Origin of the sequence: Sphingomonas jejuensis (assembly GCF_011927695.1) — a bacterium.
Classification (GTDB): domain Bacteria; phylum Pseudomonadota; class Alphaproteobacteria; order Sphingomonadales; family Sphingomonadaceae; genus Sphingomonas_K; species Sphingomonas_K jejuensis.
The window spans coordinates 830,594-886,323 of sequence record NZ_JAATJE010000001.1 but is presented as its reverse complement, the minus strand read 5'-3'; the positions used below and the strand labels follow the sequence as shown (position 1 = coordinate 886,323).

Below are 55,730 nucleotides of genomic sequence, written 5' to 3'. Positions count from 1 at the left end.
CAGCGGCGCTCCGGCCGAACATGTTCAGCGCTACGTGCTGTTCACCAACTACCATCGCTATGTCGACGAATTCGTCCGCTGGGCCTGTGCCGAACTGCGCGCGCCCGACAGCCGCTACACGGCGCTCTCGGGGGCGGGCGGGCTGTTCTTCACCGCGGCGGACGCGGATCCGGAACGCGTGATCACGGATAGCGCATGGCGGCGCCACCAGATGCCGGCCTACCACCTGATGGCCCCCGACCGGTCCGGCATCAGCCTCGTCAACATCGGCGTGGGTCCTTCCAATGCGAAGACCATTACCGATCATCTGGCCGTCACCCGGCCCGACGCCTGGCTGATGATCGGGCATTGCGGCGGCCTGCGCCCCTCGCAGCGGATCGGCGACTATGTGCTCGCCCACGCCTATCTGCGCGACGACCATGTGCTCGACGCCGTGCTCCCGCCGGAGATTCCGGTTCCTGCGATCGCCGAGGTCCAGCAGGCTCTGGCCCGTGCGGCGGAGACCGTGTCCGGTCAGTCGGGCGACGAGCTGAAGCGCCGCCTGCGCACCGGCACCATCGTGACGACGGACGATCGCAACTGGGAGCTCGCCTATTCGAAATCGGCGCTGCGCTTCTCGCAGAGTCGGGCGGTCGGCATCGACATGGAATCCGCGACGATCGCGGCTCAAGGCTATCGCTTCCGCGTGCCCTACGGCACCCTGCTCTGCGTCTCCGACAAGCCGCTCCACGGCGAGATCAAGCTGCCGGGTCAGGCCAACCGCTTCTACGAACGCGCGATCAACGAACATATGCAGATCGGGATCGAGACCTGCGCCGAGTTGCGCCGCGAGGGAGAGCGCCTTCACAGCCGCAAGCTCCGCGCGTTCAACGAGCCGCCGTTCCGGTGATCGCTTCTGCTGCGGCGCTGCGATGACCGCCTTTATCGCGCTCCTGCGCGGCATCAACGTCGGCGGCAACCGCAGCATCCGGATGTCCGACCTGTGCCGGCATCTGGGCACCCGCGGCTTCACGGACGTTCGATCCTATCTGGCCAGCGGCAACATCCTGCTGCGAAGTGAAGCCTCGGCCGATACGCTCGCGGCCGACCTTGAGCGCGCCATTGCCGATGGCTTTGGCTTCCATGTGGACGTGGTGGTGCGATCGGCGGCAGCCTGGCAACGCTACCTTGATGACGTCCCGTTCGAGGAGGAAGGGCGACAGAGCCCCAACCTGGTGATGCTCACCATCGGCAAGCAGCCCGCGACCGACGACGATCTCTCAGTGGTGCGTGCCCGCGCGTCGGGCCGCGAGGTTGCGACGCGCCGTGGCGATGCGCTCTGGCTGTTCTACGGCGATGGTGCCGGACGCTCGAAGATGCCAATGGCGCCGTCCCAGGGGCTCTGGACCACCCGCAATCTGCGCACGCTCCGCGCCACCGCAGCAATGCTGTCCGGGGCAGACGACCAGCCAGCCGGGTAAGGCACCGGACGGTCGGCTTCCCGGCAGATGAAACATCGCTTCCTCCATGCGTTGCCCTCCCGACCTCAGCATCCGGAGAGCATCATGACCCTGGCCCTGAAACCCCTCGCCCAGCAAAGCATCGTGATCACCGGCGCATCGTCCGGCATTGGTCTGGCGACCGCACGTCGCGCCGCGGAGGTCGGGGCGAAGGTCCTGCTCGTCGCGCGCAATGAAGAGGCGCTGAAGGAGGCCGTTCATCAGATCGTCGTTCGGGGCGGACGGGCGGCCTACCTGGCCGTTGACGTCGCCGACGACGATGCCCCCGCCCGGATCAGCGAACGCGCGGTCGAGGCGTTCGGCGGTTTCGATACCTGGGTCAACAATGCGGCCGCTGCCACCTATGCGCGGCTGACCGACATGACGATCGATGAGTATCGCCGGCTGTTCGACGTGGGCTTCTTCGGCACCGTTACCGGTTCGCTCGAAGCCGCCCGGCAATTGCGCGACAAGGGTGGCGCAATCATCAACGTTGGCTCCGTGCTTTCGGAACGCGCCGTGCCCTTGCAGGGCGGGTATTCCAGCATGAAGCACGCCGTTCGCGGCTTCACGGATGCGCTGCGGATGGAACTGGAGATGGACGGGGCGCCGATCTCGGTCACGCTTATCAAGCCCAACGGGATCGACACGCCCTACCCGGAGCATGCCCGGAACAAGATGGACGAACCCGCGCGTATCCCGCCGATCGTCTATGACCCGGAACTTGTCGCCAAGGCGATCTGCTTCGCCGCGGAGAACCAGAAGCGCGAACTCACCGTCGGCGGCCAGGGTCTCTTGGTCAGCAAGCTTGGCAACGCCATGCCGCGCACGATCGACCGCTTCATGGAAGCCGTGTTCGAGCCGCTCCAGAAGACGGACAAGCCGCCGCGGCCGGGCATGAGCGACAACCTCTTCGAAGCGCGCGAGGACGGGCACGTCCATGGGCAGGCAGGCGGCTACGTCCGCAAGACCAGCCTCGCACTTGAAGCGCAGATGCGCCCATGGGCCGCAGCGGCGCTGGTCGGTGGCGCGGCCGCGGCACTGACCGCGCTCGTCGCCGGGGTGCGGCGTTCGGGAGAAGCTGACCGGCAGGAGCCGCGAACGGGCCGGGACGATGATTTCGTCGGCATCGCAGACGAAAACATGATCCCGGCCACCAAGCCCGACTATCCAAGCGCCACGGACCGGTACGCCTGAGCGCCGGAGAGGGCGAGGTGCCTTTGGCGCCTCGCCCCGTCCTCATTTCGGTACGATCGCGAAGTCGATCGACAGGTTCAGCGACTGGATCAGCTCGCCAGCCTGCATGGGAGTGGGCGGCGGCGGCGGAGGCGGCGGAGGCGCTGACAGCCGGTTTCCCGTGACGATGATGTCATAGGGTTGGGAGCTTGTTCCACGCTCGCTGACACGGAGCACGCGGGATATGCGCATGCCGAGCCCCTCGGCATAGGCGTTGGCTTCGAACCGCGCCTTCTCGATCGCATCGCGCCGCGCGGCCGCCACTGCCTCGCCCTGGTTCTCGAGCGCGAGATTGGGCCCCTGAACACTGTTGGCTCCCGCCCCGAACGCGGCGGCAAGGATGTCCGGTGCCTTGCCGAGGTCGCGGGTCGTCACGGTGACGCTGTTCTGCGCGACATAGCCGATGATGCGCGACTGGTTGCTGATGCCACCGGCCGATCGGTCATATTGCGGCTGCACGCTGATCTGGCGCGTGCGAATGTCCCGGTCCGCAACACCGCCCTCCTTCAGCCCCGCAATCACCTCTGCGATCTGGCGCGAATTGCCGTCGGTCGCCTCGCGCGCGGTGGTGCCGGTGCTCACCACGCCGATGTTGAAGCTGGCGATGTCGGGCTGGACCAACGCCTGGCCGGTCGCATCCACCTGCAGCAAGGCCTCATTGGGCTGCAGGCTGATCGTCTGCGCCCCTGTCGCCGCGCTTCCGCAAAGCAACCCGCCCGCCACCATCAGTTTCAATGCCATGACTGTCCTCCCTCAATCCGCAAGGAACGCGGCGATCGCTTCTCCAAGTTCCGGCTTCGTGACAGCGCTCATGTGCCCGCCCGGTATGTCCGCCCGCGTCGCGTGCGGCAGCACCTCGGCCAGCCGCTCGAACGAACCCACCTCGTCGTCCTCGCGTCCCGCGACGACCAGCGTCGGCTGCGTGATCGACCGCAGCACGTCCTCGCCGCTGCTCGTAAAGGCATTCAGCAGGAGGTTGAGGGCGACGGGATCCCCGCCCGTGGTCTTCAGGAACGCCTCGACGTTCCACGCCGCGCTGAACTTGGGAAAGCTCCCGAGATTGTTGAAGATGTTGCGGAAATGGCCGCTCCGCCCACCTGCGTCGGCGATGCCCTCCAGCCCCATGCCGGCGATCACCACCCGCCGCGGCGTGGCCCCGCGCGCCAGCATCCGCACCGTCGTCCGCGCGCCCAGCGAATAGCCGCCCAGGTCATAGTCGGTCAGGCCCAGCTGCCGGACCAGCGCGAACCCGTCGTCGGTCAGCACATCCGGTGGATAGGCAGCCGGATCGTGCGGCCTGTCGCTCGACCCGTGCGCGCGCAGATCCGGCATAATCACGCGAAAGCCGCGCTCTGCGATCGCCGCTGCGTGCCCGTAGCGGATCCAGTTGGTATTCGCGTCGGAGACGAAGCCGTGGATCAGAACGACGGGCCGACCGGTGCCCAGCTCGCGATAGGCGAGCCGGGTGCCATCGTCGGCGTGGAAGAAGGCCGGCTCGCTCACGCCGCCTTCTGCAGGTGACGACGGCCGAGCAGTTCCGCGATCTGCACCGCGTTCAACGCCGCGCCCTTTCGCAGATTGTCCGACACGCACCACAGCGCCAGGCCGTTCTCGACCGTGGGATCGTCGCGGACGCGGCTGACGAACGTCGCAAACTCGCCGACGCTCTCGATCGGCGTGACATAGCCGCCGTCCTCGCGCTTATCGACGAGCATCACGCCCGGCGCCTCGCGCAGAAGCTTCTGCGCGTCCTCGGCCGCCAGCTCGTTCTCCATCTCGATGGTGATCGCTTCCGAATGGCCGACGAACACGGGAACGCGAACGCAGGTGGCGATCACCTTGATCTTCGGGTCTAGGATCTTCTTGGTCTCCACGACCATCTTCCATTCCTCCTTGGTGGACCCGTCATCAAGGAAACTGTCGATATGCGGAATGACGTTGAAGGCGATCTGCTTGGTGAACTTCTTCGGCTCTGCCTGGTCGCCGACGAAGATGTTGCGGCTCTGCTCGAACAGCTCGTCCATGCCTTCCTTGCCCGCTCCGGACACGGACTGGTACGTCGCGACCACCACCCGCAGGATCTTGGCGGCATCGTGGATCGGCTTCAGCGCGACGACCATCTGGGCGGTGGAGCAGTTGGGATTGGCGATGATGTTCTTCGCGCGGTAACCGTCGATGGCATCGGCGTTCACTTCCGGCACGATCAGCGGCACGTCCGGGTCCATGCGGTAGAGCGACGAGTTGTCGATCACCGTGCATCCCGCGGCGGCAAACTTCGGTGCGTAGATCTTGGTCGCTTCCGATCCGATCGCGAACAGCGCCATGTCCCAGCCGGCAGGATCGAAATGCTCGATGTTGCGCACCTTCAGCAGCTTGCCCGTGTCGCCATATTCGATCTCGTCGCCGGTCGATCGCGACGACGCGAGCAGCGCCAGCTCCTCGATCGGAAATTCGCGCTCGGCCAGGATGTTGACCATCTCGCGCCCGACATTCCCGGTCGCACCCGCAACCACCACCCGATAGCCCATGTTCACCTCGTCACCAGTCGGCGCCTAACTGGCCGAAACCGCCGCTCATGGAAAGCCGCTTGCCGCGAAACGCCCCCCGGCCCTAGCGAGTCGGTCGGATTGCGGACGAGGGGGGGACGATGATGACGATAACAAGGGCGCTGACGACGCTGGTGCTGGGCCTGCTGGGGACGGCGGCGGCGGCGCAGAACTACCGCCCTGGTTTCCAGCCGGACCAGTTGAAGGGGCCGCCCCCCGGTCCCCTCAACGAGGTGATGGTGCTCGGCACCACGCACCTTTCCGACCTGCCCGACAGCGTGACGCAGGCCGCCTTCGATCCGCTGCTCGACCGCCTCGCCCGCTGGCGCCCCACGACGATCGCGACCGAGAATGTATCCGGTATCCAGTGCGACGCGCTTCGCCGCTATCCGCAACGCTATGCCGACACGGTCGAGACCTATTGCTGGGACCCCGCTCCCGCCAGTCGGGCGGTCGGCCTCGACGTGCCGGCAGCCACTGCCGAGGCCGACCGCCTGCTCGCGACATGGCCGGCCGCGCCGACGCCGGCCGAGCGCCGCCGCCTCGCCGCGCTTTTCCTGGCCGGCGGTGAGCGCGGCTCCGCGCTCGTCCAGTGGCTCAGGCTGCCGGAGGCGGAGCGGCGCGCGGAAGACAGCCTTGATGCCGAGCTTGTCGGCATCCTCAACGGCCTGGTGGGTCGGAAGAACGAAACCTTCTGGATCGCCGCTCCCCTTGCCGCACGCTTGGGATTGGAGCGGCTCTATGCCGTCGACGACCATAGCGCCGACACGCCCGATGGCAGCGACCCCGCCGAACGCGCGGCCGCCGGCGCGGCAATCCAGGCGGCCTGGGACAATCCCGCCACGGCAGACCGCATGCGCGCGATCGGGCAGCTGACCAGCCGCCTTTCCGCTCCCGGCGGCGTCCTCGACCTCTACCGTGCCTTCAACCACCCGTCGCAGCCGATGCTCATCTACCGCTCCGATTTCGGCGCGGCCTTTATGGAGCCGTCCGAAGGCCGCTTCGGACGCCGCTATCTCGGCTATTGGGAAACGCGCAATCTGCGCATGGCCGCCAACATGCGCGACGTGCTGGGCCAATATCCGGGCATGCGCATGCTCAGCATCGTTGGCGCGTCGCACAAGGCCTATTACGAGGCCTATCTCAACCAGATGCACGACGTCCGGCTGGTCGATGTGCGTCCCCTTCTGGTGGATTGATCATGCTCGCCCGGATCGGACTGCTGCTTGCATTGCTGTTGGTCGGCCTCCAGCCGGCGGCGGCAAAGCGCATCGCGTTCAGCTTCGACGACGCACCGCGCCGCGCGGGTGCGTTCCTGACGCCGGATCAGCGCACCGTGCGGCTGATCGCGGCGCTGCAGCGTGCCGGCGTCGGGCAGGCGGTCTTCTTCGTCAATCCGGGCAACCTTGCCGAACCGTTCGGCGAGGGTGGGGAGGAACGGCTGCGCGCCTATGTCGCCGCCGGGCATCTCCTCGCCAATCACAGCTTCTCCCATCCGGCACTGCGCGCGACGGACGCCGATGTCTATCTGGCCGACATCGATCGTGCCGCGACCTGGCTTTCAGCGCGCCCCGGTTATCGCCCCTGGTTCCGCTTCCCGTTTCTGGACGAGGGCCGCGCCGACAAGGCGAAGCGCGATCGGGTGCGCGCCGGCCTCGCCGCGCGCGGCCTCACCAACGGCTATGTCACGGTCGACGCGTCGGACTGGAACATGGAGCAGCTGACGATCGATGCCGTCGCGGCGGGGACGGCGATCGACATGGACGGGCTGCGCACGCTCTATGTTGACAGCCATGTTGAGGCTGCGGAAGCCGCGGATGCCGTCGCGGTCGCCGCGCTTGGGCGGTCGCCGGCGCACATGATGCTGCTGCACGAAACCGATCTTGCGGCCATGTTCCTGCCCGACATGGTCGCGGCGCTGAAGGCGCGCGGGTGGGAGGTGATCGGCGCGGACGAGGCCTACCGCGATCCTATTTCCAGCTGGGCGGCGAGCGTCGACGTGCCGTCCGCGCAGGGCACGCTGATCGAGGCGATCGCCTGGGCGCGCGGCCTGCCGGAACCACGCTGGTGGCCGGGCAACCAGCCGGACGTGGCGCTGCGCCGCTACCGCACGGAGGTGCTGCACGCGGCGCCCTAGGCCGCCGCCCTCACTGCCCGGCGGCGGTCCCCTCCTCCTCCAGCACCGTCTTGTTCAGGAAATTCTCGATCGTGCGCCACAGGTGGACGCTGACGCCCGGCCCCGCCACGCGGTGTGTCTGGCCGGGATAGACCATCGTCTCGAACGGAACGGCGTCGGCCTGCAGCGCGCTCATCAGCGCGGTTGAATGCTCGAACACGACATTGTCGTCGGCCATGCCGTGGATCAGCAGCAGGGGATCGCGAATTCGGTCGGCGCGCGGCACCACGTCCGACGCATCGTAAGGCGCAGGGTCGGTCGCCGGGTTGCCGAGATAGCGTTCGGTATAATGCGTGTCGTAGAGGCCCCAGCGCGTCACCGGCGCGCCGGAGATGCCCGCGGCGAACTGCCCGGGCGCCGCCTGTAACAGCTTCAACGTCATGTAGCCGCCATAGGACCAGCCATAGACGGCGACCCGGTCGGGATCGACGAAGGGCTGCGACTTCAGCCACTCCACCGCGCGGAGCTGGTCGGCGACCTCGACCGTCCCCATCGCCTTGTAGATCTGGTCCTCGAACGCCTTGCCGCGATCCGGCGTGCCGCGCCCGTCCACGGAGAACACGATCCAGCCGCGGTCGACCAGATATTGCTGCAGCTCGGGCGTCCACCCCGCCGTCACCTGCCGGCCCGCTCCCGGCCCGCCATAGACCTGGAGGAACACCGGATAGCGCCGCCCCGGCTCCAGCGTCGGCGTCATGATCTTGTATTGCAGCTCGCTGCCGTCCTCTGCGCGGATGGTGCCGAACCGCGGCGCGACATGGCTAGCCATGAAGGGCGCATAGGGGTGGGCGCCCGTCACCTCGTTGCGCTCCACCCACTGCACCGCGTCGGTGGCGGGATCGAGCAGATAGACCTGCCCCGGCTGCGTCGGGCTCGACCGCGACACGATCGCGCGGGTGGCCGCGCCGTCCATCACCACGCCGTTGGTGTAGTCGGCATCGGTTTCCACCACCGGGTCGCCGCCGGCGATCGGCATCGAATAAAGCTGCCAGCGGAGCGGCGATTCCTTGTTGGCGACGAAATAGATCCGTCCCGCCGTCTCGTTCACGCCGACGATCCGCTCGACGACCCAGGGACCGCGCGTCAGCTGGGTCCAGCGTCCGGCATCGAAGCGGTAGATGTGGCTGTATCCGTCACGCTCCGACGTCCACAGCAGGCTGGAGGAGGACAGCGGCTTCAGATTGTCGTGGAGGTTGATCCAGCGCTCGGCCCGCTCGGTGAACAGCACCTCGCTGCGGCCCGTGTCCGGATCCACCAGCAGCACGTCCAGCCGCTTCTGGTCGCGCGTTTCGCGCTGCACGATCAGCTTCGACCCGTCCGGCGCCCAGTCGACCCGCGCCAGGTAGATGTCGGGATCGTTGCCCAGGTCGACCTGCACGCGGCCCGAACCATCGGCGGCCAGCACCCAGAGCTGCACAACGGCGTTGGGCGTGCCGGCCTGTGGATAACGCTGTTGATAGACCCGTGTACCGTCCGCGCCGATCGCCGCGCGGCTGATCACGCGCACACCGCTTTCGTCGACGCGCGCCACCGCCACGCGGCGGTCGTCCGGCGACCACCAATGGCCCCGGCTGCGACCCATCTCCTCCTGCGCGACGAATTCGGCCACGCCCCAGCTGAGCGCGTCGCCGCCGTCGGTGGTCAGCGCCCGCGCCGCGCCGCCGGCCAGCGGCTGCACGAACAGGTTCTGGTCGCGCACGAAGCTGACAAAGCCGCCCTGCGGCGAAACGGTGGCGTCCAGCTCCGTGCCCGGCGTCTCCGTCAGCCGGCGCGTCGATCCGTCCAGCGCGGCGATGAACAGGTCGCCATCCAGCGGCACCAGGATGCTGCGCCCGTCGGGCGCCCAGTCATAGGCGACGATGCCGCGGGTGCCGCCGATTCTGGCGCGCTCGCGCTGCATCTTTTCCTCTTCCGACAGCTCGGCGCCCGATCCGATGCGCTGGCTGTCGACGACCATCCGGCTTTCGCCCGTGGTCGTGTCCGTCGCCCACAGGTCATAGCGTTCGCGGTCGTCCGGCCGGTTCCTGAGCGAGGTCAGCCAGCGCCCGTCCGGGGACAGCTTCAGCCCGCGCGGTTGCGGGCCCGACAGCGACGGACTGGCAAAGATCCGTTCCAGGGTCAGATCGTCGGCTGCGGCGGGGGTGGCAATGACCATGGCGGTGGCGGCGAGGATGGCGCGAAGAGACAGCTGCATGAGACTTGCTAACGCTCAGGCCGCCGCTCCGCCAGCCCTCCTGCCGCCATCGTTCACCGCGGCTCGTCCGCGTCGTCGCGCGCCCGGCGTCGCTCCTCGCGCTCGGCCCGGCGGCGCTCCTTGGCGTCGCGCTCCTCCTGCCGGCGAAGCTCCCGCCCGCGGTTGCGATCCGCCTCGTCCTGGCTGGTGGTCGCCCAGTCCACCCCCTGCCCGACAGCGCGGACCGGCAGCGTGACCACGTCGATTGCCGTGCGCGCCAGGCAGCCGCCCAGCAGCGGCGGCAGGATCAACAGGATGGCAGCGCGCTTCATGCGGCAACTCTGCCGCGCGGCGCCCCGCTCCACAAGCGCGATGCGGCCGGGCGATCGCCGCTTGCGCCGCCCCGGCACGGCCGCTATGTCCCCGCTCCTTCGCGACGGCGGAGGAGTGTAGCTCAGTTGGTAGAGCATCGGTCTCCAAAACCGAGGGCCGTGGGTTCGAGTCCCTCCACTCCTGCCATCCCGGGACGAGCCGGCCAGCCGGCTTGTCGTTCGCGAATGATCCCCATATAGAACGCGGATTCGTAAAATCGGGCGAACGACGGCCTTGATCCCAGGATCGAGCCAGCCGCCGGCCGCCCGCTCCGCACGACAGACAGAAGCGAGACCGACGTGGCCAAGCGCCCTTCCATTCCCCAGTTCGTGAACCAGGTGCGCGCCGAAACGGCGAAGGTCGCCTGGCCGACCGGTCAGGAAACCGTGCGAACCGCCATCCTCGTGGTTATCATGACGGCGATCCTGTCGGTCTTCTTCTTCGGCGTGGATCGCATCTTCGGCTTCATCGTGCAGCAGCTCCTGTCGCTGGCAGCCTGACGGAAGGGTTCAAGGTCAACACATGTCCCGCTGGTACATCATCCACGCCTATTCCGGTTTCGAGAACAAGGTCCGCGACCAGATCATGGCCGACGCCACCCGGCTCGGGCTCGACCAGCTGATCGAGTCCGTCGAGGTGCCGACCGAGACGGTCACGGAGGTTCGTCGCGGCAAGAAGGTCCAGTCGGAGCGCAAGTTCTTCCCCGGCTACGTCCTTGCCAAGATGAACATGAACGAGGACGTCTACCACCTCGTCAAGAACACGCCCAAGGTGACCGGCTTCCTGGGATCGTCGGGCAAGCCCCAGCCGATCACCGAGGCGGAGGCCGCGCGCATCCTCAACACCAAGGAGGAGGCCGCCGCCGCACCCAAGACCAAGATCAAGGTCGATTACGAGATCGGCGATCAGGTGAAGGTGCTCGACGGTCCGTTCGCCAGCTTCAACGGCGTTGTGGAAGAGCTCGATTTCGACCGCAGCCGCGTGAAGGTGTCCGTGTCGATCTTCGGCCGCGCAACCCCCGTCGAGCTCGAGTTCGAGCAGGTCGAGCGCGCCAAGTAAGCGCCGCCGGGCGGCCGTCGCGCCGCCCGGTACGAACTTGCGCCGGTCCGGCTCCCGCATGCGCCCAGCCGAGTTGAAGCTGCCGGCGGTCGGCATATTCCGTTAAGCGGCGGTGACTTAGACGCATCGTCATGCGTACCGCACCGTCCCCGCCCCTCGCCCTGGTCCTGCCTGCCATCGCCCTTCTGACCGCATGCGGCGGCGGGGGCGGCGGCGACACGCAGGCCGCGCCCGTCACCATCGTGCCGCCGGCCGCGACCACGCCGGCGCCCGCCCCCGCGGCGACCACCCCCACACCGGCGCCCGCCCCCGCCGCGACGGCGCCTGCGGCAACGGGCTGGGCCGGGGCGGCAGCCGCCCTTTACGACAGCGCGCCCGACCTTGCCAGCTGCCGGGCCGGTGCGCTGAAGGCGGGCGTCCGCCAGCAGGCGCTGGCCGAGCTCAACGCGCTTCGCGCGCGCCACGGGCTCGCCGCCGTCGCCTATGCGCCGTCGGGCGACGGCGAGGTGGCGGAGGCATCCATGATGATGGCCGCCAACGGGCAGCTCAGCCACACCCCGCCGACGAGCTGGACCTGCTACACCGCCGCCGGGGCGAATGGCGCGGGCTCCGGCAACCTCTACATGGCCTGGGGCAACGGCCTGGGCTTCATGAGCGCGGACGATCATTTCGCCGCCTGGATCAACGAGGGCGGCAGCAACGCGCTCGGCCATCGCCGCTGGCTGCTCGACCCGTTCCTGGGCCAGGTGAGCTATGGCCGCTTCGCCGTGCAGCGCGCCGACGGGCACCGGATCGATGCGGTGACGCTGAAGGTGTTCGGCTTTGCCGCCGCCGCCGCCGCGCCCGGCACCGTGCCCGGCTTCGTCGCGGTGCCGCAGGGCGACTATCCGGTCAGGTATTTCCGCGCCGGCGACTATCTCTCCTTCTCCGTCGCGCCCAGCCGCAACCGGGACGGATCGGACCGGCGGGTCGGCCTGTCGGGCGCGCGCGTGACGGTGACCGATCCGGCGGGCGCGACGCTCCCGATCGCGGACCAGAGCGCCGACAACAACGGCTATGGCCTTGCCAACAACCTGCAGTGGCGGGTGGCGGGGCTCGTCCGCGGCACCGAATATCGCGTGCGGATCGACGGCGTCACCGGGGCTCCGGCGGCCAGCTACAGCTACGCCTTTCGCGTCGTCGACTGAGCGGCTGCCGCCACTTGGCGAGCGCATGCTTTTCGGCTAAGGGCACGCGCTTCCAGGCAACAGCATGGACCTTGCGGGAGGATGGCCTTGGCCGTCCGCACGAACCGCTCGACTTGAAACGAGGCGCCGGGCTGTGGCCTGCCGCTTCATTGAGAGAGTGACATGGCAAAGAAGATCACAGGCTATATCAAGCTGCAGGTGCCCGCGGGCTCCGCAAACCCGTCGCCGCCGATCGGCCCGGCGCTGGGTCAGCGCGGCGTGAACATCATGGAGTTCTGCAAGGCGTTCAACGCGCAGACCGGCGACCAGGAAAAGGGCACGCCCCTTCCGACGGTCATCACCGTCTATGCCGACCGTTCGTTCAGCTTCACCACCAAGACGCCGCCGGCGACCTATCTGCTGAAGAAGGCCGCCAACCTGAAGTCCGGCTCCAAGGAGCCCGGCAAGGTGTCCGCGGGCACCATCAAGCGCTCCGCGCTGCAGGGCGTCGCCGAGGCGAAGATGAAGGATCTGAACGCCAACGACATCGACGCGGCGACGAAGATCATCGAAGGGTCGGCCCGCGCGATGGGCCTTGAGGTCGTGGAGGGCTGAACATGGCACGCGAGAGCAAGAAGGCGAAGCAGCTCGCCAGCACGATCGATCGTGAGAAGCTGCACGGCGTCGACGAGGCGATCGGCCTCCTGAAGCAGAACGCGTCGGCCAAGTTCGACGAGACCATCGAGGTCGCGCTGAACCTGGGCGTCGATCCGCGCCACGCCGACCAGATGGTCCGCGGCGTCGTGACGCTGCCGAAGGGCACGGGCAAGACCGTGCGCGTGGGCGTGTTCGCCCGCGGCGCCAAGGCCGAGGAAGCAACCGCGGCCGGTGCCGACGTTGTCGGTGCGGAAGACCTGCTGGAGACCGTGCAGGGCGGCACGATCGATTTCGATCGCTGCATCGCGACGCCGGACATGATGGGCCTGGTCGGCCGCCTGGGCAAGGTGCTTGGTCCGAAGGGCCTGATGCCGAACCCGAAGCTGGGCACGGTCACCATGAACGTCGCCGAGGCCGTGAAGGCTGCAAAGGGCGGTCAGGTCGAATACCGCGTCGAGAAGGCCGGCATCATCCATTCCGGCATCGGCAAGGCGAGCTTCCCGGCCGAGGACCTGCGCGCGAACTTCGACGCGCTGGTCGATGCGGTGGTGAAGGCCAAGCCGTCGGGCGCCAAGGGCAAGTATGTCAAGAAGGCGGCGATGAGCTCCTCGATGGGGCCGGGCATCAAGCTCGACGTCGCCGAGGTCGCGACCGCCTGAACCAGGCGCCTTGCGCAAGATAAAGAGGGCCGGGAGCGATCCCGGCCCTTTTTGTTTCTCGGGCGCTTCGTGGGCGGCGCTGCATCCCCTATCGACAGGGATGACAGCCGCGACCGGCTGTCATCTCCTCTGGTGCAGGCGCTACGCGAAGCGGTTCAGCTTGCGCGCGTATTTCTGCAGCCGCGGCGGCACCCAGTCGCCGATCAGATGATCGACCTTCACGCGCCAGTCGGTGCGATCGCTGCTTCCGGGCCGGGCCTGGAACACGGTGGTGCGTTGCGGCACGCTGTTCACGCCGTCCGGGAACGCGGTGTAATAGTAGGTCGCGATCGAACGCCGGTCCCGCTCCGGCGGGCAGGCAAGCGGGTCCGGATGGCCATGGTAGCTGTCGAGCGTGGTGCTGAACACCACGGCCCTGCCCAGCAGCGGCGCCACCGACACCTCGCAGCCCTTCATCTCCGTATCCCACAGCTCCAGCTTGCCGTTATAGGCATCGTCCCAGTCCTCGTTGAGATAGACGAGCAGGTTCAGGCGTCGCTCGACCTGCATGTCGCCATGCACGTTGAAATCGGCATGGACGCCCAGATGCCCGCCGCGCCGCGTCAGGTGCAGCCCGCCGCCGTTGAAGTAGGGATCCGAGATGAGGCCCTTGATCCCGGTCATTTCCTCCAGAAAGCCGAGGAAGGCCTGCGAGTTCAGCTCGGCCAGGATGTTGCGCGTCCGCCCGCTGAGGTCCGCGCCAGGGCCGAACTGGAACTTGAAGCGCTCCTGATCGCGATCGAAGAAGCGCTGGTTCTCCGTGGACGGATATTGCGCGTGGATGCCGCGCAGCATGTCCTTGTCCAGGAAATCGTCGATGACGATGTGCGGAAACGGATGTGCGGACTGGTAGGCAGCGGCGCGCGCCCTGCCCTCCTGCCGGCAGTTCTCCTCGTCGAAATACAGGTACCCGTCCGCATTCTTCAGCTGCAGAACCGCCATTGCCACGTCCCCCCCAGGAATTGCACTTCCGCCCTAACATGCAGGCAGGTTTCCGTTAAGCGCCACAATCTGTTTAGTGCTGCAATGCAGCGCCTGATCATGCTTGCGCTTCTGCGGCATATCCGGTACCGGCGCCGCTTCACCGTCCGAGACAGTGGGTGGAAGGCTTTCGTCTTCCTTAATCTCCCACCGAGGCGGGGCATGAGTTTTACCGGGCCGCTGCCTTACGGGCTGCGCATTCCGGGTCTGCCAGGATGAAGGCGACAGCGCCCCATCTGGTCGACACCCATCCCCTTCGGACATCGTCGCATGCGTCGCCGGGCCCGCCCGATGCCGCCTCTGCACCTGTTTGGGCCGGCCGGCGGGCGTTCTTCCGCCTCGGCCCACCCACCGGCGGGATCATTCCGCCGGTGTAACTGGAGAATGGCATGGATCGATCAGAGAAGTCCGACCTGGTCGCCGAGCTGAAGCAGACCTTTTCCGAGACCAGCGTGGTGGTCATCACCCGCAATCTCGGCCTCACCGTCGCGCAGTCGACGGACCTGAGGGGTCGCATGCGCGACGCCGGCGCGTCCTACAAGGTCGCCAAGAACCGCCTTGCCAAGATCGCCCTCGATGGCACGTCCTATGCCGGGATCAGCGACCTGCTGACCGGCCCAACCGCCATCGCGACCTCCGCCGATCCCGTTGCCGCCGCCAAGGCAGCCGCGGATTTCGCCAAGACGACCGACAAGTTCGAGATCGTCGGCGGCGCGATGGGCGGACAGGTGCTCGATGCCAACGGCATCAAGGCGCTCGCGGAGCTGCCGTCGCTTGACGAGCTGCGCGCAAAGATCGTCGGCCTCATCGTGGCGCCCGCCACGAAGATCGCCACGATCACCCAGGCTCCGGCCGCGCAGATCGCGCGCGTGCTCGCCGCCTATTCCGAGAAGGAAGCGGCGTAACGCCTCCTCGACATCCTGCGGCCCGGCACGGGCCGCGACAACAGACCCGAATGGAGTACACACATGGCTGACCTGAATTCGCTCGTTGACCAGCTGTCCGAGCTCACCGTCCTCGAGGCCGCCGAGCTCTCGAAGCTGCTCGAAGAGAAGTGGGGCGTCTCTGCCGCCGCTGCCGTTGCCGCTCCCGCCGCTGGCGGCGGTGGCGCCGCTGCCCCGGCCGCCGAGGAGAAGACCGAGTTCGACGTGATCCTGACCGGCGACGGTGGCAAGAAGATCAACGTCATCAAGGAAGTCCGCGCCATCACCGCGCTCGGCCTGACCGAGGCGAAGGCCCTTGTCGAGGGCGCGCCGAAGGCCGTCAAGGAAGGCGTGTCCAAGGACGAGGCCGAGAAGCTCAAGAAGCAGCTTGAGGACGCCGGCGCGACCGTCGAGCTCAAGTAATCCTGCAGCCGAGCAGCACCGTCGGGGTTCCCGGCGGCGCTGAGCGGCGGAGATCAAGGGCGGTGTCCCATGCCGGGCACCGCCCTTTTTCGTGCCCTATTGCCGGCGGCGAGGCGGGCTGCGAGGACATCGGCATGCGCCTTGCCAAACTGTTCGCCCTTGCCGTCACCGTGCCGCTGTCCAGCTGTGGCATCGTCAACAGCTATGTCTACCAGCCGCCGTCGGGCGGAGACGCCACGCCCGTTCCGCCTCACGCAGAACGGGTCCGGGTGGAGACGGCGGACGGCCTGACGCTGGCCGGCCTGGCCGTTCCCGCACAGGCGGGGCACCCCACCCTGCTCGTCTTCAACGGCAACGCGTCCACGCCCACGGAGGTGATCGACTGGTTCCGGCCGCTGACCGAAGCGGGCTACGGCCTCGTTGCCGCCGGCTACCGAAGCTATTTCGGCAACCCCGGACGGCCGAACGAAGCCGGTCTCGCGGCCGACGCCGACGCCTTCTTTGCCGAAGCGCGTCGCCGCGCGGGTTCAGGACCGCTGATCGTTGTCGGGCACAGCCTGGGCGGCGGCGTGGCGTTCGGCCTCGCCCGCCGGCAGCCGGTGGACCAGCTGGTGACGATCGGCACCTTCAGCCGGCTGCGCGCCATGGCGCCCGGCTTTGCCCGTCCGCTCCTGCGCGACCGTTATGACAATCTGGCGGCGGTGCCGGGGCTTGGCGCCACCCTGACCCTCATCCATGCCACCGACGACGACGTCATCCCCGTGACGGAGGCGCGCCTGCTGCACGAAGCAGCCGTGGCGGCGGGCCTGCGCGGTGGAACCTATCTCCTGCCGCGCGGCGGCCATGCCCCGGATGGCGAGCAGATCCTCACCATCCTCGACCGGCTGGGCGGCGGGGCGCCCGAGAATGCCGCCCCGCTGCCCGCCGGCGTCCGCTTCCTGCCGTTCCGCTAGCGCGCGCGGCGGGCCAGCCAGATGGTGTTGCCGTTGTCGTCGACCACGAACAGCGACCCATCGGCGCGCGACCGGACGCTGACCGGACGGCCATAGACCTGCTTGGCCCGCTCATCGGCGATGAAGCCGGTCAGGAACGGCTGCGGGTCGGCGGCCGGCCGGCCATTCTCATAGGGCAGGACAAGCACGTCATAGCCCGAGAAGGCGGCGCGGTTCCACGATCCGTGGCGGGCCACATAGCCGTACTGGCGCCCGCTTTCCTCCGGCGACAGGGCAAAGCCCAGCGCGGCGGCATGGGGCCCAACGGCGACATCCGGCTTCAGCGTCGTCGCGAGCAGGTCGCGGCGGGTGTTGGCATGACGCGGATCCTGCCGGCCCCAGTAGCTGTAGGGCCAGCCGTAGAAGCCGCCTTCGCGGACGCCGACGAGATAATCCGGCGAAATGTCGTCGCCGAACTCGTCCCGTTCGTTCACCGCCGTCCACAAGGTGCCGTCGGCCGCGATGTCCATGCCGACCGGATTGCGGAGCCCGGTCGCGTAAAGCCGCTCCCTGCCCGTCCGCAGGTCCACCGCCAGGATCGCCGCGCGGCGCTCCTCTTCCTCCATGCCGTTCTCGCCGACATTGCTGGCCGATCCCACCGACACGAACAGCGTGCGCCCGTCCGGGCTCAGCTCGAGGTTGCGGGTCCAGTGATTGTTGTAGCCGCCCGCGGGCAGGTCGATCAGCTTGCGCGACGGCGCGGTGATGCGGGTCTGTCCGGGCTGGAACGGATAGCTGACGACGGCATCGGTGTTCGCGACGTAGAGCCGGCCATCGGCGAACGCCATGCCGAAGGGCTGGTTGAGGTTTTCGACCAGCACGTGCCGCTCGTCCGCGACACCGTCGCGATCGGTGTCGCGCAGCAGGATGATGCGGTTGGGCGACCAGCCCGTGACGTTCGAGCGGGCAAAGCCGCGCGCGGCCTCCGGCTCCTCGTCCAGCTTCGGCTTCTGCCGCGCCTCCGCCGCCAGCACGTCGCCATTGGGCAATTCCAGCACCTGGCGCGGGTTCTCAAGCCCGCTGGCGAACGCGACCACTTCCCAGCCGCGCGGCGCGGTCGGCGTGCGGCCCTCCGGCCAGCCGATCACGACCGGGTGGTTGACGACGGACTCGGTCGCATAGGGCTCCGCCATGGCGGGCGTCCCCCGTTGCACCAGCGGTTGGGCCATGGCGGACCCGGCGACGGTGGCGGCAAGGAGGACAAAGGCGGCGCGCATGGCTGCTCCTGAAAAGGGGGTTCAAGCCTTAACAACGATGTAGCTGGGCGGTTGCTCCACCGGCTGCGTCGGTCGCGCGTCCGGCACCGTGCGACAGGCGTCATCAAACCGTCACTGCCCTGTCACCGCTCCGTCACCGACGGCCCATAGCGGCCTGATCTCGCGCAAATGGTTAACCGCGCGGTCACCAAGGGGATCGGTCATGCTCACGCGTTTCGTCACCGCCGCACTGCTGTCGTCCGCCATCGCTGCTCCGGGGGCCGCCGCGCTCGACCTCACCACCTATGCGGCGACGCGCAACCAGACGATCGCCTTCGACGAGGCGTCGGGCATCACCTACAACTATGATCGCGGCACGCTGGTGCTGGTCGACGACGAGGGCGACGACATCGCCGAATACTCGCTGACGGGCGAGCGGCTGACCAGCGACGTCATCCGCAACCGCGACGTGGTGACCAACGGATACCGCGACGTGGAAGGGATCAGCTACATCGGCAACGGCCAGTATGTGCTGGCCGAGGAGCGGACGCAGGAGATCGTCAGGATCGGCGTCCAGGCCGACAACGGCACGCGGGGCGGCCTGCCCTCCACGCTCTACACCGATAAGCCGCTGGCGCAGCGCTACCTAATCGACGGCGGCGCAAATGTCGGCAACAACGGCCTTGAGGGCGTCAACATCGACCCGCTGACCGGCGGCTATTTCGGCGTGCGGCAGGGCGGCGGCTCCGCGGGCGCGCCGGCGGTCTATTTCAGCCAGGTGAACTTCACCGCCTCGACCACCGGCGGCATCGTCACCGGCACCACGACGCAGCCGTTCGTCCCCAGCTTCCTGGCGGCGGGCACCACGCTGGCGGACATCGTGCCGCTGTCGCAGGCGACCAGCCTGTCGGGCACGGACGCGTTCAACAACCTCCTGATCCTCAGCGGTGACGGCAACCGCCTGTTCGAGGTCACGCGCACGGGCGCGCTGGTCAGCAGCTTCGATCTTGCCACGCTGGGCGAAGCGGGCGTGTTCGAGGGCGTGACGGTTGACCGGCAGGGCAACATCTACCTCGTGTCCGATCGCGGCAGCGTGGCCGCCACCGCCAACCGCACTGCCGGCTTCGTGGTGCTCGGCCGCAGCGTGGCGGCGGTGCCTGAGCCCGCGACTTGGGCGATGATGATCGCGGGTTTCGGCCTGGTCGGCGGCAGCGTGCGCCGGCGTCGCCCGGCCGGGATCGCCGCCTGACGATCCCGCCGCTTGCCGATCGCCGCCGCCACCCGCCCGGCCTCGTCTTTGAGCGCTGGGCGGCCGGCGACGGCTGGCCGATCCGCGGCTTCGACTGGCCGGCGGACGGCGGCGGCGGGCGCGGCAGCCTGTTCTTCCTGGGCGGGCGCGGAGACTTCGTCGAAAAGCACCTGGAGGCGCTGCACCACTGGCGATCGGCCGGGTGGAACGTCGGCGGGTTCGACTGGCGCGGCCAGGGCGGCTCGGGGCGGCTCGCCCGCGATCCGCTGGTGTGTCATGTGCCGAGCTTCGATCCGCTCCTCGACGATCTCGATCACCTGTTCGCCGCCTGGCAGCGGCGGCGCGCGAGGCCGCATGTCATCGTCGCCCACTCGATGGGCGCGCATCTCGCCCTCCGCCTGATGACCGAGCGGCGCCCGGCCATCGCCGCCGCCGCGCTCGCCTCGCCGATGGTGGGGATCCGTGCCGCCGGGCTGTCGTCCGCCATGCTCGGCCGGATCGCGGGCGCGGCCGTGCGCGGCGGGCTGGGCGAGCGGGCGATCTGGCGCAGCGATCCCGGCAATGTCGGCGGCCGCCTCACCGCCTGTCCGGACCGGCAGCAGGACAAGCTCTGGTGGAAGCGCGAGCATCCGGAAATTGCCTCCGGCGCGCCCTCCTGGGCGTGGCTGCGCGCGGCGGCCCGGTCGATCGGCCAGCTCGACCGGTCGCTGGCAGCGCGGCCGATCGAAACGCCCGTGTTGATGGTGGTGTCCAGCGGCGATGCGATCGTCGACGTGTCCGCCGTGGAGAGGCTCGCCGGGCGGCTCCGCAATGCCCGTCTTCTGCTGCTGCCGGGGCGCGGGCACGAATTGTTGCGGGAGGCGGATCCGGTCCGCCTCGCCGTTATGGCGGAGATCGACGCTTTCCTCGAAACCCACGTCAAGGATGCGGCGCGCGCGGTTTGACAAGCGGCGCGGCACTTCCTACATCCGCACTTCACCACACCACCCGGAACAGGATGTGCCGTCGCGCAGCGCATCATACGCATTGGGCGGTCAGTTGGTTCAGCGATCAGCGGCGAAAGCGGTTCCCTGCCGGGGATCGGCTTTTGTCGCGCTCGCTCGCGCCCGGACTTGAGGCGAGAGGCACATATCAGCATGGCGACCAAGGCAATCTCCGCTCCCAACCAGATCGGCGGCACCAAGCGGCGTGTCCGCAAGATCTTCGGCAACATCCACGAAGTGGTGCAGATGCCGAACCTGATCGAGGTTCAGCGGGAGAGCTACGAGCAGTTCCTGCGCTCCGACCCGTCGATCGGCTATGTGTCGGGGCTGGAGAAGACGCTGCGCAGCGTGTTCCCGATCCGCGACTTCGCCGGCACGGCCGAGCTGGACTTCGTCCACTACGAGCTGGAAGACCCGAAGTACGACGTGGAAGAGTGCCGCCAGCGCGGCATCACCTACGCCGCGCCGATGCGCGTGACGCTTCGCCTGATCGTGTTCGAGGTGGATCCCGATACGGAAGCCCGGTCGGTGCTCGATATCAAGGAGCAGGACGTCTACATGGGCGACATGCCGCTCATGACGGAGAACGGCACCTTCTTCATCAACGGCACCGAACGCGTCATCGTGTCGCAGATGCACCGCTCGCCGGGCGTGCTGTTCGACCATGACCGGGGCAAGACCCACGCGTCGGGCAAGTATCTCTTCGCCGCCCGCGTCATCCCGTATCGCGGTTCGTGGCTCGATTTCGAGTTCGACGCCAAGGACATCGTGAACGTCCGCATCGACCGGAAGCGCAAGCTGCCCGTCACCGCGCTGCTGTTCGCGCTCGGTCTGTCGGCGGAGGAGATCCTCGGCCACTTCTACAACCGCGTGACCTTTGTCCGCGGCAATGGCGGCTGGGAGATACCCTACCAGCCGGAGAACTGGCGCGGCCAGAAGCCGGTGTTCGACGTCGTCGACGCCAAGTCCGGCGAGGTCGTGTTCGCGGCAGGCCAGAAGATCAGCCCGCGCGCGGCCAACAAGGTCGGCAAGGATGGTCTGGAGACGCTGCTGATCCCGACCGAGGAAGTCTTCGGCCGTTATTCGGCTTATGACCTCATCAACGAGCAGACGGGCGAGATCTACATCGAGGCCGGCGACGAGCTGGGCGCCGACAATCTCGAAAAGCTCGACAAGGCGGGCATCGACCGCATCGAGCTCCTGGACATCGACCACGTCAACACGGGTCCGTGGATCCGCAACACGCTGAAGGTCGACAAGGCCGAGGACCGCGATCAGGCGCTTTCCGACATCTACCGCGTCATGCGCCCTGGCGAGCCGCCGACGAAGGAAACCGCCGAGGCGCTGTTCGCCGGGCTGTTCTTCGATCCGGAGCGCTACGACCTGTCGGCCGTTGGCCGCGTGAAGCTCAACATGCGCCTTGACCTCGATGCCGAGGACACGGTGACGACGCTGCGCACGGAGGACATCCTTGCCGTCGTGAAGACGCTTGTCGACCTGAAGGACGGCAAGGGCGAGATCGACGACATCGACAATCTCGGCAACCGCCGCGTGCGCTCGGTGGGCGAGCTCTTGGAGAACCAGTACCGCGTCGGCCTGCTCCGCATGGAGCGTGCCGTGAAGGAGCGGATGAGCTCGGTCGACGTGTCGACCGTGATGCCGAACGACCTGATCAACGCCAAGCCCGCGGTTGCCGCGGTGCGCGAGTTCTTCGGTTCGTCGCAGTTGTCGCAGTTCATGGACCAGACCAACCCGCTGTCGGAAGTGACGCACAAGCGTCGCGTGTCGGCGCTCGGGCCGGGCGGCCTCACCCGCGAGCGTGCGGGCTTCGAGGTTCGCGACGTCCATCCGACGCACTATGGCCGCATCTGCCCGATTGAAACGCCGGAAGGCCCGAACATCGGTCTGATCAACTCGCTGGCGAGCTTCAGCCGAGTCAACAAGTACGGCTTCATCGAGACGCCCTACCGTCGCATCGTCGACGGCAAGGTGACGGACGACGTCGTGTACCTGTCGGCGATGGAGGAGGCCAAGCACACCATCGCGCAGGCCAACGCCGAGCTGGACGAGGAAGGCCGCTTCACCGAGGAACTGGTGTCCTCGCGTCAGGCGGGCGAGTTCCTGATGGCGCTGCCCGAGACCATCACGCTGATGGACGTCAGCCCCAAGCAGCTCGTGTCCGTTGCCGCGTCGCTCATCCCGTTCCTGGAGAACGACGACGCCAACCGCGCGCTGATGGGATCGAACATGCAGCGTCAGGCCGTGCCGCTCGTCCGCGCCGAGGCGCCGTGGGTCGGCACCGGAATGGAGGAAACGGTTGCCCGCGATTCCGGCGCCGCCATCTCGGCGCGTCGCTCGGGCATCGTCGACCAGGTGGATGCCGCCCGCATCGTCGTGCGCGCCACGGGTGAGGTCGACAGCGCCACGTCGGGCGTCGACATCTACACGCTGATGAAGTTCCAGCGGTCCAACCAGTCGACCTGCATCAACCAGCGTCCGCTGGTGAAGGTGGGCGACATCGTGTCGGAAGGCGACATCATCGCCGACGGCCCGTCGACGGACCTGGGTGAGCTCGCGCTCGGCCGCAACGCGCTGGTCGCGTTCATGCCGTGGAACGGGTACAACTACGAGGACTCCATCCTCATCTCCGAGCGGATCGTGAAGGACGACGTGTTCACGTCGATTCACATTGACGAGTTCGAGGTGATGGCCCGCGACACCAAGCTGGGGCCGGAGGACATCACCCGCGACATTCCGAACGTCGGCGAGGAAGCGCTGCGCAACCTCGACGAGGCGGGCATCGTCTATGTCGGTGCCGAGGTCGAGCCAGGCGACATCCTCGCCGGCAAGATCACGCCGAAGGGCGAAAGCCCGATGACGCCGGAGGAAAAGCTCCTCCGCGCCATCTTCGGTGAGAAGGCGTCGGACGTTCGCGACACCTCGCTCCGCCTACCGCCGGGCGTGTCCGGCACCGTTGTCGACGTGCGCGTGTTCAACCGCCACGGCATCGACAAGGACGAGCGCGCGATGGCGATCGAGCGCGAGGAGATCGACCGCCTCGCCAAGGACCGCGAGGACGAGCGTGCCATCCTCAACCGTGCCAGCTGGTCGCGCCTGCGCGAGATGCTGGTCGGCCAGGTCGCGACCTCGGCGCCGAAGGGCGTCAAGAAGGGGTCGACGATCGACGAGGACCTGCTGAACTCGGTCGAGCGTCACGACTGGTGGAAGTTCGGCGTCGCCGACGATGCCCGCCAGTCGGACCTGGAAGCGATCAAGGTCCAGTATGACGAGGCCGTGAAGCGCATCAACGACAAGTTCGAGGATCGCCGCGAGAAGCTGGAGCGGGGCGACGAGCTGCCGCCGGGCGTCTTGAAGATGGTCAAGGTCTTCGTCGCGGTGAAGCGCAAGCTGCAGCCGGGCGACAAGATGGCCGGCCGTCACGGCAACAAGGGCGTCATCAGCCGCATCCTGCCGGCCGAGGACATGCCGTTCCTGGCGGACGGCACCCCGGTCGACCTGGTGCTGAACCCACTGGGCGTGCCGAGCCGCATGAACGTGGGTCAGATCTTCGAAACGCACCTCGGCTGGGCCGCGCGCGGCCTGGGCATGCAGCTCCACCAGCAGCTGGAGGACTGGCGCGAGGCCAATCCCGACGCCAAGGGCGGCGCGATGCCGGAAGCCACGCGGGCGCGGCTGCAGGAGATCTACGGCGACCAGTTCGACCGCGAGATCGCCGACCGATCCGCGGAGCAGATCGTCGATCTGACCGGCCACCTGCGTTACGGCATTCCGATGGGCACTCCGGTGTTCGACGGCGCGCGTGAGGCGGACGTGTCGGCGATGCTGGAACTGGCGGGTCTCGACACGTCGGGTCAGTCGGACCTGTTCGACGGCCGCACCGGCGATCAGTTCGATCGCAAGGTGACGGTGGGCATCATCTACATGCTGAAGCTCCACCACCTGGTCGACGACAAGATCCACGCCCGCTCGATCGGCCCCTACTCGCTCGTCACACAGCAGCCGCTGGGCGGAAAGGCGCAATTCGGCGGCCAGCGCTTCGGCGAGATGGAGGTCTGGGCGCTCCAGGCCTACGGCGCGGCCTATACGCTGCAGGAGATGCTGACGGTGAAGTCCGACGACGTGGTCGGCCGCACCAAGGTCTACGAGGCGATCGTCAAGGGTGACGACACGTTCGAGGCCGGCATCCCCGAAAGCTTCAACGTGCTTGTGAAGGAAATGCGCTCGCTCGGCCTCAACGTCGAACTGAACAGCATGGCCGACGCCGTCGACGAGGACGAAGGCTTCGCCGAGGCCGCGGAATAAGCGGAGCTCCCGCTCCTTCCCGTCGTGGAGGGAGCGGGACGCCCCGATCCGCTTGCACGATTTTCCACCCTGCCCCGACCCCGCGCTGCGGAAGGGAAATGAGGTAGAACCATGAACGAGATGACCAACTTCGCCAATCCGGTGGCCAAGCCGGAGACGTTCGACCAGATCCAGATCGGCATCGCCTCGCCCGAGAAGATCCGCTCCTGGTCGTTTGGCGAGATCAAGAAGCCCGAGACCATCAACTACCGCACGTTCAAGCCCGAGCGTGACGGTCTGTTCTGCGCGCGCATCTTCGGCCCGATCAAGGACTACGAGTGCCTGTGCGGCAAGTACAAGCGCATGAAGTACAAGGGCATCGTCTGCGAGAAGTGCGGCGTGGAGGTGACCGTCTCCAAGGTTCGCCGCGAGCGCATGGGCCATATCGAGCTCGCCGCGCCCGTCGCGCACATCTGGTTCCTGAAGTCGCTGCCGAGCCGCATCGGCCTGCTGCTCGACATGCAGCTGAAGCAGCTGGAGCGCGTGCTCTACTTCGAGGCATACATCGTGATCGAGCCGGGCCTGACCCCGCTCGAAAAGTATCAGCTGCTGACCGAGGACGAGCTCCTGCAGGCGCAGGACGAATATGGCGAGGACGCCTTCTCCGCCGGCATCGGCGCCGAGGCCGTTCGGATCATGCTGGAGTCGCTGGATCTGGAGGGTGAGCGCAAGGCGCTGCTCGAGGAGCTGGCGGTCACCAAGTCCGAGCTGAAGCCCAAGAAGATCATCAAGCGGCTGAAGGTCGTCGAGAGCTTCCTCGATTCCGGCAACCGGCCGGAGTGGATGATCCTCGAGGTCGTCCCCGTGATCCCGCCCGAGCTGCGCCCGCTGGTGCCGCTGGACGGCGGCCGTTTCGCGACGTCCGACCTGAACGACCTCTACCGCCGCGTGATCAACCGCAACAACCGCCTGAAGCGGCTGATGGAGCTGCGCGCGCCGGACATCATCGTCCGCAACGAAAAGCGCATGCTGCAGGAAGCCGTCGACGCCTTGTTCGACAACGGCCGCCGCGGCCGCACGATCACGGGCGCCAACAAGCGTCCGCTGAAGTCGCTCAGCGACATGCTGAAGGGCAAGCAGGGCCGCTTCCGCCAGAACCTGCTCGGCAAGCGCGTCGACTATTCGGGCCGTTCCGTCATCGTGACCGGTCCGGAGCTGAAGCTGCACCAGTGCGGCCTGCCGAAGAAGATGGCGCTCGAGCTGTTCAAGCCGTTCATCTACGCGCGGCTCGACGCCAAGGGCCTGTCGATGACGCTCAAGCAGGCCAAGAAGTGGGTCGAGAAGGAGCGCAAGGAAGTCTGGGACATCCTGGACGAGGTGATCCGCGAGCACCCGGTGCTGCTGAACCGCGCGCCGACGCTCCACCGCCTCGGCATCCAGGCGTTCGAGCCCGTGCTGATCGAGGGCAAGGCGATCCAGCTTCACCCGCTCGTTTGCTCCGCGTTCAATGCCGACTTCGACGGCGACCAGATGGCCGTTCACGTCCCCCTGAGCCTCGAGGCTCAGCTGGAAGCGCGCGTCCTGATGATGTCGACCAACAACATCCTGTCGCCCGCCAACGGCAAGCCGATCATCGTGCCGTCGCAGGACATGGTGCTGGGCCTTTATTATCTGTCGATGGAGCGTGAGGGTGAGCCCGGCGAGGGCATGCTGCTCGGCGACATGGCGGAGGTGCACCAGGCGCTCCACGCCAAGGCGGTGACGCTGCATTCGAAGATCGTCAGCCGCGTCCCGCAGACGGACGAGGACGGCAAGCAGTATCTGAAGCGCTACGAGACGACGCCGGGCCGCATGCTGCTCGGCGAGACGCTGCCGAAGTCGCACAAGGTGCCGTTCGAAACCGTCAACCGCCTGCTGACCAAGAAGGAGATCGGCGACGTCATCGACACCGTCTATCGCCACACGGGTCAGAAGGAGACGGTGCTGTTCGCCGACGCCATCATGGCGCTGGGCTTCCGCCACGCGTTCCAGGCCGGCATCTCGTTCGGCAAGGACGACATGATCATCCCGGCGTCCAAGGAAGCGACCGTCGAGGAAACGCGGACGCTCGTGAAGGATTACGAGCAGCAGTATCAGGACGGCCTGATCACGCAGCAGGAGAAGTACAACAAGGTGATCGACGCCTGGAGCCGCTGCGGCGACCAGGTGGCGAACGCCATGATGGACGAGATCAAGGCGCAGCCGAAGGACGAGACGGGCCGCATGGCCCAGATCAACTCCATCTACATGATGGCGCACTCCGGTGCCCGTGGTTCGCAGGCGCAGATGAAGCAGCTTGCCGGCATGCGCGGCCTGATGGCCAAGCCGTCGGGCGAGATCATCGAAACGCCGATCATCTCGAACTTCAAGGAAGGCCTGACCGTCCTTGAATACTTCAACTCCACCCACGGCGCCCGCAAGGGCCTGGCGGACACCGCGCTCAAGACGGCGAACTCGGGTTACCTGACCCGTCGTCTGGTCGACGTGTCGCAGGACTGCGTCGTGGTGGAGCTGGACTGCGGCACCGAGCGTGCGCTGGACATGAAGGCCATCGTGCAGGGCGGCGCCACCATCGCGTCGCTGGGCGAGCGCATCCTGGGCCGCACCACGGCCGAGGACATCGTGGACTCGAAGAACAACGAGACGCTGATTCCGGAAGGAACGCTGCTCGACGAGGCCATGATCGCGCAGATCGAGGCGATCGGCGTTCAGGGCGTGAAGATCCGCTCCCCGCTGGTCTGCGAGTCCAAGGGCGGCGTCTGCGCGGCCTGCTACGGGCGTGACCTCGCCCGTGGTACCCCGGTCAACATCGGCGAGGCGGTGGGCGTCATCGCCGCCCAGTCGATCGGTGAGCCGGGCACGCAGCTGACCATGCGCACCTTCCACATCGGTGGTGCGGCGCAGCTCAACGAGCAGTCGAACCTCGACGCGCCGGTCGACGGCCGGGTCGAGTTCCGCGAGCTTCGCACCATCACCGATCAGCGCGGCCGCCGTGTCGTGCTGTCCCGGTCGGGCGAGCTGGCGATCGTCGACATGGACGGGCGTGAGCGGGCGGTGCACCGCATCCCCTACGGTGCCTATGTCATGTTCGACGACGGCCACATCGTGTCCAAGGGCGACCGGATGGCGGAATGGGATCCGTTCACCATGCCGGTGATCACGGAAAACCCGGGCGTGGTCCGCTACCAGGACCTGCTGGAAGGCAAGACGCTGACCGAGCAGGTCGACGAGGCGACGGGCATCGGGCAGCGCGTGGTGATCGAGTATCGCGCCGGCGCCAAGTCGAAGGAGGATCTGCGTCCGCGCCTGACCCTGCTCGACGAGGCATCGGGCGAGACCGGCCGCTACATGCTGGCGATCGGCACCACGCTCTCGGTCGAGGACGGCCAGGCCGTGCAGGCCGGCGACGTGCTGGCCCGTGTCAGCCGCGAGGCCGCCAAGACCCGCGACATCACCGGCGGTCTGCCGCGGGTGGCGGAGCTGTTCGAGGCGCGTAAGCCGAAGGAGAACGCGATCATCGCGAAGGTCTCCGGCCGGGTCGAGTTCGGCAAGGACTACAAGGCGAAGCGCAAGATCGGCATCCGCCCGGATGACGGTGGTGAGATCGTCGAGTATCTGGTGCCGAAGTCGAAGGTGATCGACGTTCAGGAAGGCGACTACGTCAAGCGTGGCGACAACCTGATCGGCGGCTCACCCGATCCGCACGACATTCTCGAAGTGCTCGGCATCGAGCCGCTCGCCGAGTATCTCGTGTCGGAGATCCAGGAGGTCTATCGACTGCAGGGCGTGAAGATCAACGACAAGCACATCGAGACGATCGTTCGTCAGATGCTGCAGAAGGTTGAGATCACCCATGCCGGCGACACGACCCTGCTCCCCGGTGAGCAGGTCGATCGCGAGGAGATGGACGAGGTCAACTCGAAGCTGGAAGCCAATCAGCAGCCGGCGCAGGGCAAGCCGATCCTTCTGGGCATCACCAAGGCGTCGCTGCAGACCCGGTCGTTCATCTCGGCCGCGTCCTTCCAGGAGACGACCCGCGTGCTCACCGAGGCATCCGTGCAGGGCAAGATCGACAGCCTGAACGGCCTGAAGGAGAACGTCATCGTCGGCCGGCTCATCCCTGCAGGCACCGGTGCGGGCATGAACCGCATGCGGGTGACGGCATCCTCGCGCGACGCGGCGCTCCGCGCTTCGCAGCGCAGCTGGCAGGCCGCCCTCGTGGCGCCGAACAGCGCCGAGGAGGAGCACGAGGCCGAAAAGCACGAGCAGGTGGCTCTGCGTGAAGGTCCGGATCCGCTGGGTGCGGTCGCAACCTCCGGCGACGGATCGGACGAGGCGGCAGGCGATTACCTGAACGCCACCGAGGAATAAGCCCGCACCGTCGTTGTGAGGCTGAATGGAGGCCGCGATCGTCCCAGGCGATCGCGGCCTCTTCCTTTTCGGAGGCGCGGGCGCGGTGCGCTCCGACCAACGACCTTTGTCCCCGACGGCTGCCGTCTGCCCGACTGTCGGCGCCTGCCGCGCCCGGTCGAGGCATGGCTGATCCTCCCGTTTCACATCCCTAACGGGCTGTTCACCACCTGGCTGCCGCCGGGTGGCCATGCTTACAGGGGACAGATCATGCGCTTTTACCGTTTCGCGGCGGTCGCCACCGCCGCGCTGCTGACCGGCACCGCCAGTGCCGAGACGCTCACCACCGGCGCCGACGACGGCCAGGTGATCATCGACACCAACGGCTTCGGCACGCTCGGCGCGCTCAACGCGCAATCGAGCGGATCGACCGGCCTCTACAATCCGACCGGCGACCAGGCGGCCGCATCCACCATCTATGCATCGGGTCTGTTCGTCGGCATCAACGGCGGCGCGCGCGTGTCCACCGCCAGCGGGCAGCTCCAGTCGTTTACCGGCACAGACCTGTCGCGCACCAGCGTGTTCACGCTGGGCGACCTCCTGTCGGTGCAGCTCGTCCAGACGGTCAGCAACCTCGTCGACACCGCCGGCAACCAGACCGGATCGCTGCTGACGCAGACCTACAGCTTCACCAACCTCGGCGACGCTGACCTGTCGCTCGACCTGTTCCGCTATCTTGACGGCGACCTGCGCTTCGACAGCGAGCTGATCGACGGCGGCGGACGCCTGACGAGCGGCGGCAACGAGATCCTGTTCGAAACCGACACCGCCACGGGCGCCAGCGACAGCGCAACCTTTGTCGGCATCTTCAACACCGGTGGCACCGCCGCCGGGTTCGAGATCGGCGAATATAGCGACCTGCGCACGCGCGCGCAGGGTGCCGGCGGCCTGTCGAACACGATCCGCAACGATGCCGACGGCGACGGCTTCATCGATGCCAACCGCGGCTATGACGTGGAACTGGCGCTGCGCAACTCGCTGCAGCTTTCCGGCCGCGGCACGGGCAGCTTTGCCACCAGCACCATCTTCGGCACCGGCGCGCCCGGTCAGGTCGTGCTGCCGCCGCCCACCGGCGCGGTGCCGGAGCCGGCCACCTGGGCCATGATGATCGGCGGCTTCGGCCTGATCGGCGGCGCGATGCGTCGGCGCGGCCAGCAGGCGGTGGTCACGGCCTGAGCCGGGAGGCCCGCATCCTCGACAGGGGGATGAGGATGCGGGCCTTTATGCCGCCGCGTTTCGCCGCTACCCGCCGCCCGGATGGACGCCTCAGACCTTCGCATTGCGCTGTTCAGCGGCAACTACAACTATGTGCGCGACGGGGCGAACCAGTCGCTCAACCTGCTCGCGCGTCACCTGCTCGACCGCGGCGTCACGCTGCGCGTTTATTCGCCCACCGTCGACATGCCGGCATTTCCGCCGACCGGCGATCTTGTCTCGGTGCCGTCGGTGCCGATGATCGGAGGCCGCGGGGAGTATCGCGTGGCGCTTGGCCTCACCCCGCAGGTGAAGGCGGATCTGGAGGCGTTCGCGCCCACCGTCGTCCATGTCTCCGCGCCGGAGTTCCTGGGCCACGCGGCCGTCCGCTGGGCGAAGAAGAACGGCGTCCCCGCGCTTGCCTCGTTCCACACGCGGTTCGAGACCTATTTCCGCTATTACGGCGCCGACTTCATCGAGCCGCTGATCGCCAGCCTGATGACGCGCTTCTACAACAAGTTCGACCGCGTGATGGTGCCCAGCCCCAGCATGGTCGATCTGGTGCGCGACTGGGGTGTCACCGCGCCCGTGTCGATCTGGTCGCGCGGCATCGACCATGACCGCTTCCGGCCGGATCGCCGCAGCCTGGAATGGCGCCGCGCGATGGGCATTGCGGACGATGACGTCGCGGTCGGCTTTCTCGGCCGGCTAGTGAAGGAAAAGGGCCTGGACGTGTTCGCCGAGGTCTTGGACCAGCTCCGCGCCCGCGCCGTGCCGCTGAAGGTGCTCGCCATCGGCAAGGGCCCCGCGCAGGGATGGTTCGCCGAACGCGCGCCCGACACGATCTTCGCGGGCCACCAGAGCGGCAACGATCTCGGCCGTGCCGTCGCCGCGATGGACGTGTTCTTCAACCCGTCGATCTCGGAGACTTTCGGCAACGTCACGACGGAGGCGATGGCGTCCGGCGTCCCGGTCGTCGCCGCCCGCGCGACCGGCGCCGTCGATCTGGTGGAGGACGGCGTCACGGGCTTCCTCGTCGATCCCGCCGACATCGACGGCTATGCCGACGCGATCGCGCACATCGTCGCGGATCCCGCACTCCGCCGCGCGATGGGGGCGGCCGGCCACCAGAAGGCGCAGCGCTACCGGTGGGACACGGCGAACCAGGCCGTGCTCGACGCCTATCTGGAGCTCGCCGCGCCCCGCTGATCGCTCAGCCGGGCCGCCACTCGAACGGCAGCGGCGCCTCGCGAAAGGCAAAGCGGTCGAGGTGATCGGCCACCACCTGCTGCATCCGGCCGGCGTCCTCGCCGTCGGGCACCTCCAGGGTCACCGTCAGCGCGTCGTCCGCCGCCGTCAGCAGCATCCGGGTGCCGTTCGGAAAGTCGATGCGGCCCTCCTCGGCATCGAACGCCACGTCCATCTTGTGGCTCCAATGCTTGCACAGTTGCTGGAGATAGCGGGAGGCGTGCGCCGTGGGCACGCTGGCAACGCTGCGCATCACAGCCGCTCGATCTTCTGCGCGAGCTCGTCGATCATCGCGGCGATCCGGTGCGAAACCTCCGCATCATCCTCGTCCGCCAGGCGATGCTGCAACACCGCCTTCAGGTTGCCCACGGCGCGGCGCACGGGCGCCCGGTCGCCGCGCGTCCGTTCCGCCCCCATGTCCCGCAGCCGCGCGAGCAGCGCATCGGCTTCCTCTCTCCGCTTGGCGAGATAGGCCTCGCCGTCCGGCGTCAGCGCGAACAGCTTCTTGCTGCCTTCAGACTCCGCCTCCGCGATCAGGTACATGTCGGACAGGAGAGTCAGCGTCGGGTAGATCACGCCGGGGCTCGGCGCATAGCCGCCGCCGGTCAGCGCCTCGATCTCCCGGATGAGGTCATAGCCATAGCGCGGCTGCTGCCCGATCAGCGCGATAAGGACGAGGCGAAGCTCGGACCCGTCGAACATCCGGCGGCGTCCACCACGCATCCCGCGGCCCGCACCGTCGACGCTCCATTCGAACTGGAACGGCCCGCCCTGAAAGCGCCCGCCGCGCGGCCCGCACCCGCGCCCATGCGATCCATGATGAAACCCGAACATGCCACACTCCTTCAGCCAGGATGCACCGAAGATATATCGTTAGGGGCGCTGTTTCAAGATATATCTTCGACGACGCGCTGGTCCGGAGCTTTATCTTTCGACTGCGTGTGGGAACGCCTACATGGACGCAGATGGCCGACCTCTTCGCCGATCAGGATCTTCCGCAATCTGCCCCGGCTGCCGATGTCCACGCGCCGCTTGCCGATCGCCTTCGCCCCGCCAGCCTCGCCGATGTCATCGGGCAGGAGCATCTGACCGGCCCGGACGGCGCGATCGGCCGGATGGTGGCGGCGGGGAAGCTATCGTCGCTGATCCTGTGGGGCCCGCCCGGCACCGGCAAGACCAGCATCGCGCGCCTGCTCGCCGACGCCGTCGGGCTGCGGTTCGAGGCGATCTCCGCCGTCTTCTCCGGCGTGGCGGACCTGAAGAAGCTGTTCGCCGGCGCGCGGGCGGAGGCGCGGGCGGGTCGACGGACGCTCCTGTTCGTGGACGAGATCCACCGCTTCAACCGCGCGCAGCAGGACGGTTTCCTGCCCTTCGTGGAGGACGGCACCGTCACGCTGGTCGGCGCCACCACCGAAAACCCGTCGTTCGAGATCAACGCCGCGCTTCTCAGCCGCGCACAGGTGCTGATCCTCCACCGGCTGGATGCCGATGCGCTGGGCAAGCTGCTCGATCGTGCAGAAACGATCGAGGGTCGCCCCCTGCCCCTCCTGCCCGATGCCCGCGCCGCGCTCGTCGCCAGCGCCGATGGCGATGGCCGCTTCCTGCTCAACCAGGCGGAAACGCTGTTCTCGGTCGCGGTCGATGCGCCGCTCGACCCGGCCGGCTTGTCCGCATTCCTGCAGCGGCGCGTGGCGGTCTACGACAAGGATCGCGACGGGCACTACAACCTCATCTCCGCGCTCCACAAAAGCCTGCGCGGATCCGACCCGCAGGCCGCGCTCTATTATCTGGCGCGGATGCTGACCGCGGGTGAGGAGCCGCTCTACGTGCTGCGCCGGCTCGTGCGCTTCGCCAGCGAGGATGTCGGCCTGGCCGACCCGCAGGCGCTGGTGCAGTGCCTGGCCGCCAAGGACGCCTATGACTTCCTCGGCTCGCCGGAGGGCGAACTCGCGATCGTGCAGGCCTGCCTCTACCTCGCCACCGCCCCCAAATCCAACGCGGCCTACAAGGCGCAGAAGGCGTCGTTCAAGGCGGCGCGCGAGACGGGATCGCTGATGCCGCCCAAGACCATCCTCAACAAGCCAACGAAGCTGATGAAGCAGCTCGGCTATGGCGGCGACTATGCCTACGACCATGACACGCCGGATGCCTTCTCGGGTCAGGATTACTGGCCGGAGGAGATGACGCCGGCGGTCTTCTACGAACCGACCCACCGCGGGTTCGAACAGCGCGTGGCGGAAAGAATGGCATGGTGGGACGAGCGGCGCACGCAGCGGCCCGCTGGTTAGGCACGCGCAAGCCGCTTCCATTGTAGGAAAAGCTCTGCTCCACTGGCGCGATGAGCAGTGCCACGACCGCGCGCAGCCTCCTCCGACGCCATCCGGAGGCGTCGGTGGGGTCGAAGTTGACGCCGACGTGTCGTCAATTTCGTCAACTTCCACGCGCGCGATCTTTGCGAATCACGCTCGTGGCTGCCGCCGCCGCGCTGCTCGCCGCCCCCGTCGCGGCGCAGCTGCAGCCGGTCCCCACGCCGTACGACCGCGCGATCGCTGCCGGCTACAAGGCCGCGATGCTCTGCTCGGCCATCTTCAACGCCCGCGCGAATGGTGCCGAGCGCACCGTGGAGAGTGTCGAGCGCAACGAGCTGGTCGGCACCTATCCCGAATATGATGCGCTGCTTCCGACGCTGACCGCCACCGTCGGCGCGGACCGGGTGACCGTGCCCTTCGACGACCGTCTGCCGCCTCGCGTCGCGATCGCGCAAGGTGCCGACGGCTGTACCAACCTCCCGATCGGCACCGATCCGGCGCTTCGGCCGCCGTCCACCGCCGCCGCGCGCACGCGCCCCGCCGGGCGCCCGCCCGTCGTGCCAGAAGCACGCGGCGCGCTGCGCGGCCTCTTCGATCGCGCCTTTGCCGCCGGCTTTGGCGATCGGACCAACACGGTCGCGCTGCTGGTCATGCGCGATGGCCGGATGATCGCGGAACGCTATGCCGACGGCTATGGTCCGGCCACGCCGACCCGCACCTGGTCGGTCGCCAAGAGCATCGCCGGCACGGTGGCTGGCACGGCGGTGGCGCGCGGGCTGATCGACCCGGCTGCCCCGGCCCCCGTGCCCGAATGGCAGGCGCCCGGCGACCCGCGCGCGGCGATCACGACCGAGCAGCTTTTCCGGATGGCGAGCGGGCTGCACAGCGACACCGGCGGAAGCCGCACGGACGCGATCTACTTCGGCGGCACCGCCGTCACGGAAGAAACGGTCGCCTGGCCGATCGAGGTGCCGGCGGGCACGCGCTTTCGCTACGCCAACAACGATATCCTGCTGGCGATCCGCGGGCTGCGCAGCCGCGCGGGCGATGACGATTTCGCCCGCACGCTCCTGCTGGATCCGCTCGGCCTCAACGGCACGTTCGCGGAGAAGGACTGGCGCGGCAATTATGTGCTGTCGAGCCAGGTGTGGGCAACGGCGCGTGATCTCGCCCGGCTCGGTCAGTTCTGGCTCGACGACGGCGTGGTCGATGGCCGCCGGCTGCTTCCGGAAGGCTGGATGCGGTGGATGACCGCGCCCGCCGGGCCCCAGCCGGCCGATGGACCGGGCTACGGCGCCACCCTGTGGCTGTTTGGCCCGGCACAGGGGTTGCCGGCCGGCAGTTATGCCGCGCAGGGCAATCGCGGTCAGTTCATCATGGTGGTGCCCTCGGCCCGGCTGGTGGTCGTGCGCCGGGGCGAGGATCCGTCCGGCGCCGGGTTCGACATCGCGCGCCTGACCGCAGACGTCCTGCAGGCGCTGGAATGAAGGACTGGGACGCCGTCGTGGCTGCCGGGCTGGCGCTGCCGGGCGTCGAACACGGCACCAGCTATGGCCGGCCGGCACTGAAGAAGCGTGGACGCGTGATCGCAGGAACCACCGCGCCCGACCAGGGCAGCTTCGTCCTGCACGTGGACGCGGAGGAGAAGCAGATCCTCCTGGACACCGATCCCGAGCGCTTCTGGCAGACCGATCATTATGTCGGCTGGCCGGCGGTGCTCGTCCGCTACGGGCCCGATCGGGACGATCGCGTGGCGCTGCTGCTCCGCCGGGCGTGGTGGGACCGGGCCACGGTCGCGGAGCGAAAGGCGGCCGGCGATCGACCCTGATCGGTTCCGCCGCTTCGCCGCGATCGACTGGTCCGGCGCGCGCGGCGACCGCTTGGCCGGCATCGCCGTCGCGCTTTGCGAGGTCGGCGACGCGCCGCCGCTGCTGGTGGAGCCGCCGCGCGGACGATGGTCGCGGACGGACGTGCTCGACTGGATCGTGGCGCAGCTGCCCGGCGACGATCTCCTCGTCGGCCTCGACCTGGGCATGTCGCTCGCCTTTGCCGATCGCGGCGCATTTTTCCCCTGCTGGCCCGCCTCCCCGGCGGACGCCCGCTCGCTCTGGCAGATGGTCGATCGCCTGTGCCGGGACGATCCCCACCTCGGCGCGGACGGGCTCGTCGACCATGCGGATGCCAGCCGCCACTTCCGCCGTCCGGGCAGACGCGCCGGCGACCTGTTCCCTCCGGGCGCCGGACGCTTCCGGCTGACGGAGGAGGAAAGCCGGCGGCAGCGGCTGGCCAATCCCGTGTCGAACTTCAACCTGGTCGGCGCAGCGCAGGTCGGCAAGTCCAGCCTCACCGGCATGCGAGCCTTGTGCCGGCTGGACGGGCGGGTGACGATCTGGCCGTTCGACGCGCTGGCACCCAGCGGCCTGACGCTGGTCGAGATCTACACGAGCATCGCCGCCTTGGCCGCCGGACTTCCGCGCGGACGCAGCAAGGTGCGCGATCCCGCCACGCTCGACCGCGCGCTTGCCGCTCTCGGCAGCGCGCCGCACGCGCCGCTCACCCGCTACGACGATCACTGGACGGACGCGCTGATCACCGCCGCATGGTTGCGTCGCGTCCATGCCGATGACCGGCTGTGGCATCCGGCCGCGCTGACACCCGCGATTGCGGCAACGGAGGGCTGGACCTTCGGCGTTCCCTAGGCATAGTCACGGCCACGCGCCGGGTTAGCTCAGCTGGTAGAGCAACCGCCTTGTAAGCGGTAGGTCGTCGGTTCGAGTCCGACACTCGGCACCACGCACATCTCGGGCCTCAGTCCTGCTGGCCGCGGAGCCCCTTCATGATCAGCTGCGCCAGCTGCTCTGCCTTCTGCGCGTCGAGCGGGCCGAGCACGCCGCGAACGGCGTCCGGCAGATGGTCGCCCGCCGCCGGACCCGCGCCGAACACATAATGGTCGAAGTGCGCACGCCACGCCTGGCGGTGACGCTCCGGCAGCGCGCGGATGGCGAGCATGGCGTGGAGCAGCGCATCGAGCGGATGGGCGCCGGCCGGTGCCGGCGGGGTCCACCAATAGTTGACCAGCATGTTGACGCTTTGGAGCGAGCGCACGTGGTGCCACCACATGTAGGGGATGTAGATGGCATCGCCGGGTTCGAGGTCGGCGACAAGCGCATGCTCCATTGCCTCTGCAAAACGCGGGAAGCGCTGGAGGTCGGGTGCATCGAAATCGACCAGGCTGATCGTGGTGCCGGCCGGCGTCCGCTCCATCGGGCCCATGTAGAGGTTGCCGATCTGGTCGGGCGGAAACAGCGTGAAGCGGCGCGTGCCCGCCACCACGCAGGCGATGTTCTCGCTGGGATCATAATGGGCCGCGACGGTCACGCGATTGCCGATCCACAGCCGCGGCTCCGCCGATGGCGGCAGGAGCGGCATCGGGTTGTCCTCGGCAAAGCCGGCGAGGTGGGCGCGCGCCGGCACCGACTGCACGGCAAGCGCCGGCGCACCTTCCTGCCCGTCCCGCGCAACAAGGAAGCCGAGCACGTCCTTCAGCCGCGCGGGCTGCCGACGAAAATTGAAGCCGTCGAGGCTGTCGTTGTAGAAGAAGCGACCGGCGATGTCGGGCGGGCCGACCGCCGCGACCACGGGATCGCCGCGGTCGAAGCGAAGCAGATAGTCGGCAAGCGCCTGCGGCGACCGGCGCGCCGCTGCGACCGCCGGCCAGTCGGACACGATGCCGCGCAGAACGGCGGGTCGACCCGCCGCCACGACCTCCGCATCGAAGGCGGCGCGCGTCGTTCCGCGCCATTCCGGCATCATCCTGGGCGCGGCGTCGGCCATGGCACCGGGTAGCCGAGCAGGCACGGCTTTGCCAGCGGGGCGGAGGGCGGCCGCCTAGTCGCCCAGCATCGTCACGGCGAGCATCAGCCCCATGCCGCACAGCACCTGCACCGGCGTCCGCAGCCGCTCGTCGCGCGCAAGACAGCGCGGAACGAGTTCCACGGCGCCGATATAGACGAACATGCCGGCGAACAGCGCCATCGCAGGGGCGAGCGCCGCATCGGGCAAGGACACCGCGAGCCCGATCAGCACCCCCGTCAGCGGTGCCGCCCCGTTCAGCGCCAGCCAGCGGAGCGCGGTGCGCCGGCGGGTCGCCTCCAGCGCCAGGCTGACCGTGTTGAGCCCGTCGGCGATGTCGTGGGTCAGCACGCCCACCGCCACCATCCAGCCGATGCCGGGGGCGATCTGAAAGGCGAGGCCCATCGCCAGCCCGTCCATCAGGCTGTGGAGCGTCAGGCTTGCCGGGGCGAGGTGCGCCCGGAGCGATCCGAAGCGCTCCAGCCCCGCGAGCACGCGCGCGAGCAGCAGATAGGCCGCCATACCTCCCGCCGCGAAGGCGAGGATGGTCCGCGCGTCATAGAGCCCTCTGCCATGCTCCAGCGCTTCGGGCAGCAGGTCGAGGAAGGCGACGCCCAGCACGATCCCTGCCGCCACGGCCAGCAGCGCCGTCATCCGCGCAGACAGGCTGAGCGCAAGCACGCCGCCCAGCAACGTGGCCAGGCTGGCGGCGATGCCGAACAGGACGGGGACGGCCCATCCGGTCACCATGTGCGCTCCTGGCGGGGCCCCGGCGGCGCGATCTTCAACGAGTGGCCCTTCGAGCGTGCATGGGTGAGTTCCGTTACAACATGCCGTGCGCGAGGCAACTACGCGAGAACGCGGCGCGACTTTCCGGTTGATGCGTTGACGGGCTTGCCGCACCTGACGGGATGGCAGCCGCCCTGCAACCGATCCCGGAATCCTTGATGACCGATCCCGACCTGCGTGATCCCGCGCCGCGCCACCGAGACGACGGAGGCTTCCAGGAGGCGCTGGATCGGCTGATCCACGAATGGGACCGCAGCAACCCGCCGGAGGCCTTTCCCGCCGGCCCGCTTGCCAGCCTGGCGGCAATCGGCGGGCTCGACCAGTTCGTCGTGCTGACCGACGAGGCAGCGGTCGACGCACTGGCTGACGCACTGACAGCGATCGGCGGCGCGGACCTGAGCCTTGGCCGCGTGTTCGAAGGGCATGTGAATGCGGTGCAGCTCGTCCACACCTATGGCGACGATGCACAGCGCGCGGCGCTGCATCGCCATCTTGCCGCCGGTCGGTGCTTTGGCGTGTGGAACACCGACCATGCCGACGGCGTCCGGCTGGTGACACACGAAAGAAGCGGCCTGCGGCTGGCCGGTGCCAAGTCGTTCGCGACGGGCGGCGGGCATATCGACCGGGCGCTGATCACCGCGCGCCGGGACGACGGCATCAAGCAGTTGGTGCTGGTGGACATCGGCGCGACGCCGGACCGCGCCGACAATCGAGGCTGGCGCGTGCGCGGCATGAAGGGGACGGTCAGCGGACGGTTCGACTTCGAGGACGTCGCGCTGGCGCCCGATGCACTGATCGGTGGGCCCGGCGATTACGAGCGCGAGCCGATGTTCACGGCCGGAGCATGGCGCTTTGCCTGCGTGCAGCAGGGCGCGGCGCAGGCGCTGCTGCGGCACTGGCGCGACCACCTTGTGCAGACGGGCAAGCGAGACGACCCGGTGCAGCGCCTCCGCTTCGGGCACAGCGTGGCCGCCACGAGGTCCGCCGCCCAGTGGGTCCGCCGCGCCGCGAAGGCCGCGGAGGCACGCACCGCCGATGCCATCCCGCTTGTCCTGATGACGCGCGGGATCGTGGAGGACGCCGCGCTCGCCACGATGGAGGGCGCTGCGCGCGCGGTCGGCACAGCGTCCTTTTTCGAGGACAGCCGGATCGACCGCATCACCCGCGACCTCGGCCTCTACCTGCGCCAGCCGGTTCCGGACCAGGCGCGGGACCGCGCAGCCGCCGCCTGGATCGATCACGATCATTGGGGCGAGCGCGGTTGGTGGTAGCGCCGGGCTGGACCGCGCGGCGCAGGCTGCTCGCCCGGTCGACGCCGCTTCCCCCCGGAGATCGGCGACAGCGACGATGGCTGATCATCGTGCCGCATCCCGACGACGAAACGCTGGGTGCCGGCGGCCTGATCGCGCGGCTGTGCAAGGACGGCGCGCCGCCCATCGTCGCCTTCCTGACCGACGGCAGCGGATCGCATGTCGGTGCGCCCGGATGGACGCGGCGCCGGATCGCGGCCCTGCGTCGTGCGGAGGCCCGCCAGGCACTTCGCGCGCTTGGCGCGTCGGTCGCTGCCCTCCAGCTTGGCTGGGGCGATGCGGCACCGCACGCAACGGACACAGCCGCGTTCAAGCGCACCGTCCGGCGCCTGGTCGCGGTCTGCCGCCGCCACCGGATCGGGCGGATCGCGGTGACCTGGCCGGGTGAGCCGCATTGCGACCATGAAGGCGCGGCGACGCTGGCCGCCGAGGTGTCCCGCGCCGCCGAGACCCACCTGTTCCATTACCTCGTCTGGGGATGGACGCAGGACGACCTGGCGGCTGCGGTCGGCCCGGCCCGTGTCCGCCGGATCGACACGCATGCGACACGCGCTCGCCAACGGCGCGCGCTGAACCTCCATCGATCGCAACTGGGCGGGCGCATCCTGGGAGGCGAGGCGTTCTGCCTGCCGCGGTCGATGCGTCGGCTCGTCGACCAGCCCGTCACCCTGCTTCTGGAGCCTCGCCATGCGCCGCGAACGATCGATCGACCCTGACTATTTCGAGGCGCTGTTCAGGGAGAAGGGCGACCCCTGGGACTTCGAAACGAGCGACTACGAGGCCGCCAAGTACGATCACACGATCGCCGCCCTGCCTCGCACGGACTATGCCGCCGCGCTCGAGGTCGGATGCGCCAACGGCGTGCTGACCCGGCGGCTGGCGCCGCTGTGTCGCGACCTATTGGCCGTGGACGTCTCGGAGACCGCGCTGGCGGCGGCGCGCGCGCGCTGCGCCGGTCTCGAGCAGGTCCGGTTCGAGCGCCGCCAGCTCCCGGCCGACCAGCCCGCCGGCCGCTTCGACCTCATGCTCCTGTCCGAGGTCGTCTATTACTGGGATGCGGACGATGTCCGGCGGATGGCGGACTATGTGGCCGATGCCGTTCGGCCCGGCGGCGACATCCTGCTGGTCCACTGGACCGGGCTGACCGACTACCCGCTGAGCGGGGATGACGCGGTCGAGCTGCTCCGCGAGAGTTTGGGCGAGCGTGTCGGGCCGCTTCACCATGACCGGCGGGAAGCGTACCGGCTCGACCTCTGGCGCCGGAGCTGACGCGCCGCGGCGTGTGGCCTTCAGCAGCGCCTGCGCCTCCTTCACCGCGGCTGGAAGGGTGCGGAACGACAGCCGGTCGCCCGGCAGCGCCCAGTGCGGCGCCAGTGCCGCCGCCATCCGGTATGTCTCGTGCAGCGGATCGTCCTCACCCTGCGCGATCCAAGTCCGGAAGGTATCGGCCATGCCGCCGGGCGCGCGACCATCCAGCCGGCAGGACGTGAACACGCGCACGTCGATCGGATGCACTACGTTGCCGCCATGCGCCCGTATGCGGTCGAACAGCGCGCGGTCCTCCGCCACCGGCGGCGTCGGCGCGCCGCCGATCGCGCGGTACATGCCGAGGCGGAGCGCGATGCTGGCGCCACCTTCGTAGAAATGGCGTGGCCAGCCCTCCGTCTCGTGCGCGTCGCCTGCCGTGCGGAGGTAGTCGGCGAGGCCGTAATAGCGGCCGAGCATGTTGAGCCGGTCGAACGCCTGCCCGCCCAGCGCCTTGCGCTCCGCCCGCCGGGTCAGCGCGCGACCGGCGACCGCATCGATGCCGCGACCGAGATGGGCGGCGTTGCGGACGATCCATGCCCCGTCCACCTCCGTGTCGGCATCGGTGGACAGCAGCAGGTCGTCCTCATGGCTGAGAACCGCGGCCGCGGCGTCAAAGGCAAGTCGCCGCGCCCAGCCGGCATGGCGGTGGCCCGGCAGCAGCGACACGGCCGTCCAGATCAGGCGCGCATGGGCGGGCCGCGCGGCCGACAGGATCTCCACCGTGCGATCGTCGCAGTCGTTGGCGACCGCGACGATGGTGGTACGGCCGGGATGGCGCGATGCCGCCTGGTCGAGGGCGGCGAGACAGGCGCCGATCGCCGCTTCCTCGTTCTTCACCGGGATGGCGACGGCGACGTTGGCGGGGTCCGCGGTTCTGGGCCTCATGCCGCCCTGCATCGGCGAGCATGGAGGCCATCGCCACCAATGATTGGTGCCGGCGGCGCAAAAACTGATCCATGATACATATAATCGATATTATTGCGGCAGCAGCTTCGGAAACTCGGCCGGAACTTCGCGCGCCAGGAAGCCGATCGGGCCGCAGGTGGTCGCGACGCGGCGGCCGCTCTGCCCATGCAGCCACACGCCCCAGCCGGCCGCGATCAGCGGGCTGGCGCCGCGCGACAGCAGCCCGGCGATCGCGCCCGCCAGCACGTCGCCCGACCCGCCCGTCGCCAGCCCCGTGCCGCCGCCGCCATAGTGGAGCAGCGCGCCGTCGGGCGCCGCCACCATGGTGTCGCTGCCCTTCAGGACGACCACGGCGCCGTAGGTTCGCGCCACCGTCCGCGCATGGCTGGCCGGATCGGCGGCAATGGCGTCCACCTCCGCGCCGGTCAGCGCCGCCATCTCGCCATGATGCGGGGTGATCAGCAACCGGCCGGCGAAGGGTTTGAGCGCCTCCGCACGGTCCCGCAGCGCCGCGATCGAAAGCGCATCGACGACCAGCAGGGCTTCGGATTCGGCGCACCGGAGGACCGCTTCGGTTGCCCGGGCAGCGGCGGCTGGATCACCGATGCCCGGGCCCACCACCACGGCGTCGCAGCTGTTGAGCGCCGACACGAGTGCATCGCCCGGATCGGCAAGTTCGCCGCCATCATCCTCGGGCAGGCCGATCGAACCGCCTTCCGGAACCAGCAGGCCGAGCATCAGCGCGACCGAGCGGACGGTCGCCATCTGCAGCTTGCCCGCGCCGACGCGCAACGCCGCCTCACCCGTCAGCCGCAGGGCGCCCGGCACCATCCGCGATCCACCAACCGCGAGCACACGGCCGCGACTGTTCTTGGTGGTGCCGACCTTGTGGACGGGCGCGGGATTGGCAGCAATCCAGCCGCTGTCGATGGCGGTCGCGTCCCGGCTCATCCGCGGATCCCCCCGGCGCGGTCGGGCTCCGCCGTGACCTCCGCATCGGCCGCGCGCTCCAGGTGGTCGGTGGCGTTGTAGCGGACCAGCCGGAGCCCGCCGCCGGCCGGATCACGGCGGTATTCAGTGACCGAGCAGTTGGCGACGTCGCCCTCGGCATCGATCGCGAGGATCTCGTCTTCCGTCAGCTCCTCGATGATGTAGCGCATGCACAGGACCACGACCTGATGCGCGACGATCATGACGCGCTGGTCGGCGTGACGGATGGCGACCGTGTCCAGGAGCGAGCGCAGGCGGAAGATCACGTCGCACCAGCTCTCCCCGCCCGGCGGCCGGTGGTAGAATTTGCCGAGCAGCCGCCGGAACTCCGCCTGTTCAGGGTAGACGGCAGTGACGCCGCGCGTGGTCAGCCCGTCGAGGATGCCGAACTCCTTCTCCCGCAGTCGTTCGTCGATGCGGAGCGGGAGGTCGCTCCCGCCATCCAACGCGCCCGTGATGCGGCCGGCGGTCTGGAGGGCACGGCGATAGGGGGAGACGAGGATGACCTCCGGCCGGTCCTCCGCATTCGCCCGCGCCACATGGGCGCCGAGTGCGGCGGCCTGATCCTCGCCGAGCGGCGACAAGGGGATGTCGACGTCGCGTGCGGCCAGATCGATGCGGTCGAGCCCGCTCTCGTGCGCGCGGTCGCGGGCGACGTTGCCGGCGCTCTCGCCGTGGCGAACCAGCCAGATCCTGCTCGGCCCCGTGGCCCCGTCCTTCGGCATCGTCCCTCCCGGTCAAGCGCCGGTCAACGAACGGTTTCCTTCAAACGATCCGGCAGCGTCTCCCGAAAGGCGCGGCCGAGCGCGAGCCACCTGTTCAGAACGCCAAAGGCTCCGCCGTCGGCCGTACCAGAACGGGACAGGATGCACCTGCGCGTTCGGGAACATTTGCCAGCGCGGCGGCTTGTCGGGTGCAAAACAAGGAGAGGACTTGCTTTGGCGACCAGGCACCGGGGCATTGCCGCGAGACGGCCGACCGCGACCATATCGAACGAATATTGCTACCGCTGCGGCGATCATGCGCCGCAGCCAGACGGCTATCAGGCGCGGCTGGTGATCATCTGCGACACCTGCTCCCGAAATGGACCGGGTCGCAAAAGCTGATCCACGGCTCCGGACATGAAAAGGGGCGCGATCCGGCCGGACCGCGCCCCTTTTTCAAAGAGCATTCCAAGAAGGCGATCAGCCCTCCGTGCGCGGGTCCCGACGCTCCGCGATGCGGGCCGACTTGCCGGTGCGGCCACGCAGATAATAGAGCTTGGCACGACGCACGGCACCGCGGCGAACCACCTCGATCGAATCGATGTTCGGCGAGTAAAGCGGGAACACGCGCTCCACACCCTCGCCGAAGCTGATCTTGCGGACCGTGAAGCTCGACCCCATGCCCTTGTTGGCGCGGGCGATGCACACGCCCTCATAGGCCTGGACGCGGGTGCGCTCGCCCTCGACCACCTTCACGCCGACGCGCAGCGTGTCGCCGGGGCGGAACTCGGGGATCTGCTTGGTGCTGTTGAACTGCTCGATCGCCTCGGCTTCGAGCTGCTGGATCAGGTTCATGTCGTCGCCTCAATCATCATGCCGCGCGCCAGAGGGCGACCCGACCCGAGCGCCGACGTGGCGCTCCCAAAGGTCCGGCCGCCTTAGCCGTGTATCGGTCTCGGCCATCGACTTGCGCCAGGCCGCGATCCGCGCATGATCCCCCGATCGCAGCACTTCGGGGATCAAGCGCCCTTCCCAGTCAACGGGTCGGGTATAATGCGGGTGTTCGAGCAGCCCGTTTTCGAAGCTCTCGTCATCCCCGCTGGAAGCCGCGCCCATTACGCCGGGGAGCAGGCGGATGCAAGCGTCCAGGAGAACCAGCGCCCCCATCTCCCCACCCGACAGCACATAGTCGCCGATCGAGACCGGCTCCACATTCCGCCCGTCGAACAGACGCTCGTCGAACCCCTCGAAACGACCGCAGACGAGGACGACCCCCGGCCCAGCCGCCAGCGACCGCACCCGCGCCTGCGACAAGGGCGCCCCCCGCGGGCTGAGCGCCAGTCGCGGGCGGCCGTCCGCCGGCACAGCGTCCAGCGCGCGGGCCAGCACGTCGACGCGCAGCACCATGCCCGCCCCGCCCCCGGCCGGCGTGTCATCCACGGTGCGGTGACGATCCGTGGCATGATCACGGATCTGCACCGTGTCCATCGACCAGCGCCCCTCGGCGAGCGCGCGTCCGGCGATGCTGTGCCCCAAGGGGCCGGGAAACATGTCGGGGTAGAGCGTGAGCACGGTCGCAGCGAAGCTCATGGCGCGGCATGTCCCCAGCGACCCTCGATCATCCAGGCGACGCACAGCGCCGGGAGCGTGGCGACGAGGCTGATGATGAAGCTGAACAGGACAATCACCAGCTGCCAGCCGCGCGCATCGGGCGCGGTCGCGTTCCAGTCGACATAGGTGATGATCAGAACCAGCCATGTCAGCAGGGCCGGCACCGTCGTGCTGGCCCCGATCCGCGATCCGACCTGCCAGCGCAGCAGCGGCCCGGTCACGCCCCAGGTGGCGGCCGCCACCACGATAACACTGATCAACCAGGCTAACATGAGCATGAGCCTTCTCCCGGGTTGCTCGTTACCGGCACCGGTTCCACAGCGCCAGTGAAGCAGAAGGGGAAGCGAAACGGTGGAAGACTGCATCGTCATCGGGGGCGGCCCGGCCGGCTTGACCGCTGCGCTCTACCTCGCCCGGTTCCATCTGAAGGTCCGGCTGTTCGACAGCGGCGACGCCCGCATCGACTGGATCCCGCGGACCAACAATGTCGCTGGCTATGCCGATGGGATCGCCGGCCGCGAGCTGCGGCAGCGGATGCGCGACCATGCCACGCGTTATGGCGTCCAGGTGGAGGATGCCGAGGTGACGTCGCTGTCGGTCGGTGACGAGGGATTCAGCGCCGGAGTTGCGGGAATGACCGTTGCGGCGCGCGCCGTGCTGCTGGCGACGGGTGTGGTCAACCACCAGCCCGATGTGGCCGACGGCCGGCATGACGAGGCGCTGGCCCGCCACCTGCTGCGCTATTGCCCGGTGTGCGATGGCTTCGAGGTGACGGACAAGCGCGTCGGCGTGTTCGGGACGGGCGAACGCGGGGTGAAGGAAGCGATGTTCCTGCGCGGCTTCACCGCCGACCTGACCCTGCTGCCGCCGGCCGATGGACACCGCCTGAGCGACAACGAGCGCGCGGCCCTTGCCGCCGCCGGCATCGCCGTTGCCGACGGGCGAGGCGCGCCGCTGGTCATCGACGGTGATCGCATCGTGGCGCCGACCGGCGACATGTCACTTGCGTTCGACAGCATCTATCCCGCACTTGGCTCGACCATCCGGTCGACGCTCGCGATCGCGGCGGGTGCGGTCGCCAGCGAGGACGGCTGCATGGAAGTGAGCGACCATCAGGAAACCAGCGTCCCCAACCTGTTCGCCGCCGGTGACGTCGTCTACGGCCTCGACCAGATCGCCAGCGCCATGGGTCAGGCGGCGGTGGCGGCGACCACCATCCGCAACCGGCTTTCGGAGGAACGCCCACTTCGCCGCTGAATGCTTCCCTTGGTGGCCCGCGGGCCCCATAGCCGGAGGATCGGCACGGAGGGGAGCGGCATGAACGAGGCGCGGCGCGCGGAGGAGCAGGAACAGGGCGGCGACACCAGCTACCTACGGCGCGTCGTCGGCGCATCGATGGCCGGCACCGTGGTCGAATGGTACGAGTTCTTCCTGTACGGCACGGCGGCCACGCTGGTCTTCGGCCGGCTGTTCTTCCCCGCCACCGGAAACGAGCTGGACGGCATCATCGCGGCCTTTGCGACCTATGCCGTCGGCTTCATTGCGCGCCCGCTGGGCGGCATCATCTTCGGCCATATCGGCGACAAGGTCGGCCGCAAGTCGCTGCTCCAGTTCAGCCTGGTGCTGATCGGGCTGTCGACCTTCCTGATGGGATGTTTGCCGACCTTCGCCACCATCGGGTACTGGGCGCCCGCGCTGCTGGTGCTGCTGCGCTTCCTCCAGGGCTTCGCGCTCGGCGGCGAATGGGGCGGCGCCGTGCTGCTGGTGACGGAACACAGCCCCAACCGCAGCCGCGGCTTCTGGGGAAGCTTTCCGCAGGCGGGCGTGCCGATCGGCAACCTCCTGGCGACCGTCGTGCTGCTGGTGCTGTCGGCGACGCTGAGCGAAGCGGACTTCCTGGCCTGGGGCTGGCGAGTCGGGTTCTGGCTGTCGGTCGTGATCGTCGGCATCGGCTACTACATCCGCACACAGGTGAGCGATTCACCCATCTTCAAGGCGGCGCGCGCGGCGGCCGAGCACCGTGCGGACGAAGGCTATGGCCTGGTGGAGGTGTTCCGGCGATACCCGCGCGGCGTGTTCACGGCAATGGGCCTGCGGTTCGGCGAGAACATCCTCTACTACATGGTCGTCACCTTCTCGATCACCTACCTGGACCACCGCGACATCGACACGACGCGGATCCTGTCGCTGCTGTTCGTCGCCAACATCGTACAGGTGCTGGCGATCCCACTCGCGGGCGGCTGGGCGGACCGGATCGGTCGGCGGCCGGTGTACTTGATGGGGGCGGCCGGCGCGATGATCTGGCCTTTTGTCGCCTTTCCGCTGTTCGATACCGGCGCAACGGGCGCGATCCTGGCCGCGATCGTCCTGGGGTTGAGCGTCCACGCGCTGATGTACGCGGCGCAGCCCGCGATCATGACCGAGATGTTCCCGACACGGATGCGCTATTCGGGTGTCTCGCTCGGCTACCAGGTGACGGCGATCGTGGCAGGCAGCTGGGCGCCGCTGGTCGGCACGGCGCTGCTGCGCGGCTATGACAGCTGGACGCCGATCGCGGTCTATATCCTTGCGGCAGGTGCGGTGAGCCTGGGGTCGGCGCTGGTGATGCGGGAGACCAAGAATAGCTCCTTGGTGGACCTCGACCGGGCCGATGCGCGGCTGACCGCCTAGTCCGCCGCGAAGGGGGCGGCGACGACCAGCCGTTCCGCCGACCATTCGGGGACGGCGTCGGGCATCATCGGCACCATGAAGCGCTTGCCCGTGGGCCGCTCGATCTCGATGACGTCGCCTGCCCCGAAATTGTCGACGGCGACGACATGGCCCAGCGGCTCACCGCCGTCGGTGGCGGCAGGCAGGCCGATCAGGTCGGCATGATAATATTCGCCGGGCTCCAGCGGCGGCAGCGCCGCCCGGTCCACGGTCAGCGTCAAGCCGCGCAGTGCCTCCGCCGCATCGCGGGTGGAGACGCCCGCCACCCGCACAACGGCGGTCTTGCCGCCGGGGCGGACGCCGGTCAGCCGATGCGGCGTGCCGCCGATGTCGACGGCAGCGAAGCGGGCGAGATCGTCGGTGAACAGCTTCACCTTGATCTCGCCCGAAACCCCATGGGCACCCGCGACCGCCGCGAGCACGATGGCGCGCGCGGACGGCGGGACCTCAGCCGACGGGCGAACCGTCGTCGCCTTCGGGGGCTTCGTCGCCGCCTTCGGCCGGCTTGGTCGCCGACTGCCCGCCGGTATAGTCTTGGTCGGCGGCTCGCTGCTTGCGCTCATCGTCCGGGCTGCCTGGTGCGGGCTTCTTCTGGTCGCTCATGTTCGGCTCCTGTGACGGTGACGCGTTGTCCAACGCGCCGGCCGTCAGCAGGTGCCCGACGGGTGTCAGGCGTCAGCCGTCTCGGCCGGCGTCTCGGCCGGGGCGTTGGCTGCCTCGGCTGCCTCGGCGGCCTTGGCGGCACGCTCCTCGGCGCGCTCCTTGGCCTTCTCGCCCGGCTCGGCCTTCTTCGGGTTGTTGCGCTGGGCACGCTCCTTCACGCCGGCCGCATCCAGGAAGCGGGCGACGCGGTCGGTCGGCTGCGCGCCGTTCGACAGCCAGTGCTTCGCACGCTCGGCATCGAGCACCACGCGCTTCTCGTCTTCCTTGCCGAGCAGCGGGTTGTAGCTGCCCAGCCGCTCGATGAAGCGGCCGTCGCGCGGGGAGCGCGAGTCCGCCACCACGATGCGGTAATAGGGACGCTTCTTGGAGCCGCCACGCGACAGCCGGATGGAAAGTGCCATTGTTCGCTTATCCTTGCAGTTGATCGTTGAGCTTATTTCTTCAGGAACTTGTCGAAGCCGGGCGGGAGGCCGCCGGCACCGGCGCCGGGCAACCCGGGCAGGCCGCCGAGACCGCCCGCCCCGCCCATGCCGCCCGCGCCACCACCGCCGCCGCCGAGCAGGCCGCCAAGGCCACCCATGCCGCCGCCGCCCTTGCCGAACATCGCGGCCAGGCCTTTCAGCCCGCCCATCTTCTTCAGCTTCTTCATGGCGCCGGCCATCTCCTGGTGCATCTTCAGGAGCTTGTTGACCTCCTGCACCGTAGTGCCGCTGCCCTTGGCGACGCGGATCTTGCGCTTGGCGTTGACGATCTCGGGCTTGGCGCGCTCCTTGGCCGTCATCGACGAGATGATCGCGTCCATGCGGATCAGCATCTTGTCGTCGGTGGCACCTGCGGCCGCGGCCTGCGCCTTCTTGAGGCCCGGGATCATGCCGGCCAGCGCGCCGAGCCCGCCCATGCGGCGCATCTGCTCAAGCTGGGCGCGCAGGTCGTTCAGGTCGAACTGGCCCTTCGCCATCTTGGCGGCGAGCTTTTCCGCCTCGTCCTGCTTGATCGTCTCGGCCGCGCGCTCGACCAGGCTGACGACGTCGCCCATGCCGAGGATGCGGCCGGCGACGCGTTCCGGATGGAAGGCTTCGAGCTGGTCGAGCTTCTCGCCCACGCCGGCGAATTTGATCGGTCGGCCGGTCACCGCGCGCATCGACAGCGCCGCACCGCCGCGCGCGTCGCCGTCCATGCGGGTCAGCACCACGCCGGTCAGCGGCACCTGATCGCTGAAGTTCTTGGCGACGTTGACCGCGTCCTGGCCGGTCAGGCTGTCGACCACCAGCAGGATCTCGTCCGGCGTGGCGGTGTCCGCCACCGCCTTCATCTCGTCCATCAGCGCCTGATCGACGTGGAGACGACCGGCGGTGTCGAGCATCAGCACGTCGAAGCCCTGGAGCTTTGCCGCCTGCATGGCGCGGCGCGCGATCTCCACCGGCTGCTGGCCGGGAACGATCGGCAGGGTCGCGACCTTCACCTGCTCGCCGAGCACGGCCAGCTGCTGCTGCGCGGCCGGGCGCTGGACGTCCAGGGACGCCATCAGCACCTTCTTGCGCTCACGCTCCGCCAGGCGGCGCGCGATCTTGGCGGTGCTGGTGGTCTTGCCGCTGCCCTGCAGGCCGACCATCATCACCACCGCCGGCGGCGTAACGCCCAGCTCAAGCTGCGACTGGTCCGCGCCGAGCATCTCCACGAGCGCGTCGTGGACGATCTTGACGACCTGCTGCCCCGGCGTGATCGAGCGGAGCACCTCCGCACCCACCGCACGCTCGGCCACCTTGTCGACGAAATCGCGCACAACTGGCAGCGCGACATCGGCTTCGAGAAGCGCGATCCGCACCTCCCGCATGGCCGCGCGCACGTCCGCCTCCGAAAGCGCGCCGCGGCCGCGCAGGCGGTCGAACACGCCGCCCAGTCGTTCGCTCAAGCTTTCGAACATGCCCGCACCTTCGTTCCATTGTCCCGGGAACAATGCGGCCGACGCCAAAAACGCCGGTGGGCGAAACCTCGCCGACCGGCGTCGCCAGGTCCATCCCGGACCCGACGTCGACTGCATCTTCCCATGGGGACGACGCCGGAGCCCATAGCGGCATCCGCCGTCCGTCGCAAGCAGGGGCGACACCGCCGCCCTTTAACGCCTTGTATACGCACGCCATGCGACACCCGCCCCATCCAGTATCAGGCAGGCGGGCGGTTGGCGCGATGTTGAACGTTGAGGTTGAAACCGCGCCGGCCAAGCGCTCGCCCTTCCGCAATGCGCGGGTGGACCTCGTCACCGGCGGCATCACCATCGCCGCGATCATCATGTTCGCCGGCACCGGCGCGCCCGTGGTCGCCAAATCCGTGGAGTCGCTCCTGGGCGGCGGCGCGGGCGCGGACCGGCTGCTGACCACGGCGCTGATCCTCAACATCGCGCTCGTCCTGTTCGGCTGGCGCCGCTATGCCGACCTCCAGCGCGAGGTGGGCGAGCGCGCGGCCGCGGAGGCACGCGCGAACGAGCTTGCCTCCATCGACCCGTTGACCGGCTTCCTCAATCGCCGCTCGCTCGCCGACCATGGCGAGCAGTTCGTGGCGCGCGCGGCGCAGCGCGGCCAGGGCGTGGCGCTGTTGATGCTCGACCTCGACAACTTCAAGACGGTCAACGACCTGAACGGCCATGCGATCGGCGATGCCGCGCTGGTGATCGCCGCCAACGTGATCAAGGCGTCGGTGCCCGCCGGAACCGTGTGCGGCCGCCTGGGCGGCGACGAGTTCGCCTGCATGGTCGCGTTCGATGGCCAATCGGAACTGGTCGACAAGGTCGCCGACGCCATCGTCACCAACCTGTCGGAGCCCTGCGACGCCGGCGGCGTGCAGCTGCACCTGACCGCATCGCTCGGCATCGCGCGGATGGAAGCACGCAGCGACACGGTGGATGCGCTGATGCGCCGCGCCGACATCGCGATGTATGTGTCCAAGCAGCGCGGGCGCAACCGCTTCAGCTGGTTCGATCCGTCGATGGAGCGCGAGCTGCAGACCCGCAACGCGATCGAGACCGGCATCCGCGAAGGCATCCCCGCCGGCCAGTTCGTCCCCTTCTACGAACAGCAGGTGGATCTGGCGACCGGCCGTATCCATGGCTTCGAGATGCTCGCGCGCTGGAACCATCCGGAACTGGGGCTGGTGTCGCCCGACATGTTCATCCCGATCGCCGAGGAAGCCGGCATGATCGGCGACCTGTCGCTGTCGATCATGCGGCAGGCCTTTGCCGAGGCTCGCAACTGGGCGCCCGAGCTGACCCTGTCGGTCAACATCTCACCGTCGCAGCTGAAGGATCCCTGGCTGGCGCAGAAGATCGTGAAGCTCCTGGTCGAGACAGGCTTCCCGCCCAACCGGCTGGAGGTGGAGATCACCGAAAGCGCCCTGTTTGAAAATCTGGGCCTTGCCCAGTCGATCGTCGGGTCGCTGAAGAACCAGGGAATCCGCATCGCGCTGGACGACTTCGGCACCGGCTATTCCAGCCTCGCTCACCTGCGCGCGCTGCCGTTCGACCGGATCAAGATCGACCGCAGCTTCGTGTCGTCGATCAACGAGAACCAGGAAAGCGCCGCCATCGTCAACGCCATCACGCGTCTTGGCGACAGCCTGGGCCTGCCGATCACCGCGGAGGGGATCGAGGACCATGTCATCGAGGAGCGCATGAAGGACATGGGCGCGCTGAAGGGCCAGGGCTGGCGCTTCGGCAAGCCGATGGGCGTGGAGCAGGTCCGGGCATTGCTCGCCGACCAGAATCTGCTGCCCGCCGCCCGCGCGCCCGAGCCGGACGAGGAGCCGGAGGCGACCCGCCGCCGCGCGGGTTAGAAGGTCGCGCCCGGCTGCGCCATGAACGCGGCTTCCTCGGGCGTCGTGTCTCGACCGAGCGCATCGTTGCGCTGGGGAAAGCGGCCGAACCGTTCGATCTGCTCCAGGTGACGCCGGGCGAAGTCGAGCGCCTGGGGATTGTCGACCTGCTCGAACAGCCGCACGCCGCGGCGCTGATCGGCCTCGTCCTCGGAGTGCATGAACGGCATGTAGAGGAACTGGCGCTCCTCCCCGCTCATCGCCGCGTCCCAGCCACGTTCCAGCGCCAGCCGCGTCAGGCCGATCGCGATCGGATCGGCGGCAAAGGCGCGGGCATCGCCGCGGAACAGGTTGCGGGAGAACTGATCCAGCAGAATGATCGCCGCGAGCGTCGTGCGGCCGTCCGCGCGCCATGGCTCCGGATCCTTCAGCACCGCCTCGCGCAGCGCGGCGAACCGGTCGCGGATCTGCGTGTCGAGCGCGTCATCCTTGGCGAAGCGCTTGTCCGCCGGCACCTCGTCCAGCCAGAAGCGGATCACGCGTTCGGCCTCCGCATGGACTTGCACGCCGCCGCTTCCTAGATCGTCCGCCATGCGCTTCGCATTCCACAAGATGCACGGGCTCGGCAACGACTTCGTGGTGATCGATGCGCGATCGGCGCCGGTCGTCATCGACGCGGGTGTCGCGCGGGGCATCTGCGACCGGCGGCAGGGAATCGGGTGCGACCAGCTGATCCTGATCGAAGCAGCGGACGGCGCCGACGCCGCGATGCGGATCTGGAACCCGGACGGCAGCGAGGCGGGAGCCTGCGGCAATGCGAGCCGGTGCGTGGCCATGCTGCTGGGCGATGGCGCGGCCATCGACACGCCGGGCGGGCGGATCACCGCGCGCGTGGCCGGCGACCTGATCGAGATCGACATGGGCCTGCCGCGCTTCCACTGGGAAGCGGTGCCCCTCGCCTACCCGCTGGACACGCTGGACGTTCCCGTCGGCTGGGGCGATCTGGGGCACGGCACCGCGCTCAGCGTCGGGAACCCGCACATCGTGTTCTTCGTGGCCGAGGACGCCGAGGTCGACCTGGCGACGCTCGGCCCGCTCATCGAACATGACGCCCTTTTCCCGGAGCGGATCAACGTCGGCGTCGCCCGCGTCACCGGTTCGTCCGCCATCCGGCTGGACGTGTGGGAGCGTGGTGCGGGGCTGACCCGCGCCTGCGGCACCGGTGCGTGCGCGGCGGCCGTGGCGGCCGTGCGCCGCCGCCTGGTCAACGGGCCGGTCACGGTCACGCTTCCCGGCGGCGACCTGGAGATCGACTGGACGCCGGGAACCAGCATCCGGATGCGCGGGCCGGCGACCCATGTCTTCACCGGCGAGGCAGACCTGGGCGCCTTCGCGTGACAACCGTCGCCACGCTGGGGTGCCGGCTCAACATCGCGGAGAGCGAGGCGATCCGCGCGATGCTGCCGGACAGGTCCGACCTTGTCGTGGTCAATGGCTGCGCGGTGACGGCAGAAGCGGTGCGGCAAACCGGCAGGACCGTGCGCCGGCTCCGCCGCGAGCGGCCGGACGACCGGCTGGTGCTGACTGGCTGTGCGGCGCAGCTGGAACCGGATCGCTTCGCCGCGATGCCGGAGGTGGATGCTGTTGTCGGCAATGTCGGGAAGCTCGATCCGCAAAGCTACGCGCCGGGCGCGCCGCGCGTGCGGGTGTCGGGCGTGATCGACGTGATGCGGACCGCGCCTCATCTGACCGCTGCCTTTTCCGAACAATCACGCGCCTTTGTGGAGGTGCAGACCGGGTGCGACCATCGCTGCACCTTCTGCATCATCCCGTTCGCGCGCGGGGACAGCCGGTCGCTGCCCGCCGGCGCGATCGTCGACATGGTCGCGCGGCTGGTGGACGCGGGACACGGCGAGATCGTGCTGACCGGCGTCGACCTCACCAGCTATCAGGATGACGGGCTGCGGCTGGGCGACCTGATCGAGGCGATCCTGGCGGGCGTGCCCGGGCTGTCGCGATTGCGCCTGTCGTCGATCGATCCGGCCGAGATCGACGACCGGCTGTTCGCGCTGCTTGCGGGCGAGGCGCGCGTGATGCCGCATCTTCACCTGTCGGCGCAGGCCGGCGATGACATGATCCTGAAGCGGATGAAGCGGCGGCACCGCCGCGCGGACATGATCCGGCTGGTCGACCGGCTGCGCGCGACGCGCTCGGCGCTGACGGTCGGCGCGGACCTGATCGCCGGCTTCCCGACGGAGAACGACGCGATGGCGGCAAACAGCCTCTCCTTGATCGCCGAAGCCGGGATCGCCTTTGCCCATGTCTTCCCCTACTCGCCGCGCCCGGGCACCCCGGCCGCGCGGATGCCGCAGGTCGCGCCCGGCGTGGCGAAGGCGCGCGCGGCGGCGCTGCGGGCGGCGTCCGCCAACGTGCGGGCCGCCATGCTCGACCGGCTGGTGGGCACGCGCCAGTCGATGCTGGTTGAGCGCAGCGGCCTGACCGGCCATGGAGAGGGCTTTGCCGCCTTTCGCCTGCTGTCGCCGCAGCCGGCCGGCACCATTCTCACCGTCGTGCCGCGTCGGCGGGACGGCGACACCCTGATCGTGGAGGCCGAATGACCGACAATCGCTGGCAGGACCGGCTGTTCGGCGGCTTTCGCCGCACGTCCGAACGGCTGACCGACAACCTCACCGGGCTGTTCACGCGCAGCACGCTCGACCGGCAGACGCTGGACGAGATCGAGGAAGCGCTGATCGTCTCCGACCTTGGCCCCGCCACCGCCGCGCGCGTGCGCGACCGGCTCGAGGACCAGCGGTTCGAGCGCGGCCTCGATGAGGCCGGCGTGCGGCAGGTGGTGTCGGACGAGATCGTGAAGGTGCTGGGGCCGGTCGCCGCCCCGCTGGAGATCGACGCCTTTCCACGTCCACAGGTGATCCTGGTGATCGGCGTCAACGGATCGGGCAAGACCACCACGATCGCCAAGCTCGCCCGCCTGTTCCTGGAACAGGATTACGGCGTGATGCTGGCGGCCGGCGACACCTTCCGCGCCGCCGCCATCGGGCAGCTGAAGGTCTGGGCGGAGCGGATCGGCGTGCCCATCATGGCCGGGCCGGAAGGCGGGGATGCCGCCGGCATCGTGTGGGATGCGGTGAAGCAGGCGACCGCCACCGGCATCGACGTGCTGATCGTCGACACGGCCGGCCGCCTCCAGAACAAGCGCGAGCTGATGGACGAGCTTGCCAAGATCCGCCGCGTGCTCGGCCGCCTCAACCCG

At 68.6% G+C, this 55,730-nt stretch carries 51 protein-coding genes, 2 tRNA genes and 4 pseudogenes (2 of these 57 running past the window's edge); 35 read left to right on the top strand and 22 right to left on the bottom strand.

Annotated features, from left to right (window positions below; genetic code table 11):
* The 3 genes from GGR88_RS04465 to GGR88_RS04455 all read left to right on the top strand — a co-directional run.
* Positions 1-889: the 3' portion of an AMP nucleosidase gene (locus GGR88_RS04465; RefSeq protein ID WP_167954359.1), read on the top strand. The gene continues 569 nt to the left of window position 1, outside the view; the window shows 889 of its 1,458 coding nt (coding positions 570-1,458); its start codon lies off the left edge, out of view; the stop codon is at positions 887-889.
* 22 nt (positions 890-911) lie between these two features.
* The gene (locus GGR88_RS04460; RefSeq protein WP_167953375.1) at positions 912-1,460 is read left to right on the top strand and encodes a DUF1697 domain-containing protein; all 549 of its coding nucleotides are present in this window, start codon (positions 912-914) and stop codon (positions 1,458-1,460) included.
* 84 nt (positions 1,461-1,544) lie between these two features.
* Positions 1,545-2,675 (top strand): SDR family oxidoreductase, encoded by a 1,131-nt coding sequence (locus GGR88_RS04455; protein WP_167953373.1) that lies wholly within the window; start codon positions 1,545-1,547, stop codon positions 2,673-2,675.
* 42 nt (positions 2,676-2,717) lie between these two features.
* Here GGR88_RS04455 and GGR88_RS04450 read toward each other — a convergent pair whose 3' ends face one another.
* From GGR88_RS04450 to GGR88_RS04440, 3 genes are read right to left on the bottom strand one after another with little or no spacing between them, the layout of a single operon-like run.
* Positions 2,718-3,455 (bottom strand): SIMPL domain-containing protein, encoded by a 738-nt coding sequence (locus tag GGR88_RS04450; RefSeq protein WP_167953371.1) that lies wholly within the window; start codon positions 3,453-3,455, stop codon positions 2,718-2,720.
* A 12-nt stretch (positions 3,456-3,467) separates the two neighbouring features.
* Positions 3,468-4,217, bottom strand: coding sequence for an alpha/beta fold hydrolase (locus GGR88_RS04445; RefSeq protein WP_167953369.1), 750 nt, complete (start codon positions 4,215-4,217; stop codon positions 3,468-3,470).
* A complete protein-coding gene (locus GGR88_RS04440) occupies positions 4,214-5,242 on the bottom strand; it encodes an aspartate-semialdehyde dehydrogenase (protein ID WP_167953367.1) in 1,029 nt (342 codons plus the stop codon). Before GGR88_RS04440 ends, GGR88_RS04445 begins: the two co-directional genes overlap by 4 nt.
* A gap of 119 nt (positions 5,243-5,361) precedes the next feature.
* Between GGR88_RS04440 and GGR88_RS04435 the strand changes: the two genes are divergently transcribed.
* Together GGR88_RS04435 and GGR88_RS04430 are read left to right on the top strand one after the other, a co-directional pair.
* The gene (locus GGR88_RS04435; RefSeq protein ID WP_245196442.1) at positions 5,362-6,459 is read left to right on the top strand and encodes a DUF5694 domain-containing protein; all 1,098 of its coding nucleotides are present in this window, start codon (positions 5,362-5,364) and stop codon (positions 6,457-6,459) included.
* Between the two features lie 2 nt (positions 6,460-6,461).
* Complete coding sequence (locus GGR88_RS04430; RefSeq protein ID WP_167953358.1) at positions 6,462-7,397, top strand: polysaccharide deacetylase family protein; 936 nt, start codon at positions 6,462-6,464, stop codon at positions 7,395-7,397.
* Positions 7,398-7,407: 10 nt separating this feature from the next.
* Here GGR88_RS04430 and GGR88_RS04425 read toward each other — a convergent pair whose 3' ends face one another.
* Both GGR88_RS04425 and GGR88_RS04420 read right to left on the bottom strand, forming a co-directional pair.
* Positions 7,408-9,630 (bottom strand): S9 family peptidase, encoded by a 2,223-nt coding sequence (locus GGR88_RS04425; protein ID WP_167953356.1) that lies wholly within the window; start codon positions 9,628-9,630, stop codon positions 7,408-7,410.
* 53 nt (positions 9,631-9,683) lie between these two features.
* Positions 9,684-9,941 carry a hypothetical protein gene (locus GGR88_RS04420; protein WP_167953354.1) on the bottom strand — a complete coding sequence of 86 codons (258 nt, stop codon included), beginning with the start codon at positions 9,939-9,941 and terminating at the stop codon, positions 9,684-9,686.
* Between the two features lie 111 nt (positions 9,942-10,052).
* On the opposite strand from GGR88_RS04420, the gene GGR88_RS04415 reads away from it, so the two are divergent.
* From GGR88_RS04415 to rplA, 6 genes are all read left to right on the top strand, one after another.
* Positions 10,053-10,128: transfer RNA gene (locus GGR88_RS04415), tRNA-Trp, on the top strand.
* A gap of 152 nt (positions 10,129-10,280) precedes the next feature.
* A complete protein-coding gene (secE, locus tag GGR88_RS04410; RefSeq protein WP_342449716.1) occupies positions 10,281-10,481 on the top strand; it encodes a preprotein translocase subunit SecE in 201 nt (66 codons plus the stop codon).
* A 22-nt stretch (positions 10,482-10,503) separates the two neighbouring features.
* Complete coding sequence (gene nusG, locus GGR88_RS04405) at positions 10,504-11,040, top strand: transcription termination/antitermination protein NusG (protein WP_167953352.1); 537 nt, start codon at positions 10,504-10,506, stop codon at positions 11,038-11,040.
* A 131-nt stretch (positions 11,041-11,171) separates the two neighbouring features.
* Entirely contained in the window at positions 11,172-12,227 is a 1,056-nt protein-coding gene (locus tag GGR88_RS04400; protein ID WP_167953350.1) for a CAP domain-containing protein, read from the top strand.
* Between the two features lie 162 nt (positions 12,228-12,389).
* Positions 12,390-12,821, top strand: coding sequence for a 50S ribosomal protein L11 (rplK, locus tag GGR88_RS04395; protein WP_167953348.1), 432 nt, complete (start codon positions 12,390-12,392; stop codon positions 12,819-12,821).
* Positions 12,822-12,823: 2 nt separating this feature from the next.
* A complete protein-coding gene (rplA, locus tag GGR88_RS04390) occupies positions 12,824-13,522 on the top strand; it encodes a 50S ribosomal protein L1 (RefSeq protein WP_167953346.1) in 699 nt (232 codons plus the stop codon).
* Between the two features lie 141 nt (positions 13,523-13,663).
* Here rplA and GGR88_RS04385 read toward each other — a convergent pair whose 3' ends face one another.
* Positions 13,664-14,503 carry a 2OG-Fe(II) oxygenase gene (locus tag GGR88_RS04385; protein WP_167954356.1) on the bottom strand — a complete coding sequence of 280 codons (840 nt, stop codon included), beginning with the start codon at positions 14,501-14,503 and terminating at the stop codon, positions 13,664-13,666.
* 428 nt (positions 14,504-14,931) lie between these two features.
* On the opposite strand from GGR88_RS04385, the gene rplJ reads away from it, so the two are divergent.
* The 3 genes from rplJ (at position 14,932) to GGR88_RS04370 (ending at position 16,841) form a co-directional block, all read left to right on the top strand.
* A complete protein-coding gene (gene rplJ / locus GGR88_RS04380) occupies positions 14,932-15,447 on the top strand; it encodes a 50S ribosomal protein L10 (RefSeq protein ID WP_167953344.1) in 516 nt (171 codons plus the stop codon).
* A 63-nt stretch (positions 15,448-15,510) separates the two neighbouring features.
* Entirely contained in the window at positions 15,511-15,888 is a 378-nt protein-coding gene (rplL, locus tag GGR88_RS04375) for a 50S ribosomal protein L7/L12 (protein ID WP_167953342.1), read from the top strand.
* Between the two features lie 134 nt (positions 15,889-16,022).
* Positions 16,023-16,841: an alpha/beta hydrolase gene (locus GGR88_RS04370; protein ID WP_167953340.1), complete on the top strand. Its 819-nt coding sequence runs from the start codon at positions 16,023-16,025 to the stop codon at positions 16,839-16,841.
* Here the strand turns inward: GGR88_RS04370 and GGR88_RS04365 are convergent.
* Positions 16,838-18,097, bottom strand: coding sequence for a PQQ-dependent sugar dehydrogenase (locus GGR88_RS04365; protein WP_167953338.1), 1,260 nt, complete (start codon positions 18,095-18,097; stop codon positions 16,838-16,840). The genes GGR88_RS04370 and GGR88_RS04365 overlap by 4 nt on opposite strands.
* Positions 18,098-18,299: 202 nt before the next feature.
* Here GGR88_RS04365 and GGR88_RS04360 point away from each other — a divergent pair.
* The 7 genes and pseudogenes from GGR88_RS04360 to GGR88_RS04335 form a co-directional block, all read left to right on the top strand.
* Positions 18,300-19,148, top strand: a pseudogene (locus tag GGR88_RS04360) (SdiA-regulated domain-containing protein); the annotation flags it as partial.
* A 69-nt stretch (positions 19,149-19,217) separates the two neighbouring features.
* Positions 19,218-19,325 (top strand): annotated as a pseudogene (locus GGR88_RS15660) (PEPxxWA-CTERM sorting domain-containing protein); the annotation flags it as partial.
* Positions 19,322-20,269 (top strand): alpha/beta hydrolase, encoded by a 948-nt coding sequence (locus GGR88_RS04355; protein WP_167954355.1) that lies wholly within the window; start codon positions 19,322-19,324, stop codon positions 20,267-20,269. The pseudogene GGR88_RS15660 and the gene GGR88_RS04355, both read left to right, overlap by 4 nt.
* A 192-nt stretch (positions 20,270-20,461) precedes the next feature.
* The gene (rpoB, locus tag GGR88_RS04350; RefSeq protein WP_167953333.1) at positions 20,462-24,631 is read left to right on the top strand and encodes a DNA-directed RNA polymerase subunit beta; all 4,170 of its coding nucleotides are present in this window, start codon (positions 20,462-20,464) and stop codon (positions 24,629-24,631) included.
* A 111-nt stretch (positions 24,632-24,742) separates the two neighbouring features.
* On the top strand, positions 24,743-29,020 hold the full coding sequence (gene rpoC, locus GGR88_RS04345; protein ID WP_167953331.1) for a DNA-directed RNA polymerase subunit beta': 4,278 nt from the start codon (positions 24,743-24,745) through the stop codon (positions 29,018-29,020).
* A gap of 1,110 nt (positions 29,021-30,130) precedes the next feature.
* Positions 30,131-30,235, top strand: a pseudogene (locus tag GGR88_RS15655) (PEPxxWA-CTERM sorting domain-containing protein); the annotation flags it as partial.
* 81 nt (positions 30,236-30,316) lie between these two features.
* Complete coding sequence (locus GGR88_RS04335) at positions 30,317-31,462, top strand: glycosyltransferase family 4 protein (protein ID WP_167953328.1); 1,146 nt, start codon at positions 30,317-30,319, stop codon at positions 31,460-31,462.
* 4 nt (positions 31,463-31,466) lie between these two features.
* Here GGR88_RS04335 and GGR88_RS04330 read toward each other — a convergent pair whose 3' ends face one another.
* Together GGR88_RS04330 and GGR88_RS04325 are read right to left on the bottom strand one after the other, a co-directional pair.
* The gene (locus GGR88_RS04330) at positions 31,467-31,754 is read right to left on the bottom strand and encodes a DUF2218 domain-containing protein (RefSeq protein WP_167953326.1); all 288 of its coding nucleotides are present in this window, start codon (positions 31,752-31,754) and stop codon (positions 31,467-31,469) included.
* Entirely contained in the window at positions 31,754-32,335 is a 582-nt protein-coding gene (locus GGR88_RS04325) for a PadR family transcriptional regulator (RefSeq protein ID WP_167953323.1), read from the bottom strand. The genes GGR88_RS04330 and GGR88_RS04325 overlap by 1 nt, the downstream gene beginning before the upstream one ends.
* Positions 32,336-32,466: 131 nt before the next feature.
* Here GGR88_RS04325 and GGR88_RS04320 point away from each other — a divergent pair, with 131 nt between their 5' ends.
* From GGR88_RS04320 to GGR88_RS04300, 5 genes are all read left to right on the top strand, one after another.
* Complete coding sequence (locus GGR88_RS04320) at positions 32,467-33,789, top strand: replication-associated recombination protein A (protein WP_167953321.1); 1,323 nt, start codon at positions 32,467-32,469, stop codon at positions 33,787-33,789.
* Positions 33,790-33,968: 179 nt separating this feature from the next.
* Positions 33,969-35,297, top strand: a complete 1,329-nt coding sequence (locus GGR88_RS04315) for a serine hydrolase domain-containing protein (protein WP_342449715.1) — start codon at positions 33,969-33,971, stop codon at positions 35,295-35,297.
* Positions 35,294-35,638 (top strand): MmcQ/YjbR family DNA-binding protein, encoded by a 345-nt coding sequence (locus tag GGR88_RS04310; RefSeq protein ID WP_167953317.1) that lies wholly within the window; start codon positions 35,294-35,296, stop codon positions 35,636-35,638. Before GGR88_RS04315 ends, GGR88_RS04310 begins: the two co-directional genes overlap by 4 nt.
* Before the next feature lie 52 nt (positions 35,639-35,690).
* The gene (locus tag GGR88_RS04305) at positions 35,691-36,509 is read left to right on the top strand and encodes a hypothetical protein (RefSeq protein ID WP_209023190.1); all 819 of its coding nucleotides are present in this window, start codon (positions 35,691-35,693) and stop codon (positions 36,507-36,509) included.
* Positions 36,510-36,527: 18 nt separating this feature from the next.
* Positions 36,528-36,603, top strand: a tRNA-Thr gene (locus GGR88_RS04300).
* A gap of 15 nt (positions 36,604-36,618) precedes the next feature.
* Here GGR88_RS04300 and GGR88_RS04295 read toward each other — a convergent pair.
* Positions 36,619-37,644 (bottom strand): cupin-like domain-containing protein, encoded by a 1,026-nt coding sequence (locus GGR88_RS04295; RefSeq protein ID WP_209023189.1) that lies wholly within the window; start codon positions 37,642-37,644, stop codon positions 36,619-36,621.
* 54 nt (positions 37,645-37,698) lie between these two features.
* Positions 37,699-38,412, bottom strand: coding sequence for a ZIP family metal transporter (locus GGR88_RS04290; protein ID WP_167953315.1), 714 nt, complete (start codon positions 38,410-38,412; stop codon positions 37,699-37,701).
* Positions 38,413-38,609: 197 nt separating this feature from the next.
* On the opposite strand from GGR88_RS04290, the gene GGR88_RS04285 reads away from it, so the two are divergent.
* The 3 genes from GGR88_RS04285 (at position 38,610) to GGR88_RS04275 (ending at position 41,030) form a co-directional block, all read left to right on the top strand.
* On the top strand, positions 38,610-39,722 hold the full coding sequence (locus GGR88_RS04285; RefSeq protein WP_167953313.1) for an acyl-CoA dehydrogenase family protein: 1,113 nt from the start codon (positions 38,610-38,612) through the stop codon (positions 39,720-39,722).
* An 89-nt stretch (positions 39,723-39,811) separates the two neighbouring features.
* Entirely contained in the window at positions 39,812-40,477 is a 666-nt protein-coding gene (locus GGR88_RS04280) for a PIG-L family deacetylase (protein ID WP_167953311.1), read from the top strand.
* Positions 40,449-41,030 carry an SAM-dependent methyltransferase gene (locus GGR88_RS04275; protein WP_167953309.1) on the top strand — a complete coding sequence of 194 codons (582 nt, stop codon included), beginning with the start codon at positions 40,449-40,451 and terminating at the stop codon, positions 41,028-41,030. The genes GGR88_RS04280 and GGR88_RS04275 overlap by 29 nt, the downstream gene beginning before the upstream one ends.
* Positions 41,031-41,534: 504 nt before the next feature.
* Here GGR88_RS04275 and GGR88_RS15650 read toward each other — a convergent pair.
* The 6 genes and pseudogenes from GGR88_RS15650 to GGR88_RS04250 all read right to left on the bottom strand — a co-directional run.
* Positions 41,535-41,954, bottom strand: a pseudogene (locus GGR88_RS15650) (glycosyltransferase family 2 protein); the annotation flags it as partial.
* A 90-nt stretch (positions 41,955-42,044) separates the two neighbouring features.
* Positions 42,045-42,926 carry an NAD(P)H-hydrate dehydratase gene (locus GGR88_RS04270; RefSeq protein WP_167953307.1) on the bottom strand — a complete coding sequence of 294 codons (882 nt, stop codon included), beginning with the start codon at positions 42,924-42,926 and terminating at the stop codon, positions 42,045-42,047.
* Positions 42,923-43,690: a histidine phosphatase family protein gene (locus GGR88_RS04265; protein WP_167953305.1), complete on the bottom strand. Its 768-nt coding sequence runs from the start codon at positions 43,688-43,690 to the stop codon at positions 42,923-42,925. The genes GGR88_RS04270 and GGR88_RS04265 overlap by 4 nt, the downstream gene beginning before the upstream one ends.
* A 459-nt stretch (positions 43,691-44,149) precedes the next feature.
* Complete coding sequence (gene rplS / locus GGR88_RS04260; protein WP_167953303.1) at positions 44,150-44,524, bottom strand: 50S ribosomal protein L19; 375 nt, start codon at positions 44,522-44,524, stop codon at positions 44,150-44,152.
* Between the two features lie 9 nt (positions 44,525-44,533).
* On the bottom strand, positions 44,534-45,259 hold the full coding sequence (trmD, locus tag GGR88_RS04255; protein WP_167953301.1) for a tRNA (guanosine(37)-N1)-methyltransferase TrmD: 726 nt from the start codon (positions 45,257-45,259) through the stop codon (positions 44,534-44,536).
* On the bottom strand, positions 45,256-45,540 hold the full coding sequence (locus GGR88_RS04250; RefSeq protein WP_167953299.1) for a hypothetical protein: 285 nt from the start codon (positions 45,538-45,540) through the stop codon (positions 45,256-45,258). Before GGR88_RS04250 ends, trmD begins: the two co-directional genes overlap by 4 nt.
* 91 nt (positions 45,541-45,631) lie before the next feature.
* On the opposite strand from GGR88_RS04250, the gene GGR88_RS04245 reads away from it, so the two are divergent.
* Positions 45,632-46,537: an FAD-dependent oxidoreductase gene (locus tag GGR88_RS04245; protein ID WP_167953297.1), complete on the top strand. Its 906-nt coding sequence runs from the start codon at positions 45,632-45,634 to the stop codon at positions 46,535-46,537.
* 60 nt (positions 46,538-46,597) lie between these two features.
* Positions 46,598-47,950, top strand: coding sequence for an MFS transporter (locus GGR88_RS04240; protein WP_167953295.1), 1,353 nt, complete (start codon positions 46,598-46,600; stop codon positions 47,948-47,950).
* On the opposite strand, the gene rimM is transcribed toward GGR88_RS04240, so the two are convergent.
* The 4 genes from rimM to ffh all read right to left on the bottom strand — a co-directional run bounded on the left by rimM (position 47,947) and on the right by ffh (position 50,576).
* Positions 47,947-48,411, bottom strand: coding sequence for a ribosome maturation factor RimM (gene rimM / locus GGR88_RS04235; protein WP_342449714.1), 465 nt, complete (start codon positions 48,409-48,411; stop codon positions 47,947-47,949). The two genes, GGR88_RS04240 and rimM, sit on opposite strands and share 4 nt — an antisense overlap.
* A gap of 25 nt (positions 48,412-48,436) precedes the next feature.
* Entirely contained in the window at positions 48,437-48,592 is a 156-nt protein-coding gene (locus tag GGR88_RS15035; protein WP_209023364.1) for a hypothetical protein, read from the bottom strand.
* 65 nt (positions 48,593-48,657) lie between these two features.
* Complete coding sequence (gene rpsP, locus GGR88_RS04230) at positions 48,658-49,053, bottom strand: 30S ribosomal protein S16 (protein ID WP_167953291.1); 396 nt, start codon at positions 49,051-49,053, stop codon at positions 48,658-48,660.
* Between the two features lie 32 nt (positions 49,054-49,085).
* Positions 49,086-50,576: a signal recognition particle protein gene (ffh, locus tag GGR88_RS04225; RefSeq protein ID WP_167953289.1), complete on the bottom strand. Its 1,491-nt coding sequence runs from the start codon at positions 50,574-50,576 to the stop codon at positions 49,086-49,088.
* A 263-nt stretch (positions 50,577-50,839) separates the two neighbouring features.
* On the opposite strand from ffh, the gene GGR88_RS04220 reads away from it, so the two are divergent.
* A complete protein-coding gene (locus tag GGR88_RS04220; RefSeq protein WP_209023188.1) occupies positions 50,840-52,477 on the top strand; it encodes a putative bifunctional diguanylate cyclase/phosphodiesterase in 1,638 nt (545 codons plus the stop codon).
* Here GGR88_RS04220 and GGR88_RS04215 read toward each other — a convergent pair.
* Complete coding sequence (locus tag GGR88_RS04215; protein ID WP_167953287.1) at positions 52,474-53,049, bottom strand: DUF924 family protein; 576 nt, start codon at positions 53,047-53,049, stop codon at positions 52,474-52,476. The genes GGR88_RS04220 and GGR88_RS04215 overlap by 4 nt on opposite strands.
* On the opposite strand from GGR88_RS04215, the gene dapF reads away from it, so the two are divergent.
* The 3 genes in view from dapF to ftsY are tightly spaced (each overlapping or abutting the next) and all read left to right on the top strand, a layout consistent with a single transcriptional unit that may run on beyond the window.
* Positions 53,048-53,854: a diaminopimelate epimerase gene (gene dapF / locus GGR88_RS04210; protein WP_167953285.1), complete on the top strand. Its 807-nt coding sequence runs from the start codon at positions 53,048-53,050 to the stop codon at positions 53,852-53,854. The genes GGR88_RS04215 and dapF overlap by 2 nt on opposite strands.
* Positions 53,851-55,074, top strand: coding sequence for a tRNA (N(6)-L-threonylcarbamoyladenosine(37)-C(2))-methylthiotransferase MtaB (gene mtaB, locus GGR88_RS04205; RefSeq protein WP_167953283.1), 1,224 nt, complete (start codon positions 53,851-53,853; stop codon positions 55,072-55,074). Before dapF ends, mtaB begins: the two co-directional genes overlap by 4 nt.
* Positions 55,071-55,730: the 5' portion of a signal recognition particle-docking protein FtsY gene (gene ftsY / locus GGR88_RS04200; RefSeq protein ID WP_167953281.1), read on the top strand. 273 nt of this gene lie beyond the right edge of the window; 660 of the gene's 933 nt are visible here — the first part of the coding sequence; the start codon lies at positions 55,071-55,073; the stop codon falls past the right edge of the window. The genes mtaB and ftsY overlap by 4 nt, the downstream gene beginning before the upstream one ends.

Excerpts from the sequence above, each read along its gene's own strand:
- GGR88_RS04265 (WP_167953305.1), bottom strand. The coding sequence starts at position 43,690 with ATGCCGAAGGACGGGGCCACGGGGCCGAGCAGGATCTGGCTGGTTCGC.
- rplA (WP_167953346.1), top strand. The coding sequence starts at position 12,824 with ATGGCACGCGAGAGCAAGAAGGCGAAGCAGCTCGCCAGCACGATCGAT.
- GGR88_RS04450 (WP_167953371.1), bottom strand. The coding sequence starts at position 3,455 with ATGGCATTGAAACTGATGGTGGCGGGCGGGTTGCTTTGCGGAAGCGCG.
- GGR88_RS04270 (WP_167953307.1), bottom strand. The coding sequence starts at position 42,926 with ATGAGCCGGGACGCGACCGCCATCGACAGCGGCTGGATTGCTGCCAAT.
- GGR88_RS04365 (WP_167953338.1), bottom strand. The coding sequence starts at position 18,097 with ATGCGCGCCGCCTTTGTCCTCCTTGCCGCCACCGTCGCCGGGTCCGCC.
- GGR88_RS04440 (WP_167953367.1), bottom strand. The coding sequence starts at position 5,242 with ATGGGCTATCGGGTGGTGGTTGCGGGTGCGACCGGGAATGTCGGGCGC.
- rpsP (WP_167953291.1), bottom strand. The coding sequence starts at position 49,053 with ATGGCACTTTCCATCCGGCTGTCGCGTGGCGGCTCCAAGAAGCGTCCC.
- rpoB (WP_167953333.1), top strand. The coding sequence starts at position 20,462 with ATGGCGACCAAGGCAATCTCCGCTCCCAACCAGATCGGCGGCACCAAG.
- dapF (WP_167953285.1), top strand. The coding sequence starts at position 53,048 with ATGCGCTTCGCATTCCACAAGATGCACGGGCTCGGCAACGACTTCGTG.
- rplL (WP_167953342.1), top strand. The coding sequence starts at position 15,511 with ATGGCTGACCTGAATTCGCTCGTTGACCAGCTGTCCGAGCTCACCGTC.
- rpoC (WP_167953331.1), top strand. The coding sequence starts at position 24,743 with ATGAACGAGATGACCAACTTCGCCAATCCGGTGGCCAAGCCGGAGACG.
- GGR88_RS04420 (WP_167953354.1), bottom strand. The coding sequence starts at position 9,941 with ATGAAGCGCGCTGCCATCCTGTTGATCCTGCCGCCGCTGCTGGGCGGC.
- GGR88_RS04320 (WP_167953321.1), top strand. The coding sequence starts at position 32,467 with ATGGCCGACCTCTTCGCCGATCAGGATCTTCCGCAATCTGCCCCGGCT.
- GGR88_RS15035 (WP_209023364.1), bottom strand. The coding sequence starts at position 48,592 with ATGAGCGACCAGAAGAAGCCCGCACCAGGCAGCCCGGACGATGAGCGC.
- GGR88_RS04435 (WP_245196442.1), top strand. The coding sequence starts at position 5,362 with ATGATGACGATAACAAGGGCGCTGACGACGCTGGTGCTGGGCCTGCTG.
- GGR88_RS04285 (WP_167953313.1), top strand. The coding sequence starts at position 38,610 with ATGACCGATCCCGACCTGCGTGATCCCGCGCCGCGCCACCGAGACGAC.
- GGR88_RS04220 (WP_209023188.1), top strand. The coding sequence starts at position 50,840 with ATGTTGAACGTTGAGGTTGAAACCGCGCCGGCCAAGCGCTCGCCCTTC.
- GGR88_RS04310 (WP_167953317.1), top strand. The coding sequence starts at position 35,294 with ATGAAGGACTGGGACGCCGTCGTGGCTGCCGGGCTGGCGCTGCCGGGC.
- GGR88_RS04425 (WP_167953356.1), bottom strand. The coding sequence starts at position 9,630 with ATGCAGCTGTCTCTTCGCGCCATCCTCGCCGCCACCGCCATGGTCATT.
- GGR88_RS04215 (WP_167953287.1), bottom strand. The coding sequence starts at position 53,049 with ATGGCGGACGATCTAGGAAGCGGCGGCGTGCAAGTCCATGCGGAGGCC.
- GGR88_RS04460 (WP_167953375.1), top strand. The coding sequence starts at position 912 with ATGACCGCCTTTATCGCGCTCCTGCGCGGCATCAACGTCGGCGGCAAC.
- GGR88_RS04400 (WP_167953350.1), top strand. The coding sequence starts at position 11,172 with ATGCGTACCGCACCGTCCCCGCCCCTCGCCCTGGTCCTGCCTGCCATC.
- ffh (WP_167953289.1), bottom strand. The coding sequence starts at position 50,576 with ATGTTCGAAAGCTTGAGCGAACGACTGGGCGGCGTGTTCGACCGCCTG.
- GGR88_RS04385 (WP_167954356.1), bottom strand. The coding sequence starts at position 14,503 with ATGGCGGTTCTGCAGCTGAAGAATGCGGACGGGTACCTGTATTTCGAC.
- GGR88_RS04455 (WP_167953373.1), top strand. The coding sequence starts at position 1,545 with ATGACCCTGGCCCTGAAACCCCTCGCCCAGCAAAGCATCGTGATCACC.
- GGR88_RS04335 (WP_167953328.1), top strand. The coding sequence starts at position 30,317 with ATGGACGCCTCAGACCTTCGCATTGCGCTGTTCAGCGGCAACTACAAC.
- trmD (WP_167953301.1), bottom strand. The coding sequence starts at position 45,259 with ATGAGCTTCGCTGCGACCGTGCTCACGCTCTACCCCGACATGTTTCCC.
- GGR88_RS04325 (WP_167953323.1), bottom strand. The coding sequence starts at position 32,335 with ATGTTCGGGTTTCATCATGGATCGCATGGGCGCGGGTGCGGGCCGCGC.
- GGR88_RS04240 (WP_167953295.1), top strand. The coding sequence starts at position 46,598 with ATGAACGAGGCGCGGCGCGCGGAGGAGCAGGAACAGGGCGGCGACACC.
- rplS (WP_167953303.1), bottom strand. The coding sequence starts at position 44,524 with ATGAACCTGATCCAGCAGCTCGAAGCCGAGGCGATCGAGCAGTTCAAC.
- nusG (WP_167953352.1), top strand. The coding sequence starts at position 10,504 with ATGTCCCGCTGGTACATCATCCACGCCTATTCCGGTTTCGAGAACAAG.
- GGR88_RS04295 (WP_209023189.1), bottom strand. The coding sequence starts at position 37,644 with ATGGCCGACGCCGCGCCCAGGATGATGCCGGAATGGCGCGGAACGACG.
- GGR88_RS04330 (WP_167953326.1), bottom strand. The coding sequence starts at position 31,754 with ATGCGCAGCGTTGCCAGCGTGCCCACGGCGCACGCCTCCCGCTATCTC.
- GGR88_RS04370 (WP_167953340.1), top strand. The coding sequence starts at position 16,023 with ATGCGCCTTGCCAAACTGTTCGCCCTTGCCGTCACCGTGCCGCTGTCC.
- rplJ (WP_167953344.1), top strand. The coding sequence starts at position 14,932 with ATGGATCGATCAGAGAAGTCCGACCTGGTCGCCGAGCTGAAGCAGACC.
- GGR88_RS04275 (WP_167953309.1), top strand. The coding sequence starts at position 40,449 with ATGCGCCGCGAACGATCGATCGACCCTGACTATTTCGAGGCGCTGTTC.
- GGR88_RS04430 (WP_167953358.1), top strand. The coding sequence starts at position 6,462 with ATGCTCGCCCGGATCGGACTGCTGCTTGCATTGCTGTTGGTCGGCCTC.
- GGR88_RS04290 (WP_167953315.1), bottom strand. The coding sequence starts at position 38,412 with ATGGTGACCGGATGGGCCGTCCCCGTCCTGTTCGGCATCGCCGCCAGC.
- rplK (WP_167953348.1), top strand. The coding sequence starts at position 12,390 with ATGGCAAAGAAGATCACAGGCTATATCAAGCTGCAGGTGCCCGCGGGC.